The organism is Kitasatospora sp. NPDC101157 (assembly GCF_044768255.1).
Taxonomy (GTDB): domain Bacteria; phylum Actinomycetota; class Actinomycetes; order Streptomycetales; family Streptomycetaceae; genus Kitasatospora.
Window position 1 is genome coordinate 72,817 of the sequence record NZ_JBIWPL010000026.1, and the last position, 47,697, is coordinate 120,513.

Consider the following 47,697-nt stretch of genomic DNA (forward strand, 5'->3'; position numbering starts at 1 on the left):
CTGCGCCCCCGCGGCAGCGCGGCTATCTTGTTCGGGCGCGGCCGCCCAAACCCCTCACCCCCCCTCCCACGCGCGCCGCCCCCCGGCCCCACGGCCGGGGCGCCCGGAAGGGAACCAGCCATGACGCCCGCCCTCCCCACGCTCGCCGCACCCCTCACGCTTCCCGCCCTGGTCGCCCGGCAGGCCGAGCAGCACCCCGCCGCCCTCGCCGTGACCGACGGGGACACCTACCTCACCTACCGCGAACTCGTCGACGCCTCCGGCCGGCTGGCCGCTGTCCTGGCCGCGCGCGGCATCGGCCCCGGCAGCTCCGTCGGCCTGCTCTGCGCCCGCTCGGCCCGGTTCGCCGTCGCCCAACTCGCGGTCTGGCGGGCCGGCGCCCTCGTCGTCCCGATCGACCCGGCCTACCCCCGCCCGCGGATCGCCGAGATGACCGCCGACGCGGACGTCCGGCTCGTCCTCGGCGACAAGGCGCTGCTCGCCGAGGCCGGACTGCCCGCCGAGCACACCCTCGTGCTGACCGAGCGCGGCACCGAGGCCGCCGAGGCCACCGGCGCGCCGGTGCCCGACGCCGCCGAGCCCGACGCGCCAGCCCTGCTGTACTACACCTCCGGCTCCACCGGCCGCCCCAAGGGCGTGCTGGTCCCGCACCGCGCCGTCGCCGACCTGGTCACCGCCCCCGACGCGCTCGCCCTCGGCCCGCGCGACCGGGTCCTGTTCCACTCCACCCCCTCCTTCGACGCCGCCACCTTCGAACTGTGGGCCCCGCTCGCCCACGGCGCCGCCACCGCGATCTCCCCGGCCGACCGGCCCAGCGCCGAGGAACTCGTCCGCGACGTCGAGCGGTTCGGCGTCACCACCGCCTTCATCACCACCGCGCTCTTCCACCACCTGGCGGCCAGGCAGTCCCGGATCTTCGGCGTGCTGCGCACCCTGGCCGTCGGGGGCGAGGCGCTCGCCCCCGACCACGCCGGGGCGGTCGTGAGCGCCTTCCCGTGGCTGGAGCTCTACAACGTCTACGGCCCCACCGAGGCCACCACCTTCACCACCGCGCACCGGATCACCCCGGCCGACTGCGAGAACGGCCCCGTCCCGATCGGACGGGCCTTCGGCGGCTCCTTCACCGCCGTCCTGGACGAGCGGCTCGCACCGGTGGAGGCCGGCACGGTCGGCGAACTCTGGATCGGCGGCGCGCGACTCGCCCACGGCTACCTGGACCGGCCCGAGCTGACCGCCGAGCGCTTCCGCGAGCTCCCGGGCCTCGGCCGCGCCTACCGCAGCGGCGACCTGGTGCGCCAACGGCCCGACGGCGCGCTGGAGTTCCACGGCCGCACCGACGACCAGGTCAAGGTCCGCGGCTTCCGGATCGAGCCCGGCGAGGTCGAGCAGGCGCTGCTGCAGTTCCCCGAGGTCGCCGAGGTGGCCGTGGTGGTCCGCCGGGCCGGGCAGGCCGACGCCGCGCTCACCGCCTGCGTGGTCCCCGCCGAGGGCGCCGGAACGGCCGTCGAGGGCCTGCGCGCCCGGCTCGCCGAGCGGCTGCCCGCCCACCTGGTGCCCACCGCCTGGACCGTCCTCGCCGAACTCCCGCTCAACGGCAGGGGCAAGGTCGACCGGCGGGCGCTCGCCGAGGCCCCCGACCCCTCCGCGGCCGGGCAGGCCGCTGTCGAAACCGGACTCGGCCCGATCCAGCAGGTCGTCGCCGACGCCTGGAGCCGGGCGCTGGAGCGCCCGATCACCGACCCGTCCGCCGACTTCCTCGCCGAGGGCGGCCACTCCCTGCTCGCCATGTGGGTCGTCGACGACCTGCGCGAGGACCTCGGCGTCGAACTCTCCCTCGCCGACTTCCTCGACCACCCCACCGTGGCCGCACAGGCCGAACTGCTGGAGCGCGCCCTGCGGGCCGCCGACGACACCTCCGGAGCAGCACAGCGATGACCAGCGACCAGAACGACCTGCTGCGCCGCGCCCGCAGCCGTCGCACCGCACTGACCCCCGCCCGACCGGCCGCCGCCGAGGACAGCGGCCCGGCCCCGCTCTCGCACGCCCAGCAGCGGATGTGGCTGATGGAGCAGCTCGGCCAGGGCGGTGCCCTCTACAACGTCCCGATCGCCACCCGGCTGCGCGGGCCGCTCGACACCGACGCCCTGGCGACCGCGCTCACCGGCCTGACCGAGCGGCACGCCGCCCTGCGCACCCGCTACCCGCGCCGCGGTGAGCAGCCGTACCAGCACATCGAGCCCGCCGGGCCGGTGCCGCTGCCGGTGGTGGACGCCTCGGGCGCCGAGCAACTCCTCGAAGAGGCAGCCCGACCGTTCGACCTCACGGCCGGCCCGGTGCTGCGCGCCCTGCTGCTGCGGCACGGACCCGAGGACCACACCCTGCTCCTGACGATCCATCACATCGCCGTCGACGGCGGCTCGCTGCCCGCCCTCACCGCCGACCTCGCCGCCCTGTACGCCGCCGCCCGGGACGGCGCCGAGCCCCAGCTCCCGCCGCCGGGAATGCCGTACGCCGAGTACGCCCGCCAGGAGCGCGCCCGCGACGCCGAACTCACCGCCGCGGCAGACGCCCGCGCCGCCCAGCTGGCCGGAGCCCGCCCGCTGCCGCTGCTGCGGCCCGTCCCGCCCGGCGCCCGCGACCGCCGCGCCGCCCTGCACACGGCCCCCCTCGACGCCGCCACCGTCGAAGGCCTGCGGCAGCTCGGCGCACGGCACGGCGCCACCCTGTTCGCCGTCGTCCTCGCCGCCGCCTTCGCCACCCTGCGCACCGCCGCCGGCCAGGACGACCTCACCCTCGGCTGCGCCAGCGGCCAGCGCGCCCGCCCCGAGCTGCGCCGCACGGTGGGCCTGGGCGTCAACACCCTCGCGGTACGGGCCGAGCTCACCGGCGGCGAGTCCTTCGCCGACGCCCTCGCCCTGGTGCGCGGCGCCCTGCTGGAGGCCCAGCAGCACCACCAGGTGCCCTTCGACCTGGTGGTCGAGCGCCTCAGCGCGGCGGCGCGCGGTGCCGACGGCACCCCGCTGCTGTCGGTCAGCTGCGACGTCATCCAGCCCCCGACGCCGCTGACCCTGCCCGGGCTCGACGCCGAGGACGTCGAACTCGACCTCGGGCTGGCCAAGTTCGACCTCACCCTGGTGCTGGAGGAAGGCCCGCGGCCGCGCTGCCTGGTCCAGCACGACCGGGACGCGCTGGACGAGGCCACGGGCGCCCGACTGGTCGAGGCCTTCGCCGCGGTGCTCCGGTCGGTGGTCGAGGACGCGGAGCTCCCGCTCGCCGAACTGCCCGGCGAACTCCTGGTGCCCACCGGCGAACACCCGGTGCTGGAGGCGCTGCTGGCCGAACCCGGGGTGGCCGACGCGGCGGTCGTGGAGGCCGCCGACGGGCCGCCGCTCGCCTACGCGGTGGTGCGGGGGGCGGTGGCGCCCACCGGCACCGAGCTGCGCGCCCGGCTCCGGCGCTCGGTCGCGGTCGGCGAACTTCCGCCGGCCGTCACCCTGTTGGACCGGATCCCGCGCGGCGCGGACGGCGCCGTCGACCGCGGCCGGCTGCCGGGGGCCGAGGCCGCCGGGCCTGCCGCCGGGTCCGTCGGCGCTCCTGTCGCAGCTCCCGCGGCCGCTCCCGTCGTCGAGCGGACCGGCCCGCTCGACCTGGTCCGCACCGCCTTCGGTGAACTGCTCGGCAGTGTCCCGCCCGCCGACGGCGACTTCTTCGCCCTCGGCGGCCACTCGCTGGTCGCCGTCCAGCTCGCCGAACGCCTGCGCACCCGCGTCGGGCTGCCGCTCACCGGCCTCGACATCCTGGAGCACCGCACCCCGCGCGCCCTCGCCGCCCTGCTCGGCGCCCGCGAGGAGGAGCGCCGCGCCGCCATCGCCCGGGCCGGCGACCGCACGACGGCCGAGCCCCGCACCGGCACCGTGCTGCTCACCGGCGCCACGGGTGGGGTCGGCGCCGCGGTGCTGCAGGAACTGATGGCCCAGGGGCGGCCGGTACGCGTCCTGGTCCGCCCGGAGTCCGCGCACCTGCCCGCCCTCCACGGCGCCGAGATCGCCGAGGGCGACCTCGCCGACCTGGACAGCCTCCAGCGCGCCGTCAAGGGGGTGGACGCCGTCATCCATGCCGCCTGCACCTTCACCGAGCACGAGATCGACGTCGCCGCCATGCGGGCCCTGCTGGACGGCTGGACCGGCGGCCCGTTCGTCTTCGTCAGCAGCATCGACGCCTACGGCCGGCCGGCCGGAACCGAGGTCGCCGAGGGCGGGCCCAGCGGCGCGCCGGTCACCGCGTACGGGCAGGCCAAGCTCGACTGCGAGCGGATGCTGTTCGAGACCGCCGGGGCCACCGGACACGGCCCGGTCACCGTGGTGCGCGCCCCGATCGTCTGGGGCCCGCACCAGCGCCTGCGCGACCAGCTCCGCTGGGGCTCCACGGGCGAGCTCTACCAGGCGGCGCTGGCCGGTCGGCCGATCGTCCTGCCGGCCGGGGGAGCCGACCGGGAGGACGAGTGGAGCGGCGCCGCCTGGGTGCACTCCGCCGCCCTGGCCCGCGCCCTCGCCGCCTGCATCCTGCCCGACGGCCCCGCCGCGGGCCGGATCGTCAACGCGATCAACGGACACGTGTCCTGGGCGGAGTTCAGCACAGAGCTGATCCGACTGCTCGGATCGGACAGCACGGTGGAGCTGAGTGCCGACGCCGACCCGGAGCTGTGGCGGCCCTGGCACTACCGGTCGGAGACGCTCGCGGCCGCGCTGCAGCCGGAGCCGGGGGAGGACTGGCGCAGCGTGCTGGCGGCCATGGTCCGCTGAGCCGCGCGTGACCGGGCGGAGGGGTCCTTGGGGCCCCTCCGCCCGGCGAAGTCGTCCGCGGCCGCGGCGCTCGCCAACTCCCGGCGCCAGGCAGGGAACTCCGGCCCTGTCAGGAGCTCCGCGGCGCGCCGGTCCAGGTACTCGCACACCGCACCGCTCGCCATCGCCCGATCGGGATCGGCGAGCACCCGCGCCACCAGCTCGGCCGCGTCCTCCGTTGCCGTCTGCGCGAACTCCCTTCGGTAGTAAGCCAGTCGGGCGTGCTCGTCGGGCTCCGTGTCCTCGGCCCGGTTCGGGTTCACAGGGGCCTTCCTCCCTCGGCCGTGGAGTCGTCGTCGTACCGCTGGCGTGCGTCTGGCGTGCTGCTGGCTTGCGTCTGGCGTGCTTCTGGCGTGCACGGTGGCCGTTCAGCCGATGGTGACCACGCGTGCCCACTCCGGCGGCGCGTCCGGCCGGTACTCGCCGTCGTTCTCGTCGTACCGGCTCGGCCGCCCGAACAGGCCGACCACCGTACGGCACGACGGCACCACCGCCGGCCAGGGCGTCTGCCCGTCGGTCAGTACCACCACGACGTCCGGCCGCGGCCGGGTCCGCAGCGCCGCCGCGAAGCCCGTCCGCAGGTCCGTCCCCCCGCCGCCGACCAGCGGGATGCCCGCCGCCCGGCAGAGCGCGCCGACGGACTGGGCGGCCGCGTCGCAGGACACCACGGTGACCAGGTCGTGGCGGCCGCCGACCGCCTGGCCGATCGCTGCCACCTCCAGCAGCGCGCTGCCCAGCTCCCGGTCGGAGACCGACCCCGAGGTGTCGATCACCACCGCGACCCGGGGCGGCCGCCGTCGCAGGGCCGGCAGCACCACGCGGGGCAGCCCGACCGAGCGCCGGGCCGGGCGGCCGTAGCTGTAGTCGCCGCCCGCGCCCGGCCCGGAGACCGCCGAGCGCATCGCCGCGCCCAGCAGCTGCCGCCACGGCTGCGGCGGATGGAACACCTCCTCGGCCCAGCGCCGCCAGCCCGCAGGGGCGTTCCCGGGGCGGCCCCGGATGGCCTCGGCGACCCGGAAGCGGACGGCGTCCCGCTCCTGGGCGGTCAGCCCGTGGGCGCCCTCCGGGCCGAGCTCCCACCCGCGGTCCATGCCGTCGGCGCCGCTGCCACAGTCCAGCCAGGCCAGGCCCGGCTTGCGCAGGTCGAAGCTGAAACCGCGGAGGTAGTCCTCCATCAGCTCGCCGTCCGGCAGATCGAGGAACCCGGGCGTCAGTGCGCCCGGCGGTGTGACCAGCCCGTCGCCGAACGCGTCGTCGTTGATCTCGCAGTCGGCGGCGATGTTCATCCGCAGCCGGTCCGCCGGGCCCCTCAGCCCGAGCTCGCGCGCCAGGCGGTCGCTGCGTCCATGGTGGTCGCGCAGCAGGTGGGACACCTCGTGCACCCAGATCGAGGCGAGCTCCTCCACCGGGGTGCGATCGACGAAGGCCGGCGAGGCGTAGCAGCGCCAGTACCGGTCCACGGCCATGGTCGGCGTCTGCGGGGACTCCACCAGGTGCAGGGCGAACAGTGCCGTCGCCAGGTAGGGGCGGGCCCGGACGGCCTGCAGCCGGGCGGCGTAGAGCTTGCCGCGGTCCAGCCTGCCCAGGTCGGGACCGGCGTTGGCGGCGGGGTCCGGTCCGGCGGTCCTCGGGCGGCTGCGCCTGCCGACGTCCAGGGGCGTGGGGGCGGCAGGACCGTTCCTTTTTGCCAGGTCCCGCGGGGTGGGGGCGGGTCCGGCCGTGCGGCCGGCCTGCGCCGGGATCGCGCCGCCCGGGCCCGGCGGCAGCGTGTCCGCGCTCATCGGCCGGCCGTCACGCCGGTCCGCGCGGCGACCCGCACGGCGGCGCGGTCGGCCCGCCGTGAGAGGGCCACCGTTGAGGCCAGGTGCTCGATCGCCTCCGGGACCTCCCAGTCCTCCCGGCGCAGCGAGGCCAGCGTGGTGGCCGGTACGACCAGCACGTCCGGCGCGCCGGTCTCCATCGCCCGCACCAGCACCGCCCAGGCGGCGTCCCACCGCGCCCGCTCCGGCCGGCTGCGCACCGCGGCCACCACCCCGTCCAGTACCACCTGGCGAAGGTCCCCGCGCTCGGGCAGCACCGCGCCCGAAGGGTCGGCGAGCAACTGCTCCGGGTCCGGCAGGTCCATCCGGTCCAGGCTCGCCATCAGCTCCAGACCCGGGCCGTCCCCGACCGTGCCCCGGACCAGCAGCGACAGCACCTCGCGCGAGGAGCCGGCCGCGGTGGCGAAGGCGATCAGCCGCAGCGTCATGTCCCAGCTGCGCGGGGACGGCCAGGCTCCGCCGCGCTTGGTCTCGGTGGTGGGCAGCCGGTGCACCAACTCCGGTCGGACGGTGAGGAGTTCGCACACCGCCCGGCGGGCGAAGGCGACCGCCGACGACAGCTCCGCCGGATCGAGCAGCGGAAAGGTGGCGACCGGCCACACCCCGCCGAGGCCGCGCACCACCACCTCGTGGTCGTGCACCCACTGCAGATGGACGAACCGGTTGGCCAGCGGCGGGCTCAGCTCCCACCCGTCGGCCGCCGAGGATCGCGGGTTGGCGGCCGCCACGATCCTTACCCCCGGCGGCAGTTGGAGCGCACCGATGCGCCGCTCCAGGACGAGGCGGAGCAGCGCGGCCTGGACGGCGGGCGGCGCGGTGGACAACTCGTCCAGGAACAGCAGCCCGCGACCGGCCCGGACCAGCCGTACCGCCCAGTCCGGCGGGGCCAGCGGGACGCCCTGCTGCGCCGGATCGTCGCCGACGATGGGCAGGCCGGAGAAGTCCGACGGCTCGTGGACGCTCGCGATGACGGTGGTCAGCGGCAGGTCCAGGGCCTCGGCGAGCTGGTTGAGAGCGGCGGTCTTGCCGATGCCCGGCTCGCCCCAGAGCAGGACGGGCAGGTCGGCGGCCACGGCGAGGGTGAGGGCCTCCAGCTGGTCGTCGGGGCGTGGTTCGGTGCGGGTGTCGCCGAGCAGGTCGAGCAGTTGACGGGCGACGTCGAGCCGGGCGTGGCTGGGCGCGGGCGGGGACATGGGCGTGGATGTGGGCATGGGCATGGATGTGGGCATGGGCATGGGCATTGGTGGTCACCTTGGGAAGTCGGAAGTCAGCGGGGTTCAGCAGGTGGTTCAGTAAGCGCAGCAGGATCAGCCGGCTCAGCGGTTTCAGCGCGTGGCGGTGCGGGGGCGCCGGGGGAAGGGGAAGCGGTCGAGCCCGTGGCGGCCCGAGCCCGGTGTCCGGTAGAGGGCGTAGGAAACCCCGCTCTGTACGGCCTTGACGCGTTGGTCGACGGTCAGACCGGCCCGGTAGAGACCGTAGACGACCCGGCGTTCCGCCGCCGCGGTGAGCTCCTCGCGCAGCGGGCCGTCGCGCAGCGCCGCCCGCGGGCCGAGCAGATCCTCCACCACGGCGAGCGCCCCGGCGGTGTCGCCGTGGTTCAACCGCTCGCGCACACCGGCCAGTTCGACCGGGGCACGGTGTGCCTGGTCGATCGCGCGAAGGCACGGCAGCGGGCTGCCGGACAGCGCGGCCAACAGCTCCTCACGACGCAGCTGGGCCGGGTCGTGGTCGAGCGCGGTCAGTACTCCGTTCACCACCGCGATCCGGTGTTGGGCGCCTCGGCACTCCACCAGCCGTTGCCCTGGGGGTGGTTGGGGGTGTCGGGCAGGCCGGTGCCCGGGCGCCAGTGCGGCCGCCACCAGCGGATGCAGCCGGTCGGGCCCGATCGCCCCGCTGCGCAGCAGGTCGATGTCGGGCAGCACCCAGGTTGCGGCGTCGGGCAGCAGGGGCAGGGCGCGGAGGTCGATCGCGGCCTGCTCGGGCGGTTCGTACGACCGCGTCGGTGCGTTCGGTGTGTTCGGTGCGTTCGGGTCGTTCGGCGCGTTGGGGTCGCTCGGGGCGTTCGGTGCGTTCGGGATGAGGAGCAGCCGCCTGCCGTGCTCCACGCGGACCGTGACCGGACCGGGCGGGAGTCCCTCGGCACGCAGCAGGACCTCGGCCTCGGCGGCCCAGCGGTCGACGGCATGACGCAGCCCGTACCGGCCGGGCCCGTCCTGCGGGCCGCCGGCCGGAGGCCCGTCCATCGGACGCCCGTCGGTCGGACGCCCTTCGGCCGGACGCCCTTCGGCCGGACGCCCGTCGGTCGGCGCGCCGCGACCGGCGCGCAGTGCCAATTCCCCACTGCGACCCGCGTCCCAGAGATGCCGGTGCAGATCGAGCCGGAAGCGGCGGCTGGGCCGTGGGTGCGGATGCGGGGCGCGACCGGTGCGGGACCCGTCCCAGAGCGCCAGGCTGATCCGCTGCCCGTACTCCGCCCAGGCGGGCGGTGTCCGGACCACCAGGTGCACCGGCCGCTCGCCCGGGTAACGGACCAGCGGCACGGTCAGTCCGGCGCGCAGCAGTCCGTCGGGTGCGGTCCTCGGAAGGTGCCAGCGCAGCAAGTCCGGTGCCAGGCAGCGTAGATCGCCCCGCAGCCGGTCGGCGAACTCCCGGCCGTGGACGCGGGCGACGCGTGGCAGCTGGAAGTCGATCTCGACGTTGGCGGCGGCACAGGCGCCTGCCCAGTCGCCGGACAGTCGGCGCACGGTGGCAGCTTCGATCATGGAGGGCGGCACGCCGTACTCGCGTACGCGCTGCCAGAAGGAGAGTCGGGAGTCGTTCCCGTTCGCGGTGGAGGTGAGCATCAGCACTCACCTTGGGCGAACGAGACCTCCGATCCGGAATCGGCGAAAGTGTTCATCGCGGGCAGCATAGCGCCGGCCGTCGCCGCCCCGCCACACCTTTCCACGGCGCGGCCGTGGCGGCCGCCGGCACGCTCACTGTCCGGCCTCCCTCGCCCCGCACTCAGCTGGCCGATTTCAGGCCTTTCGCCCTCCGGCGGCTCGCGGTCCCCTCGGTCATCGGCGCAGACTGGCCGGTGGCACACGGAAGTTCCGACGTCAGGGGGCAGGCATGGCCGTACGACCCGTTGGACGCAGGGGAGTCGGGAGGATCCGGACCGCGATCGGCGCCCTCGCCGTCGCGGCGGTCGCGGGGGCGGTGGTCGCGGTGCCCACCGAGACGGCGGAGGCGGCCGGGTCCACGGGCGGCAAGGTCGTCTACCTCACCTTCGACGACGGCCCCAGCCCCACCTACACCCCGAGGATCCTTTCGATCCTCAACCGTTACGGCGTGCGCGCGACCTTCTTCGAGATCGGGGAGAACGTCGCCGCCCACCCCTCGCTCACCGCGCAGGTCGCCCGCCAGGGGCACAGCGTTCAGAACCACTCCTGGTCGCACCCGGACCTGAGCCGGCTCTCCGCCTCGTCCTTCAACTCCCAGGTGAACAACACCGATCGGGTCATCCGGGCGCAGACCGGCCGCACCCCGAAATGCCTGCGCCCGCCGTACGGCGCGGTGAACGGCACGGTGCGCTCCCGGGCTGCGGCACTCGGCAAGCAGGTCGTGCTCTGGTCCGTGGATCCGGCCGACTGGTCCAGGCCGGGCACGGCGACGATCCAGTCGCGGGTGCTGCGGAACGTCCGCCCGGGCTCGGTCATCCTGCTGCACGACGGCGGCGGTGACCGCAGCCAGACCGCCGCGGCCCTGCCCGCCATCCTGTCCACCCTCAAGGCCCGCGGCTACAGCTTCGAGACCCTCTGCTGACCCGGCCGCCGGGGCCGAACGGCCGGACGGAGTGCCGACACCCGCCGGCCCGGACTATTTCTTCCGGCTCTTCCACGCGGTGCTCAGCTCTGCCCGTTGAGAACCAGGGCCCAGGCCAGGCACCCCAGCGCGGCCGTGCACAGCAGCGCGCGCAGCACGTTGAAGCGCACCCAGCGTGCCTCGAAGCGGCCGCGCAGCGCCACCGGGTCGGCGATCCGCTGGGGCGAACCGGCCTTCTCCAGCTCGTCGTTGAGGGGGATGTTGACCGAGCGGGTGACCCCGATCGCCGCGACGTACAGTGCCAGGGCGGCCAGCGTCGCGGGCAGCGCGTGGTGGCCGTCCGAGGGCAGGTGCAGGGCGACCGCGGCCGCCGTGGTCAGCAGGGCGCCGACGAAGCCGAGCGCGAACCAGCCGTTCAGGATCGCCACGTTGATCCGCTGCATCACCTCGATGAACGTCCGGTCCTCGACCCCGGCGAGCGCGGGCATCACCGAACACGCGTAGGCGTAGAACAGTCCGGCGCTCAGGCCGCAGGTGACAGTGGCCGCCACCAGGACGAGTGTGCGTGCCGTTTCCATCTTCGCAGCCCCTCTGTTCGCTTGCGCCGCGTGGTGCCCGGGTGGCGCTCCGTTCCCCGTGCGCCGATCATCGGGCATCCGGTCCGCTCGGGCCAGCCCGATCGCTCAAGGCCTCTGAACTGACTGGACGTCACATCATCTTCCTTTAACTACCCTGGGTGCCATGGACACTCTGGCGGGACTTCTCGACGGCCCCAAGGCCCGCGGCGCGTTCCTGCTGCGGTCGATCCTCACCCCACCGTGGTCACTGCGGATCGAGGACCGGGCCCCGCTGTCCGTGGTGACGACGGTCCGAGGCGAGGCCTGGATCCAGCCCGAGCACGGCACCCCGCTGCTGCTGCGTCCGGGCGACGTGGCCATCCTGCGCGGGCCGGAGCCGTACACCGTCGCCGACGACCCGAACACACCGGTCGACGTGATCGTCGGCCCAGGCCAGGCGTGCACCCAGGGCGGGGCGGACGTCTCGGGAGCCATGTCGCTGGGCGTGCGCACCTGGGGTCAGGGCCGCGAGGGCGACCAGGCCTGCTCGGTGCTGCTCTCCGGGACGTACCAGGCCGAGCACGAGATCGGCCGACGCCTGCTCGACTGCCTGCCCGCTCTGCTGGTCCGCCCGGCCGGAACGGGCGCCGACGACACCCTGGTCCACCTGCTCGCCGCCGAGACGGGCCGCAACGAGCCAGGCCAGGAGCTCGTCCTGGACCGCATCCTCGACCTCCTGGTGGTCACCGTCCTGCGCGCCTGGCTGGCCGCCCCCGACTCCGCCGCCCCCGCGTGGTACCGCGCCCAGCACGACCCGGTGGTCGGTCCCGTCCTGCGGCTGATGCACGACGACCCGGCGACCCCGTGGACGGTCGCCGACCTCGCCCAGCAGGTCGGTGTCTCCCGGGCCGGTCTCGCCCGCCGGTTCACCGCCATGGTCGGCGAACCCCCGATGGCCTACCTCGCGGGCCGGCGCCTGGCCGTCGCCGCCGACCTGCTGCGCGACACCGAATGCACCGTCGCCTCCGCCGCCCGCCAGGTCGGCTACAGCAACGCCTTCGCCCTGTCCACGGCCTTCAAGCGTGTGCGTGGCATCAGCCCGCAGGAGCACCGCCGCCTGGCCGCGAACGGCGCCCCGGCCGCTCCGGCCGGGCCGGCCGGCTTCTCGGCGCCGGCTCGGACGGTCATTCTGGCCGGCTGAGCGCCCCCAAGCGCTGCGCACCAGCGGCAGGTCGGTCACCCGTGGGTCCGAACGCCTCCGCTTCCGGCGACAGTCCTGACCGGTCATCAGCAGCGGGAATCAGTCGTGCGTCGGGGTATCGGGGTGTCGGGGCATCGGGGAAGGTGTCGTTCCCCTGGAGCCGGTCGGTCAGCCACTCCGCCAAGGCGACGTTCTCCGGGACGAGGAAGTGGCGCTCGCAGAGCCCGTTCGGGTCGATGCCCCCCATGTTGCCCTGCGGTGAGCTGAGGTCGGTGCACCACCGGATGCCGCACCCCGTGGTCACCGATCTCGTCGTCGGTCCAGGCGGTGGGGGTGGTCATGGGGGAGACCCTGGAGGGCGCCGCGACAGCGGCAGTCGCGCCGTTCGAACCCCGGGAGGCCACGGAAGCGGAGGAGTCGGGAGGCTGGCGGTGGTGCTGGGTGGTGTGGTGCGGGCCCGCCGCGCACGGGTGCGGGGCGGGCCCGGGCCGCAATCAGCTGAGGCTGGTGAGAGCGGCCTCGTAGTTGGGCTCGTGGGCGATTTCCGGGACGAGCTCGGTGTGCAGGACGGTGTCGTTCTCGTCGAGGACGATGACGGCGCGGGCGGTCAGGCCGGCGAGCGGGCCGGTGTTGATCGATACGCCGTAGGCGTCGTGGAAGTCGCGGCCGCGCAGGGTGGAGAGGGTCTTGACGTTCTCCAGGCCCTCAGCGCCGCAGAAGCGGGCCTGGGCGAACGGCAGGTCCGCGGAGATGCACAGGACGACGGTGTTCTCCAGGGCGGCGGCCTTGGTGTTGAAGGTGCGCACCGAGGTCGCGCAGGTCGGGGTGTCGATGCTCGGGAAGATGTTCAGGACCTTGCGCTGTCCGGCGAAGTCCTTGAGGGAGGTGTCCGCGAGGCCCTCGCCGACCAGCGTGAACGCCGGGGCCTGGGTGCCCGCGGCGGGCAGCGTGCCGCCGACCTCGACGGGGTTCCCCTTCAGGGTGACCTGAGCCATGAAAAGCCTCCTACCAGCGGTGTACGGGTGACAACGCGCCCGATCCTACTGCCCGCCCACCGGCACCCACTCGGGTGACCGAGGAGCGGACACCGCGCCTGCCTTCGGCGCCTGCCTTCGACGCCCGGTGCCTGCCTTCGACGCCCGGTGCTCGGTGCCCGGCGCCGGCGCTCCCGGGAGTGGGACGTCGTCAGTTCGCCTCGGGCCCGAACCGGCGCCTGTACGCCGACGGAGTGATGCCCGTCTCCCGTCGCATCAGAGCGCGCAGGTTGGTCGCGGTGCCCAGCCCGCTCAGCCGTGCGACCACCTCGAAGCGTGACTCGCCTCGCTCGATCAGCCGGCAGGCCAGGCCGAGCCGTTCCCCGGTGAGCCACATCAGCGGAGTCGTTCCCAGCTGCGCCCGGAAGCGGCGGTGCAGTGTCGCCGGGCTGACCGCGGCATGTGCCGCGAGGTCCGCGATCGCCAGGGGCGAGTCGAGCCGTTCCTGCGCCCAGGCCAGGAGCGGTGCCAGGGACTCGCCGGGGAGGTCGGGCATGGGGCGTTCGACGAACTGGCGCTGCCCGCCGTCGCGGTGTGCCGCGAAGACCAGTCTGCGGCTGACGGAGTTGGCGACCTCGGCGCCGTGGTCGCGGCGGACCACGTGCAGTCCGAGGTCGAGGGCGGCGGCGCTTCCCGCGGCGGTGAGGATGTCGCCGTCGTCCACGAAGAGCACGTCCGGTTCGAGGTGGACGGCGGGGAAGCGGGCGCGGAAGGAATCCGCCCACTGCCAGTGGGCCGTGGCCCGGCGGCCGTCGAGGACGCCGGCTTCGGCGAGGGTGAACGCGCCGCTGCAGAAGCCGATCAGGCGGGCGCCGCGCGTGTGGGCCCGTCGGATGGTGTCCAGCACCGCGGGCCGACGGGGAACGTCGACGTCGGGGCGGTTGGGGACGATCAAGGTGTCTGCCGTGTCGGCCGCTTCCAGGCCGACGACCCCGGTGAGGGTGAAGAAGCCGTCCCGCATCACGGTGGAGGGCTCGGGGGAGCAGAGCCGGAAGTCGTAGAGCTCGCGGCCGATCTCAGGCCTGCGCAGGCCGAAGACCTCGGTCGCGCAGCCGAGCTCGAACGGGTTCGAGTTCTCGTCCACGATCACGACCACCCGGTGTGCGCCCGTCGCCCGGGCTCGCTGCGAGGATCCTTTCGCCATGTGCAATTCCTAGCACTCGCGCCGTCCGTGCGAGGCGGCCGAGGATGGGCCCATGAGCAACCAGCCGATCTTCCTTCCCCGTGCCCTGGCCTCCTTCGACGCACTGTGGAGTCCACGCATCGTCTCGCGCGTCAACGACTACGACGTCCGGATCGCGAAGGTCGAGGGCGAACACATCTGGCACGCCCACGACGACACGGACGAGTTCTTCCTGGTGCTCGACGGGGAACTGCACATCTCCTTGCGGGAGCCCGGGGGTGAGCGCACGGTCCTGCTGCCGCAGGGGGCGGTCTTCACCGTTCCCGCAGGTACGGAGCACAAGCCGTCCGCGCCGTCCGGAGCCGCGATCCTCATGTTCGAGCCGACCGGGACACCGAGCGTGGGCGACCGCCACGACGAGGTCCCCGCCCACGTGGACGCGACGACCGGACACACCCTCGACGCCTGAGCAACCGGGCGACGCCGGAACCGCGGGCGGGTGGTCGTAGCCGGCCGAGGCGTGAAGGCCGGGAGGCCCTGGTGCCGCGGTCCCCGGTTCTCGTGCGGCCACGGGCGCGCGGGCGAGAAGGTGCCCGGACGTGGGCGTCGCATGGTGGTGGACTGCGTGGGCCTGGTCCTGGGGGTCGTGGTGGCCACCGCCCGCCACCGCGAGTGGCGGTCGTGGTGACCACGCGAGCGTCCACGACAGCAGCGCCGCCGGGGACCCGCTGGAACAGCCGCGGGCCCGCCTCAGGAGGATCACCCCTCGGCGAGGGGTCCGGTTGTCCCGGGGCGGGCCGGGTGCCGGAGCCGTGAGCTCGGCGAGGGCGGCCCCGCCCTGGCGGCCGGGTCGGCCGTGTGGCCGGATGCGGGTGCGGGCATGGGCGTCTGGCGCCTGTGTCCGCCGGGTGGGAGATGATGGGGGGATGTCCGCCGGCTCGCGTGCGCGTTCGTTCGATGTGGCGGCTGCCCGGTACGAGGCGGCTCGTCCGTCGTATCCGCCCGCCCTGTTCGACGCGATCGAGCAGTTGATGGGCCGACCGTTGGCGGGGGTGCGGGTCGCGGACGTGGGGGCGGGCACCGGGATCGCGACCAGGCTTCTGCGCGAGCGGGGCGCGGAGGTGATCGCGGTCGAGCCCGGTGGTGCGATGGCGGCCGAATTGCGTCGGGTGCTTCCCGATGTGCCGCTGGTGCGGGGCGACGGCAACGCCCTGCCGCTGGCTGATTCCTCGTGCGAACTCCTCACCTACGCCCAGTCGTGGCAGTGGACCGATACCGGCCGTTCGGTGCCTGAGGCACTGCGTGTCCTTCGCCCGGGCGGGCTGCTGGCGATCTGGTGGAACACCACGGCTTTCGACGTCCCGTGGATCCGCGCGCAGCACGAGCGCATCGCGTACCACTGTGGGATCCCCGCGCGTTCGCCGGTGCGTCCCGACGACCATGAGGCCGTGCGGCTCGCGGGACTGGACGGGCTGGAGGTCACGCGCCGGCGGATCCGCTGGCGGCGCAGGGTGACGCTCGACACGCACCTGGCCAACATCGGAAGCCGCTCGGCGTTGCTGGTCCTCGGCGAGGATTCCAGCCGTGCCTTCCTCGCCGAGGAGCGCAGGATTCTCGCGCAGGCCTTCCCGGCCGAGGTGGTGGAGGAGGTCTACGTCGTCGACCTGCTGGTGGCCGCCCGCCCGTGACCTCCGGTTCGGCATCATCGTCGGTCTGTTGGGCGGTCACCTGGCGCATCGGAAGTCGTCGACAGGTCGCGGCAGGACGAGTTCGCGCATGCGCCGGTCCCAGGTCGGTCCGCGTGGCCGACCGACCTTGATGTGGATGTCCGGCCCGGAAACGCCTTCGAAACGGTCGCCGAGCCGCCCGGTGAGATGATGATCGCTCCCCGGAATTCTTGACGGTGCCGAGGCCCGAGGACACCGTGAGACACATGAGCAACCAGACCTTTGAAGCCGAGGGCTACCGTCCGGGCGACGTGTTGAGAATCGAATGCCCGTTCACCGAGGTCACGGTCACTGGGGTCTTCCGGTCCCACGTCGCGGTGCGCTGGCCGTGGTGGGAGATCGACAGCGAGGCGAACGGGATCGAGTGGAACGGCGACGTCGCTCTTCCGACACCGGCGGACTACGACTGGAAGAGCGAGTACTTCCGGACGATTCCGGCGGAGGACACGCTGAAGGCCGGCGACAGGTGCTCGGTGGGGATCCCCGCGACCGTGGTGCACGTCCTGGCGGTGCACCACTTCGATCCACCCCTGGAGACGGGCTGGCTGCCACGGCCTGCGACCTACCTCGACGTCCTGCGGCAGGGCGAGTCCTACGACGCCAGGCTCGAAGAGCAGGGCTATCGGATCGACCCGGTCGGCGGCGTGCCGTTCCGGATCGAACTGCTCTTCCGTCCTTTCGCGTTCCTGGAAACCGGCGACGAGGTCGTCGACCGCGACGGGCGCGCGTGGAAGTTCGACGCTCCCTGGCGCTGGACCCCGTTCGATGGCGGCCGGCCGAGCACCCCGTCCTGGCCGCTGGCCCTGCTCTTCCGCAATGGTGAGCCGACACTCGAAGCCGTCGCGGCTGTCGCGGAGGCAACAGCCTCGGGCAGCCATGCCGACGAGGTGAACCGGTGGGTGGAACTCACCCGAGCGGTGCCCGTACCCGCGTGACCTGCCCCGGCTGTCGGCACCGCATGTGCCTGGTGTCGGTCACCGCCCGCAAGGGGACTCGTGACCACGAGGGTGGTGATCCACGCGGCTCTGACGGGAGTTCCGTGAAGCCACTTCGGCGAGTTGTCGCCATCGGGGTAGCGTGGCTGGGTGACAGAGCTCGCCTTCATCGAACGAAGCTTCGTGAACTTTCGGGACCACTCCTTCCCCGATGGCAGTGGTCACGGCTTCCGCTGGGTTGACCTGAAGTCCTTCCGGTTCCCGCGAGACTGCCGGGACCCGGAATTGCTCACCGCTGTTGTCACGCATGAGGAATTCCGTGACGACTACGCCGGAGGTGGCGTCGGCCCTGATGGTCTCCGCCACGGTCCCTACTGGCTCGGTGCGGTCAGCCTCGATGGGTACCAGCCGGTCAGCCGCGACAAGGCCGCGCTGGTGTTGAAGGAGTGGGCGAACCAGTACGGCAGCCTTCCGGGCTCGCTGGAGGACGCACTCGATGCAACGCTCCGAATGACTGTGAGCTCGGCCAGCCGTCTCTACTGTCTCCGAGACCTGGGCAGTGGTGCCTTCCACGACTGGGGCGGCGTGCACGGCGATTTCCACGAGTTCGTTGCCATCGACGACAATCGGCAGGTTCTGACGCTCCTCGTTGCAGCTGATGACTGATCGCGCGATGTTCACGGTCGGGCGAGGGATCCGGCTGCGGAGGAGCCGGAAGGATGCCCGGCCGCACCGCCAACCTTCCTCCCGCAAGCGGCCGTTCGGCCGGCGATCGCCAGTAGGAGGAGTGCCTCCGCCTCGGCCTCCGGTTGAGGCTCAGCCGCCGTTCCCCGCTCTGTTCCCCGCTCCGCTCCCCGGCCTGCCCGGTTCGTCGGCGGTGGGTGGCCAGGTGATCTCGTAGTAGGCCAGGTGCGTGTCGCGTCCGGCGGGGCGCATGCCGGCGGCGGTCATGACGCGTTGGGAGGCGGTGTTGTCCAGGTCGGTGTCGCCGACCACGCGTGCCGCCCCGTGCACGCGGGCCAGTTCGAGCAGGGCGCGCAGGGCTTCTGTGGCGTAGCCGTGGCCCCGGGCGCCGGGTATCAGCCCGTAGCCGACGGTGGCGGTGCCGTCGGGGCCGGGGGCGGCGTGGAAGCCGGCACCGCCGATGGCCCGGCCGTCCGCGCGTAGGCGGATCTCATAGGCGCCGAAGGGCTGCGGATCGCCGTGGTGCGCGCACACCTGTAGGTAGCGGCGGGCCCCGGCGAGGTCCCCGTCGGCGGGGTAGCCCGGCGCCCACTGCCCTTCGGGGCCGGGCGGGCCGGCGAGGATGCGCCGGGCCTGGCGCGGGGTCAGGGGACGGAGGATGAGGCGTTCGGTGACCAAGTCGTCCATGCCCGGCTTGATATCACCCGCCGCCCGCGCCGCGCACCCGCTTTTCCCGCCGCTCCGCCCACCGGATCTGGCGTGTGGCGAGGCGGTGCGCCTGGCGTCGTTGCTGTGGAGGATCTGCCGTCGGGGGTGGCGGTGAGTGGGAAGTCGGCGGGTCCGACTTCCTGTGCAACGGGGCAGGCCTACGGTCCAGCCAGCAGGCCCCTTGAGCCCCGACGCCCTGTCCCGGAAGTCGAACCAACCCCCTGACGACGCTGCCCCACCGGACACACCATGCAGATACGGGGCGCCGCTGCGCCGGTTCGGTGTGTGCCTGGCCGTGGGGTGGGGGAGCAGGGAGCCGGCCGGGGCGACTTCCTGTGCGGGGAGCCCGATGTTCCGATGCCAGGGTGGGCGCGCGTGTCAGGAGCTCTGGGATTGAGCCGGGTTCGGGATCGGGGAGGGGGTCACGCGGAAGCGCTGGGCGACGACGAGGGTGTCGCTGTTGATGGCCGGGGTGTGGCCGAGGAAGGCGCTGATCCCCTGGCCGCGGAAGAACTCTTCGTGGGCGGTGCGCCATTGTGCGGCGTCGGCGTAACCGCGTCCCTCGGCGCGCGCGAAGTCGTCGTCGATGTCCTTCATGGGGACGACGCGCACCTGGAGGAGTTCGATCGTGACGGCTGTGTTGCCGGCGGAGTCGAGTACGGCGAACACCTGGCCGGCCCTCGGTAGCGCCTCGCCGGCGTGCTCGTAGATCTCCAGCAGGCCGGTGAGCGCGGTCTTGTCGCCGCTCAGGATCGCCGCCACGCCCCGGTCGCGTTCCGGTCCGGGAAAGGCGAGTTCGAGTGTCGGAAGGTCGTCGTGCCCCATCCCGCGAGGGTAAGGAGTCCGGCCCGCGCCGATCAACTCCCGCCACCTGTCCCGCACGAGAAAGGGGGGTGTGCTCCCGGGGTGCTGCTACGGCTCAGGGACCCGCGTGTCGAGCTGAACGGGGCGTGGGTTGTCGGGGGAGGGGTGTTTGGTACCTGGGACCGCGGCGGAGACGGTGACGGCGCTGGGCGCGCTTGGATGCGCGAGCACCTGGCCGGGCACCGCTACGGCGGCCCTGGGCTGCGCCGCCTCAGTGGGTGTGGCGTCCGTGATGTGGCCGTCCGTCGTCGCGGGTGAAGAACGGGTGCCGATCGCTGCGGGCGGCAGTCGGATTTCGAGGGTCGGAACCGTGGACAGTGCTTTCGCCGTCTCGGAGCCTGCGGCGACGAGAGCGGGGGATTGATGTCTTCGGACCATGCCGGTGAGGCGAAGACCGGGCTGGTGAAGGGCATCGGGCTCGGTTGCCTGCCCGTCGTCGTGGGGCTGGCCGCCGGACTGGCCGCCCTGTACACGGTCCACATCCAGATCCCGGACACCCTGTGCCCCCCGCCCGGACCCGGAGAGTACGATCCCGGACCCGATCCGGACTTCATCACCCCGCTGTTCACCGGCATCTTCTACCTGGTGGCCTACAGCGGCGTGTTCGTGGGCGGCTTCTGGCTGCCGCGGTTCTTCATCCGGCAGCGCTGCTGGGCCCCGATCGTTGCCGGAATCCTGCTCGCCTCGGTCCTCCTCCTGGGAGTCTCCACCGCAGACCTGCTGTTCAGTGTCGCCCCAGCGCACGGGCTGCGGTTCCACGTCGCGCTGACGGACGGCATCCGGTTCTCGGGGCCTTGCCCGCCCAGCCCTCACTGGTAGGGCTCGGCTCACCTTCAGTTGAGGCGAGCCCCTGACCGCCCCTTTGGCTGACGGACCAGTTGAGCACATCCAGGTGTTCGCGGCTGAGCACTTTCATCGGTCCGCCGACCGGGGGCGGCGAGTTGGGGGCGGTGAGTGGGGAGCGCTGCTGGTGCTTGGTTCGGGCTGGGGGAGCGGCGTTTGCCGCGGCGTGGTGGGGCGTGTTCGGGGCCCGGGAGTCGGGTGGTCCCATGTCGCCGGCCGGCGGACCGCCTTGCCCGGGTCGGCTGCCGTAGCCGTAGCGCCCACACCCGGCGGGCAGGTCCGGGAGCCCGTACCCCGGGGCCTCTGGGCCCGGCTCCCGGCTCCCAGCTCGCGGCTCCCGGCTCCTGGGTCTTGGGTCTTGGGCTTTGGGTCCTGGGTCTTGGGGCCTGGGGCGGAGGCCGGGGCGGGTCCTGGGCCCGATGCCCGGGTGATCGACTCGGCCGTACGTTGATGCGTATGGAGATACCCGAGCGCTACAAGTACGCGGTCATTCCGCATGTGATGGTGGACGGTGCGGCCGAGGCGATCGCCTTCTACGTGGCCGCGTTCGGAGCCCAAGAGCTCATGCGGCTGGATGGAGAGGACGGGCGGATCGTGCACGCCGAGATCAGTGTCCACGGCTCCACCCTCATGCTCGGTGACGCCGGCGCGCCGTTCGCTGCGCCGGGTGCCGGCGGCCCCTGTGTCGCCCTGCACGTCTACGTCCCGGACGTGGACGCCCTGACCGGGCGGGCCGTGACCGCCGGCGCCGAACTCCTCGCACCGCCGGCCGACATGTTCTACGGCGCCCGGCAGTCGACGCTGCGCGATCCCTTCGGCCACGTCTGGATCCTGCTGACGCCCCTCACCTGAACCCGCGCCGAGTCCGGGCGTGGACCGGGGCCAGGCCGATGCCGGTTCACGCGGGCGGATGCCGGTTCAGGCGGGCGGTGGCCAGGGCCAGGGCCAGGGCCAGGACCAGGACCAGGACCAGGCCAGGGCCAGGACACGGGCAGCGTGTAGTGCCGGCCCGGGCGCCACGGCGGAGGTCGGCGCAGCAGGTCTTCCAGGCGGGCGCCGGTGAGCAGGCAGTCCAGGGCCCAGCGGTTGGCGCAGTGGGCGATCAGCAGGACGCGTCGGCCGTCGAAGTCGGTGGCGAGGTCGGCCAGGAACGCGCCGGTGGCATCGAGGACCTGGCGGTGGCTCTGGCCGCCGGGGTAGAGCCGGTCGGCGCAGTGCGGGCGCCAGGCGGCGACGACGTGGGCGGGGGCACCGTTGAGGGTGCCGTAGCCGCACTCGCTCGCGCAGCTGTGCGTCCTGGTGCAGGGGCACATGCCCGGCGGGCAAGGCGATGCGGGCGGTGGTCACCGCGCGGTGCAGGTCGGAGATGAACACCGCCGCCAGCGCCTCGCCGCGGCGGCGCGCGCCCAGCTCGGCGGCCTGGCGCCGGCCCAGCGGGCCGAGCGCCCGGGCAGGTGGCCGGTGGCGATGCCCGCCTCGTTGTCGGTGGTCGTGGCGTGTGTCTCGTAGACGATCTCCACCGCCGTCCGCGCACCCCCAGGGGACGTGACGGGCCGTACGAAGCGGACCAGGGGATGCTGACCCGCCGCGGCGCCGGCTACGCGTAGCGCTCGAACAGCGCCTGCAGGTAGTCCTCCAGACGCCCGGCCAGCACCGGCGTGCTCAGGTCGGTGCGACCCAGCTCGCGCCAGGGCACGGCGACCTTTTCGGCGTCGGGAGCGAACGCCAGGGCGTCCAGCAGCCGCCAGTAGAGGTGGTCCTCGCCGGTGGCCAGGACACCTCCGGCCTGTTCGTAGGCTTGCGCGAAGGCCATGCCCGCGGGCACGCCGTGCAGCAGGGCGAGCGCCGTCGAGCAGTGGGCGACGTCCAGGTCGGCCGGGCCCCAGGAGGTCTCCACCCAGTCGACGACGCCGCTGACCGCCAACTGCCCGCCGTCGCCGGTGAACAGCACATTGCCCGGGTGGAAGTCGCGGTGCAGGAAGCAGGGCCGGTGCGCGGGCGCCTGACGGCCGATCACCTGAACCGCCCGTTCCCACAGCAGCGGACGCGCGGTGGCGGCGGGCACCTGCACGTGCTCGGGCGAGGTCCACGCCTGCCAGGCACGCGGACGCTCGTGCTCCGGCACCGTTACTGCGTGTACGGCCGCCAGCTGCCGGGCCAGCAGCACGGTGCGGCGAGCCACTTCGCCGTCCTCGCGCACTCGCACGCTGCCGGGCAGGTGGGTCATCACCAGCGACGGGTCCTCGCAGTGCTCGCCCGCGGCGTCCACCGCCCGCAGCCGGGGCGCCGGGATGCTCCCGGCCTCCAGCAGGCGCAGCACACCGGCCTCCCGGGCCAGCATGCCCGGGGCGTGGCGGCGGTAGAACGGCTTGACGAACGAACGCAGCACCAGCGCGTAGCCGGCGCCGCCGTCACTGTTGCCGTTGTTGCCGTCGTCGCCGCGGTCGTGGTCTTCGGGGGCGATGTCCAGGCGGCGCATCCGCGAGGTCCACCCGCCCTTGAGCTCGTGCACCCCCACGATCCGCTCACCGGGCGCGAGTGCGCCCTGGACCCACCGGCGCGTACCGGCCCACCCCCGGCCGTTGTCATCGATCACGGACAACCACCCTACGCCCCACCCCCGGCCCTGTCTCCGCCCTACCCCGCCGTCCCTGCGAGGAGCAGTGACAGAGCCTCAACCTCCGTCCGGCACAAGCCGGGAGCTCGTTATTCGACATCCATAGAAATTTGACAGCGGGCCCCGCCCCGGGCTTGGGTGGAACAGCCGGGCCGCACACCGGTCCACCGCCGACGAAGGGGAGAGTCCGCCATGCCCAGGAAAGTCGTCTTCACCGCCACCGGCGCGCCCGAGGTCCTCACCGTCCGCGAGGCCTCGCTGCCCCAGCCCGGTCCGGGCGAACTGCGCATCAGGGTCCAGGCGCTCGGTCTCAACCGCGCCGAGGCCCTCTTCCGCGCCGGTACCTACCTGGAACAGCCGCGCCTGCCCGCCACCCCCGGCTTCGAGGCCGCGGGCACCGTCGACGCCGTCGGCGAGGGCGTCACCGGCTTCCGCATCGGCGATGCCGTCGACTCCGTCCCCGCCTTCGACCAGAACGACTACGGCGTTTACGCCACCCACGCCGTCGTGCCCGCCCGCGCCGCCGTCCACCGCCCCGCCCACCTCAGCGCCGTCCAGGGCGCCGCCACCTGGATGCCCTATCTGACCGCCTACGGCGCCCTCGCCGAGGACGGCCACCTGCGCCCCGGCGACCACGTGCTGCTCACCGCCGCCGCCTCCAGCGTGGGCCTGGCCGCGATCCGCACCGCCCGGCGCATCGGCGCCGTGCCCATCGCCACCACCCGCACCCGCGCCAAGGCGGCCCGGCTCCTGGACGCCGGCGCCGCCCATGTGATCGTCACCGGGGAGGAGGACCTGCCCGCCCGCGTCCAGGAGATCACCGGCGGCGAAGGCGTGCGCACCGTATTCGACGCCGTCGCCGGCCCCGGCGTCGACACGCTCGCCCGTACCCTCGCCCCCGGCGGGCACCTGATCGTCTACGGACGCCTGGACATGCGCGACACCCCCATGCCGGGCCAGGACACCTTCGCCCCCGTCAGCAGCCGCTTCTACACCGTCCACGAGGTCAGCCGCGACGCCCAACGACTGCGCCGCGCCCACGCGTTCATCACCGCGGGGCTGGCCGACGGCACGTTCGACCCCGCCGTCGACCGCGTCTTCGAGGGGCTGGACAGCATCGTCGAGGCCCACCGTTACCTGGAGGCCGGTGCGCAGGTCGGCAAGATCGTCGTGACCGTCACCGACTGACCGGCTCGCCGACCGACCCTCGGTCGCCTGGCCCCGGCCGCTCGGCCCTCGGCCGCCTGGCCCCGGCCGACCGGTTGGTCATCGGCCGCCTGGCCCCGGCCGACCGGTTGGTCATCGGCTGCCGGGTACGGTCAGGGGGCGTCCCGGGCCTCGGCGTCGGCGGCGGCCACCACCGCCGTCAGCAGGCCCGGGAAACGCCGTTCCAGCTCCTCGGCGCGCAGCGTGTTCATCTTCGTGGTGCCCACGTAGTACTGGCGCAGCACGCCGGCCGCGCGCAGCACCGAGAAGTGGTGACTGGAGGTGGAGCGCCCGACCGGCAGGTCGAAGGAGCCGCAGCTCAGGTCGGCGCCCGCGTGCGCCAGGGTGCGCACCACCGAGCGCCTCGCCGGATCGGCCAAGGCCTCCAGCACCTGCTGGACGTTCACGTCCTCCACACCAGGGTGCACGATCACCCGCGCCGTCACGCGTGCCCGTCCCACACCCACCACCCCTTTCCCGAGCCCGGCCCCCGTCCCGCAGCAATCCTTGTCAACGGCCGCGCACCCCGCGCGACTTCACGCCCGACGCTACTACGGGAAGCCCCCCGGCCACGCGCGCCGCAACACCTCCGCAACGCGAATTACGCGCCACCCGTCCACCCCCACGCCCGTACCCGGGTGCCGCCGCCTTCACGATGCCCGTGCTCAGCCGCCTGTCGGTCGCCGGTGCTGTCGCTGCCGCTACAACCGTTACCGCGCCGTTCGCCGTCGGTGTCGGCGGCCGCAGCGAGGCCAGCGGTGCCAGGTACGGCTTTCACCTCTTGCCGGCTGGGCCGATTCCCGTCTCCCAGGGGCTGGGGCGCGTCGGCGGTAGTGGGTGCTCTTCGGGGACGGTGGCCGGCGTACCGCCGCGGCCGTCCGGCACACCGTGCGGCGTTCCTCGCCGAGCGGCGGGGCCGCCGGGCTCGCCGTCTCCGGCGCGCGGTGCGCGGTTCCTCCGGGTGTTTGCGCGCACCCTGCGCCCGTTCGCCGGCCCGGTCGGGCGAGGACGAGCCGTTCAGGGTCGGCGGCGCCGGCATCTGCGGCCTGGGCCAGCCGGCACGATGCTCGGCAGGTGCTTCGGCGGAGGCCAACTCATCCTCCTCAGCCTCTACTCGCCCGGCACCTGTCACGTCTCCCGCTCCTCGCTCACCCTCGTCCCTGTCGTTGATCCCGCGAACTGGCGGCCTGGTTCACCAGTTACGCCACCCGGACCGCCGACGGCCCGCTCCCGTGCGCCTGAGCCTCCCCGGCCACGAGGCCCGGGCGCGTACGGCCGCCGCTCACCGTGCCGCTCTCACCGCCGCCTTCCCCCGGGGGCCTGGCCCACCCGGTCACCGCCCACCGTGCCGGCCACAGGCGGCCAGCGAAGGCGTACTCCCGTGTGACTTCGTGATCTATCCGGTCGAGAGGTTAAGGAGGGTCGCCGGCGGTGGCTGCGGTGAGTCTCGAATTTCGATGGCGCTGCGGTGTTGGTGCTGCCAGGGTGTCCTCCGTGCTGAAGAAGTTACTCTTTATGACCCTAGCTGGGCATGGGCACATCAACCCGATGTTGCCCCTGGTCGAGGAACTCGTACGGCGCGGGCACCAGGTGGACTACGCCACCGGCGCAGGCCACGCCGCCGCGGTCACCGGTGCCGGCGCACGCTGGGTGGAACTACCGCCGCTGGAGCCGTTCACACCACCGTCGAAGATCGGCCCGGAGGCCGTGGCCGGCTGGTTGCGCCATTACTTCGCGGCAATGAGTGCGACCTACCCGGTGTTGCAGAAGTACTGTGCCGCGGAGCCGGTAGACGCAATCTGTTACGACACGACGAACTGGCCGGCCCGGATCATCGCCAGGAGGCTGGGCATCCCCGCCGTCCAGTGCTTCCCCCACCTCGCCTCGAACGAGGCGTACTCGCTGGACCGGCAGTTGACCGCAGGGCTCGGCGCCGACGATCCGGCGATGGCCTTGCTCGCCGCCGACTGTGCGGCCTTCTCCGCCGAGTACGGCGTTTCGCTCGGTGTCCCCGACACCATGACGACGGCGGACGGGCTCAACCTCGTGTTCGTCCCGCGAGAGTTCCAGCCGGCTGCTGACAGTTTCGACGAACGTTTTCACTTCATCGGCCCCTCGATGGGCAGACGCGAGCAGGCCGAGCAGTGGTCACCGCCCGACCCCGACGCACCACTGCTGTATGTCTCACTGGGCACCGTCTTCAACGGTCACCCGGAGTTCTACCGCGCCTGCGTAGCCGCCGTCGCAGACGGACCGTGGCAGTTGGCGATGACCGTAGGCGACACGGACGCCGCCGCACTGGGCGCCCTCCCCAGCCGGGTGGACGTCCGGCCGCGGTTCCCGCAACTGGCGGTACTCCGCCATGCCACCGCCTTCGTGTCGCATGCCGGAATGAACTCCGTTATGGAGGCGCTGCATTACGGGGTTGGCCTCGTCGCCGTTCCGCAGACACCCGAGCAGGCTGCCAACGCCGGGCGCCTGGCGGAGCTCGGTCTCGGCGAACGCCTGGACGCCGACACGGTGAGCGCCGAAGCACTGCGGGCGGCGATCAGCAGGGTCGCCTCAGACCCGGCAGTACGCGTCAACCTCGCGGGAATGCGCCGAGCCATCCTGCGAAGTGGTGGAGTCACACGCGGCGCCGACGTGATCGAGCAGTACCTCCGTCAGCCAGTGTGACTCTGCTCCCTCGCGTCGCCGTGACTGAGAGTGGGAGCGGCCACCGCGTGATCATCAAGGGTTTTGCGGACTCCTGAAGATCATGCGGTGGCCGCAGGTCACAGCGTAGATGCCGCCGCCGGGGAGCGATGTTCGACCAGGTCATGGCCAAGATCGCGGGCCGGTTCAAGCGGGTGGAGCCGCGTGCCACGGCCCATGCCTTCGTGCTCGGGCCGCCGCCCGGCGTCGAGCGGAAGAACTGCTGGCGGCTTGCCGGGCAAGCCGGTCACGCCCGTTCCGGGCCGATGCAACGCCTTCTGCGAAGCGCCCGCTGGGACGCGGACGTGTTCCGCGACGACATCCGCGCCAACGTCTTCGAGCACCTTGGCACCGTCGATGGCGTCCTGACCGTCGACGAGGCGGGCTTCCTGAAGAAGGGCGCCGCCTCGGCGGGCGTGCAGCAGCAGTACACCGGCACCGCCGCCCGGATCGAGAACAGCCAGGTCGGTGTGTTCCTCGCCTACACCTTTCACAGGGGAAGGGCACTGATCGACCATCGGTTCCACGTGCCCGAGCACTCCTGGTTCCACGACGTCGAACGCCGCGCCCGGGCCGGGGCCCTGACCGGGTGGAGTTCGCGACGAAGCCCGCCCTCCCGGGCAGATGACCACTCAGGCTCTGGACGCCGGGATCGGTGCCTGCTGGGTGGCCGGGGACGAGGCCTACGGCCAGGACACGGGTCTTCGCGCTCTGCTGGAGTCCCGGCGGATCGGTTACGTCCTGGCCGTCGCCTGCAGCACCCGGGTGGGGATCAACAACGGGCGAACCGCCGTCCGCGCGGATGCCGTGGTCAACCGCCTGCCGCCCTCGGCCTGGCACCAGCAGAGTGCCGGAGCAGGGGCGAAGGGCCCCCGCTACTACGACTGGGCCTGGATCGCGATCGGTGTCGACGGGCGTCGGCACCTGCTGGTCCGCCGCGTCCGAGCAGCGGGGAACTCGCCTTCTACCTGTGCTGGTCGCCACAGCGAGTGCCGTGGTCCGAGCTGGTGCGGGTGGCCGGGACCAGGTGGTGCGTCGAGGAGTGCTTCCAGGCGGCGAAGGGCCGGGTCGGGCTGGACCAGTACCAGGTCCGCCACTGGATCGCCTGGCACCGGCACATCACCCTGGCCATGTTCGCGCTGGCCTTTCTGGCCGCTCTGGCCGCCGACGCCGTACCGACGAGACCCGCCCAGCCGAATCGCCCAGCCCGCAGCACCGATCCGACCGACCTGACCGTTCCGGAGATCCGCCACCTACTCGGGGCCCTGCTGGCCCCGCCGAACTCATCCCCGAGCAGGCCGCTGCACTGGTCAGATTGGCGCAGACGTCACCAGGCCATCGCCCGCCGCTGCCACTAACGGCGACGGCTCCTCACACACTCCTCGGCATAGACCACGAAGTCGCACCGGAGTACTGGACGAGTAGTTCCGAAGTCAACTGGCTTTGCCGGTCCTGGACATGCAGGAAGGGTGTCCGGCATTCGGGTTGTGACGACCGAGGAGCCGGACACCCTCCTGGCCGCACTCCACGGGCAGATCGATGATCACCTGCCCGAACACGATGGTTGAGCCGCCCACCCCGGCTGACGGACTCCGAGCTGATCTGCCTGGCCGTGGCCAGGTCCTGCTGGGCTTCCACTCCGAGGCCCGCTGGATCCGCTTCGCTCGCGCCCACCCGCGCGGCATGTCTAAGGCGCCGGCCCGGTTCCACGAGGGCCGGTGCGCTGGGTGGCCCGGTCAGGTGCCCGGGTGGGAGGCCGTCCAGCCGTGTTCGAGGAGGGCGAAGGCCTCGTCGGCGGCGCGGGCCGGGTCGGGGTGACGCTGGATGAGGCTGCGGGCCTCCAGGGCGAAGCGGGCCAGGGCGGCGCAGCGGACGTCGTCACGGGATGCGCCGACGTCCTCGGCGATGGCGCCGGCCAGGGCCGCTTCGTGGCGGGTCCACATGCGGTGGGCGTAGTCGCGCAGGGCGGGAGTGTCCTGCACCATGCGCAGGAAGGCGGGGAAGCGGGGGTCCGCGGCATGGACGGCGAAGCGGGTCTGCCCGAGCAGGAGGTGTTCGCGCAGGGCTTGGGGGATGGAGCGGCCTGCGGGGCGTTCGCGCACGGCGGCGACCAGGGCCGCCTCCAGGTCGTCGTCCTGGTCGAAGACCAGGGCCTCCTTGCTGGGGAAGTGCTTGAACAGGGTGGTGACCGAGACGTCGGCGGCATCGGCGACGTCCTTGACGCCGACCTGGTCGTAGCCGCGTTCGAGGAAGAGTTCGAGTGCTGCGTCGGCCAGGGCCTGGCGGGTCTGGGCCTTCTTGCGCTCGCGGCGCCCGGTCGTTTCGGTCACCCGCCCACTCTATCGCGCGGTGAACTCGCTGCGAAAGTGTAGTCATTGCACTTATTGAGCGACTGTGCTTTCTTGGTGACGGGGCCGGACCTCCCGGTGGCCCGCACCCAACTCCCGAGGGGAACTCCCACCTGCCATGACCCCTGCCCGCGACCCCCGCATCGCCATCGTCGGCGCCGGCCTCGGCGGCCTCACCTGCGCCCGGATCCTGCAGAGGCACGGCCGCCGCACCACCGTCCTGGAACGCGAGGCGGGCGCCGACTCCCGCCCCCAGGGCGGCAGCCTGGACCTGCACGCCGACACCGGCCAGGCCGCCCTGCGCGCGGCGGGACTCCTGGAGCGCTTCCACGCCCTCGCCCGCCCCGAAGGCGATGAGTGGCGCGTGCTCGACCCTGCCAGCGCCTGCCCCCTGGCCCAGCCGGGACCACCGGCCGGTTCCGGTGCCGCCGCCGATCCCGGTGTCGACGCCCGTCCCGCCGTCGGGCCCGGGGCCGGTTCCGGTGCCGCCGCCCGGCCGGAGATCGACCGCGGTCAGCTGCGCGGCCTGCTCCTGGACTCGCTCACCGCCGGCACCGTGCGCTGGGACCGCGCCGTCAGCGCCGCCACCCCACTGCCGGACGGCACCTGCCGGCTGCACTTCGCGGACGGCACCACCGAGGACTTCGACCTGGTCATCGGCGCCGACGGCGCCTGGTCACGCGTACGCCCGGCCCTGTCCACGGCCGTACCCGCCTACACCGGCGTCACCTTCCTCGAAACCGGCTTCGATCGCTGCGACACCCGCCACCCCGGCCTCGCCCGCCTCGTAGGCCACGGCTCGATGCTCGCCAAGGGCACCGGCCGCACCCTGGTCGCCCAGCGCAACAGCGGCAACCACATCCGCGCCTACATCGCGCTGCGAGTCCCCCAGAACTGGCACGCGGCCGCCGGCATCGACCCCGGCGACCAACTGGCCCTGCGCGCGCACCTGCTGGAGCTGTTCGACGGGTGGGACGAGCGCCTGCGCTACCTCCTGCGCGGCGGTGACCACGACTTCACCAGCCGGCCCCTGTTCGTCCTGCCCGCCGCGCACACCTGGCGACACGTCCCCGGCCTGACCCTGCTCGGCGACGCCGCCCACCTGATGCCCCCGGTCGGGCTAGGCGCCAACCTCGCCATGCTCGCCGCCGCCGACCTCGCCCACGCCCTGGTCACCGAGCCCGACCTCGACACCGCCGTCCGCGCCTACGAACACCTCATGCTCCCGCGCTCCATCCGCGCCGCAACGCACAGTGCCCATGCCCTCGACCACCTCGTCCCCGCCGCGGCCCCCTGAGCCCCGCCCCTGGGCCGAACCCGGTGTCGACCGGAACCTGTCAAAGCGATCAAGGCAGGTGGTCGCGTCTGGCAGCCCTCGACTTTGCCAGCAGCCGCGGGCCCGACTTCCTGTGCGTGGGTCGGGAGCCGGGCGGGCGGCCAAGGGGCTGGGTCCTGGGACCGACGGGGCCACGAGCAGCAGGGACGGGCGCACGGGCCGCCGTTGCGGCGAAGGTCCGGACAAGGGGCGGGGTGTCGCGCCGACTCCGGTGGACGGGGCCGGCCCGTCGGTGAGGCCACGGCCCGCTGGCCGCACGAACGAGGCGGCGCGGCGGACCGGGAAGCCCGCGCCGGCCGCCCCGCCCGAGCCCCGCCCGAGCCGCGCCGGTGGGGCCCGGGCGCAGTCCCGACCGGCCGCCCCCTCGACAGATATCTCTCACTGAGAGCTAAAATCGGGGTATGACGACACGGGCCCCCAAAAAGCCCGACGCCGCGGTCGCGGACGAGTTCACCGCGCTGCTCGTCGGCATCCAGCGGATGCTGCGCCGCCGCCTGCGCCGCCGCTCCGGACAGCCCAGACTGCGTGGTGCGCAGGTGGAACTGCTGCGCCTGGTGACGGACAGCCCCGGCCTGAGGGTCTCCGAGGCGGCCGAGGAGCTGTGTCTGGCCGGGAACTCGGTGTCCACGCTGGTCAACCAGCTCGCCGCGCAGGACCTGCTGCGCCGTGAGGTGGACCCCGGCGACCGGCGGGCGGCGCTGCTCTACGCGACACCGGCGGCCGAGGAGCGGATCGAGGCGTGGCGCCGGCGCCGCCGGGCGCTGATGGCGGATCTGGTCGCGGACCTGCCCGCATCCGAGCGGGACGCCCTGGCTGCCGCCCTGCCCGCGCTGCACCGTCTCGCCGAGGGCCTGCGCAGTCTGCCGGACGAGGAGGAGTGATGGGCCAGGAGGAAGCGGTGGTGTGCCGGGGCCTGGAGTACGCCTTCGCCCACGGCCGCGGCAAGGTGACCAGGGCTGTGGACGGCATCGACCTGACCGTGCGCACCGGAGAGGTGTTCGGCCTGCTGGGTCCCAACGGCGCGGGCAAGACCACCACCATCCGCGCCATCACGACCCTGCTGCCGGTCGGCGCCGGCATGGTGCGCGTCTTCGGCCACGACGCCACCCGCCGCCCCATGGAGGTCCGGCGCCTGCTGGGCTACGTCCCCCAGCAGCTGTCCGCCGAGGCCGGACTCACCGGGCGAGAGAACGTCGCCCTGTTCGCCCGGGTCTTCGACGTCCCGCGCGCCGAACGTGCCCGGCGCGTCGCCCAGGCCCTGGCCGCCGTCGACCTCACGGACGCCGCCGACCGGATGGCCGCCACCTACTCCGGCGGCATGGTGCGTCGCCTCGAACTGGCCCAGGCCCTGGTCAGTGCCCCGCGCCTGCTGGTCCTGGACGAACCCACCATCGGCCTGGACCCCATCGCCCGCACCGGCGTGTGGGAGCGCGTGGACGCCGTGCGCAGGGCCACCGGCATGACCGTCCTGGTCACCACCCACTACATGGACGAGGCCGACCGCCACTGCGACCGCATCGCCCTGATGGACCGCGGCCGCATCCGCGCCCTGGGAACCCCCGCCGAACTCAAGGAGCAGGTCCGTCGGACCTACCGGGCCCACTCCCAGGACCAGGCAGGCCAGGAGGACCAGGCCGCCCAGGAACGCCAGGAAGGCCAGGAAGGGCAGAACGGCCAGGACGGACGGCCCGGTGGGGGCGGCCCCACCCTGGACGACGTGTTCCGCCACTTCGCCGGCCGCGACCTGGCCGACGCCACGGAAGGAGACTTCGGCGATGTCCGCCGCACCCGCCGCACGGCCAACCGCGTCGGCTGAACCCCCCGGCCACGGCCCCGAGCTGGACCTGCTGCTGGTGCCCCCGCGGGCCCGCACCGGCTGGCGTCTGGTACCCGCGCGCATCGCCGCGATGTGCGCGGTGGAACTGCAGAAACTGCGCCACGACCGCACCGAGCTCTACACCCGGGCCGTCCAGCCCGCCCTGTGGCTGCTGATCTTCGGCGAGACCTTCACCCGGCTCAAGGCCATCCCCACCGACGGCATCCCCTACCTCGACTACCTCGCGCCGGGCATCATCGCCCAGTCCGCGATGTTCATCGCGATCTTCTACGGCATCATGATCATCTGGGAGCGGGACTCCGGGGTCCTCACCAAACTGCTGGTCACCCCCACCCCCCGCGCCGCCCTGGTCACCGGCAAGGCCTTCGCCGCCGGCGTCAAGGCCGTCCTGCAGGCGGTCGTCGTGGTCCTGATCGCCGCCGTCCTCGGCGTCGCGATGACCTGGAACCCGCTGCGTCTGTTGGGGGTGGTGGCGGTGGTGCTGCTCGGCTCGGCGTTCTTCTCCTGCCTGTCGATGGCCATCGCCGGGATCGTGCTGACCCGCGACCGCCTGATGGGCATCGGCCAGGCGATCACCATGCCGCTGTTCTTCGGCTCCAACGCCCTCTACCCCCTGGACCTGATGCCGGGCTGGCTGCAGGCGGTCAGCAGGGTCAACCCGCTCAGTTACCAGGTCGACGCGCTGCGCGGTCTGTTGATCGGCACGCCCTCCCACCTGCCGCTGGACTTCGGCGTCCTGGCGGCCGCCACCCTGGCCGGAATCGCCGCCGCCTCCGCCCTGCTGGGCCGCCTGGCCCGCTGAGACACCCCGGTACACCGGAAACACGACAGGAGATGTCGGGTTGGGGGCGGACAGTGGGGTCACCGGCCGGCGCCGCCACGGTGTCGGCCGGGACGACCGACAAGGCAAGGACCCGAGCCCCCATGCGCGAGACACCCGACGAGCTCCACCGCCTCCAGGACCTCCTGGACGCCTCGCTCTCCCGTTCCACCGCCCACCTGCGCTCCATCATCACCAGCGAACGCACCCTCACCGCCGAGCAGCTCACCCGCGCGCTCACCGGCATGTGCACCCTCGCCCTCTCCACCGTCACCGCCAAGGGCGAGCCGCGCGTCAGCGGCGTGGACGGCCACTTCCTGCACGGCAAGTGGCACTTCGGCACCGCCCGTTCCTGTGCCAAGGCCCGCCACCTCGCCGCCCGGCCCGCCGTCAGCGCCGCCCACCTGCGCGGGGAGGACCTGGGCGTGTTCACCCACGGCACGGTGGAGACCCTCAACCCCCACGGCGGCCCGGCGGCCGCCGACTGGCCCGAACTCCTCGCCCACTTCCGCGACTTCTACGGCCACGACGCCTTCGACTGGGACAACGACGTCGTCTACTACCGGCTCCATCCGCACTGGATGGCCGCCTTCGCTTCCGACCCCGCTCACCTCGGGACAACGGCGGACCCGGCGTGACGGACGCCGTCCCCGGTGGCCGGACCTGACGGATTCGGCCGGCGCGCTGCCGAACCGGGACCGTCTCCCGGCGCCGCCCGGCACCAGCAGCGCGCCGCCCCCGGCGGTCCACGGGGCACCGACGCGCGGCGCGGCCGCGGCAGCGGCGACAATGGCGTGAGGGCCGTGGCGGACAGCGAGCGAGGAGGGGCGGGGTGCGGGCGAGCCGGACCATCGCGTTGCTGCTGATCCTGCAGGCCCGGCACACCATGACCGCCGCGCAGCTCGCGGCCGAACTGGAGGTCTCCGAGCGCACCGTGCAGCGCGACATCGCCGCGCTGCTCGAAGCCGGAGTGCCGGTGTACGCCGAACGCGGGCGCGGCGGCGGCTACCGGCTCGTCGACGGCTACCGCACCCGCCTGACCGGCCTCGAACGCGCCGAAGCCGAAGTCCTGCACCTGGCCGCGCTCCCCGGCCCGCTGCGCGACATGGGTCTGGCCGCACACGCCCTCGCCGCCCGGCTGAAGGTCGCCGCCGCCCTCGGCGACGCCCCCGCGAGCGCCGCCCGGCGCTTCCACCTCGACGCACCGGCCTGGTTCCACGACCCCGAGACGCCGCCGCTGCTCGCCGAGGTCTCCCGCGCCGTGTGGCAGGACCGCGTCCTCCACGCCCGCTACCCGACCCGCGGCGCCGCCCGCCTGCGCCGCCTGGAACCGTACGGCCTGGTCCTGAAGGCCGGCCGGTGGTACGTCGCGGCCCGCGGCCCCTCGGGGCGCATCGCCTCCTACCGCGTCGACCGCTTCGAGAGCGCCGAGGCCGGTGACGAACGCTTCGACCGCGACCCCGACTTCGACCTCGCCGACTACTGGACCACCGCTGCCCGGGAGTTCACCCGCGCCATGCTGCGCGAACGCGCCCTCGTACGCCTGAGCCCGCTGGCCGTGCGCGACCTGCCCGTCCTGCTGGAGCCGGTCGCCGCCACCGACGCCCTCGCCACCGCAGGCCCCGCGGACACCGACGGCTGGGTCACCGTGACCCTGCCACTCGAAACCTGGGACATCGGCTACGTCGAACTCCTGCGCCTCGGCCCGGAAGCCGAAGTCCTCCACCCACCCGAACTCCGTGCCCGCCTCGCCGAAGCGGCCCGCCGCACCGCCGCGCTCTACAGCTGACGGGCCGGTGCCGCGCCGGGCAGTGGCCCCGCGGGCCGTCGTCCACCCCCGCCGCGGCCGCCACCGCTGCCCCCGCCGCTGCCGCTGCCGCCAACCGGGTCCGCCCCCGTACCGGGGCGGACCCGGTACGGGGTGTGCGGGTCAGGCGCCGTGGATGCCCTGGCCGGGGGTGAGGATGCCTGCCGGGTCGAAGCGCCGCTTGGCGTCCCGCACCCGCTGCCACAGCTCCCCGTAGTGGCGCTGCCAGTCCGCGGCGGTCATTCCCGGTACCGCCCCGATCAGGTACCGCTTGCCGCCCAGTTCCACCGCCCGCTCGTACAGGCGACGGTTGCGTTCCAGCATCGCGGCGATGTCCGCGCCCGGCGCGGGGAAGGCCAGCAGGTCGAAGTGCCAGCCCACCCGTTCCCGGGGCAGCACCGCCAGCGGGGTGCGCACCCGCTCGCGCGCGTACGGGTAGAAGAGCAGCAGCCCCGCACCCAGGTCGGCGGCCGTCAGGGACGCGGCGGCCTCCCGCATGAACAGCCCCGCCGTGGAGGCCGGCAGGAACAGGCTCAGCCAGGGCTTGGGCAGCCCCCAGAACCCCGCCGCCCGCAGGTAGCCCGCGAACGCGTCCACCCGGAACGCGTACTCGCGCCAGCCCTGCTCCACCACCGACGTGCCCTCCGCCACCGGGTTCAGCCCGGCCAGCAGCGCCTGGCGGTCCACCGGGCGCCCGGTGTCCCCGTAGGCCACCAGCTCCGCCGTGTACCGCCACCGCTGCCCGTCCGCGCTGCGCACCACGTTGCCGACCTGCAGGTCGAAGCGGCCGTCGGCCAGCACCTTCCGCTGGTCGGCGAGGTAGGCGTCCAGGTCGTCGTAGGCCAGGGTGAACACCGTGGAGCGCTCGCGCGCCGGCACCAGCGCCAGCGTCGCCCGTACGATGATCCCCACCTGCCCGCCGCCGGCCAGCACCGCCTCGAACAGTTCCCGGTTGCGCTCGCGCGAGGCCGTCACCAGCTCGCCGGTTCCGGTCACCACCTCCAGCTCGCGCACCGTGTCCGTCTGCAGGCCGTGGTGCTGCACCGCCCCGCCGATCCCGCCCACGCTCAGCGTCCCGCCCACCGACAGGTGCAGGTAGTCCGTCAGCACCGGCGGCATCCAGCCCTGAGTCAGTGCGGCGTCGGTCAGCTGCGCCCAGGTCGCGCCGGCCTCCACCACGGCCTCGCCGGGGCGCACCGACACCACCCGGGACAGGCCGCGGGCGTCGACGGCGATGCCGCCACGCGCGTTGGCCTGGCCGTAGCTGGAGTGCGACTCCAGCCCCGCCTGCCCGATCACGGCCGCGTCCCCGCTCTGCCCGTTGACGGCCACCGGGATGCGGTGGCGCCGGGCGAAGTCGACGACCCGCTGCACGTCGCGTACCGAGGCGGGCCGCAGCACCGCCCGCGGTGCCGCGCTGACCAGGTGGCCGAAGTCGGTGGAGAACCGCTCCAGGCCCTCGCCGCGCAGCGTCACCGTCCCGTCCAGCGCGGGCAGTTGGGCGACGTCGGCCTGCGGAGCGGTGGCCCAGGCGCGGGTGGCGGTGTTCCAGCCGACCACGGCGGCGCCGGCACCGGCGATCAGGGCGCGGCGGGATGGTCCTGACCTGCTCATATCAGCTTTTCTCCGATCAGTCGTCAAATAGGGATTGTTGTACCGCAACCATCCCGCCACCGCCTACCGCCTACCGCCTACCGCCTACTGGCTGCCGCCTGCGGCCCACCGGCTGCCGGACCGCGCCCGTCGCGCCGACCGCCCGTCCCCGCTGCTGCGCTCGCGTGCGGAGACGCGTTACTGGACTGCCTGTCCGAGTCGGCGTTCGATCTCGCGCAGTTGCGCGATCGAGTGGTCCCACATCCGGCGCTGGTAGGCGGGGGCGTCGGCGGGGATGCGGGCGCTGACGGTCCGCGCCTCCTCCAGCAGCGCCTGCCGTGCCTTGGGCAGACGGGCCACCCGGGGGCTGGTCTCGCTCAGTTCCCGCAGGACGTAGGCCAGTTTGTAGGCGTGGGTGTGGGGTCTGGCGGCGAACAGGGTCCGGTAGACCCACAGCCCCTCCTCGCCGGTCAGGATCCGCTCGTTGTGGCTCATCAGCCGTACCTGTGCCTTCAGCACCAGGTCGGTGTGCACGTTCATCTGCTGCTTCCCCCTTGGTCGTTGCTCCTGTGCGCCCACCCCCCCCGGGTCGCCGCGCCGGGGCGCGGCGCAGCGCACGCCGGGCGCCCGGGATGCGGGCGGCGGCGCGTGGGCCGTGGGAAGGGGAGTGGGGTGTTGCACGAGTGTGCGGCGCGGGCACGCGGCGCGGCAAGGTTGAAGAAGGGTGGGCTGCGTCCTACCGGAACCGTTGCCTGGCCTGGCAGGATTGGGGTCGGCACCCTCCCGGCGGCCGGCAGTCGGCAGTCGGCAGTCGGCAGTCGGCAGTCGGCAACCGGGCGCCCGCAACGCGCGCCACGCCCCCGCTGCGCGGCGGCCCCCTCCCCTTGCTGCGTGGAGCCGCGGCTTCCTGGGCGGTGTCGTACGGTGTCGCGGTCCGGAAGTGGCCCAGTGGGGCCGTAGGGAATTGGCCCCTTCGTTCGGTCAATTCCGCACTACGGTGGGCACCATGACAACGGGATCCACCGCAACCGACCGCCCAGCCCCCACCACCGCCGCAGCGGCCCCCACGGACCCCACGGCCCGGACCCCCGCCGCCACTGCTCCTGCTCCTGTTCCCTCGGCGGGTGCCCTGGCTGAGGCGCCGATGCGTCAGGCCCGGAACTCCGCCGCGTTCTGGAGCGCGGTCGGCCGAAGCCGCGGGCACCGGGTGATCCGGCGCCGAGGCTTCGTCGCCGTCGACGGCGACGAGCGCGCCGGCCTGCGGGTCCTGATCCAGGAGCCCGACCTGAATCCGGACGACCTCGCCGAGGTGGGCGACCTGGTGCGCCGGGCCGCGGGCCCCGTCAACGCCGAGGACCCGTACAGCACCACCGACCTGAGCCACCTGGGCATGCGCGACTGGCAGATGCCCGTGATGCTGCGCCCGCCCGCGCCCGTCGGCGAACCTGCGCTGGAGGCGGTGCGGGTGCGGCGGCCCGAGGATCTCTGGGAGGCCGAGCGGATCGTCATCGCGGGCTTCGAGCTGGACGCCTTCGAGCCCCACCGCCCCGGCGAGCTGTTCCCCGCGGCACTGATCGAGCAGCCCGGCGTGGACGTGTTCCTCGCCCGGCACGACGGTGTGGCCGCGGGAGCCTGCGTCAGGCTCGTGCAGGACGGCTTCGCCAGCCACTACTGGGTCGGCACCTGCCCGCTGCTGCGCTCACGCGGCGCCGGCCGGGCCGTCATGCTCGGCTCCCTCGCCGGTCTGGCCGGCCTGCCCGCCACCCTCACCGCCTCCAAGCTGGGCCGGCCGCTGTACGAGTCGCTGGGTTACACCGTCGCGGCACCGGCGACCTGGTGGGCCTCGCCCCGTCCCGTGCCGGGGAACTAGCCTGACGCCATGTTCATTCTGGAGCTGACCTACACCGCCCCGCTGGAGCGGATCGACGAAGCGCTGCCGCAGCACGTGCAGTGGCTCAACGGCCACTACGAGGCGGGCACGTTCCTGGCCTCGGGGCGCAAGGTGCCGCGCGACGGCGGCGTGATCCTGGCCGTGGGGCAGGACCGGGCCCACATCGAGGAGCTGGTGGCCACCGACCCGTTCGTGCGGCTGGGGTTGACCGAGTACCGGGTGACGGAGTTCCTGGCCACCGTCACCGCCCCGGCGCTGGAGGCCCACCGCCAGCAGCTGCCCGCCTGAGCCGAACGGCAGCCGTCCGCCGGTCCGTCCGCCCGTCCGCCCGTCCGGCCGTCCGCCTGAGCCGGACGGCCGTCGCCCGTCCGGGCGGGAGGGGCGTCGTCGGCCCGTGCGGGGTGCGCCCCGTGTGCCCCGAACCGCTGGTGCGGTTCGGGGCACGGTCGTGTTCTGGCTACGATCGGTGAGCGCGCGGCGAGGACGTGACGCGTGTTTCGGGATTTCGGGATTTCGGCGGGAGTGGACGGATGGCACACGCACGGGCCGGGCAGCCGGCGCAGCCCGGGGATCTGGTGGACGTGGCACGGCTGGTGACGGCGTACTACGCGCTGCGCCCCGATCCGCAGGAGGTGGCGCAGCGGGTGGCGTTCGGGACCTCGGGGCACCGGGGTTCCTCGCTGGACGCGGCGTTCAACGAGGACCACATCGCGGCGACCACGCAGGCGATCTGCGAGTACCGGGCCGGGCAGGGGGTGGCGGGCCCGCTGTTCCTGGGCGCGGACACCCACGCCCTGTCCGAGCCGGCGAAGGCGACCGCGCTGGAGGTGCTGGCCGCCAACGGCGTGGAGGTGCTGATCGACGCCGCCGACGGCTACACGCCCACGCCGGCGGTATCCCACGCGATCCTGTCCCACAACCGGCGCAGCCCGCGGGCGCTGGCCGACGGCATCGTGGTGACGCCCTCGCACAACCCGCCGCGTGACGGCGGCTTCAAGTACAACCCGCCCAGCGGCGGCCCGGCCGGTTCCGAGGCCACCGGCTGGATCCAGGACCGCGCCAACGAGCTGATCCGCGAGGGCCTGCGCGGGGTCAGGAAGGTCCCGTACGCGCGGGCGCTGGCCGCGGCCACCACCGGGCGCCACGACTTCCTGGGCGCCTACGTGGAGGACCTGCCCTCGGTGGTGGACCTGGACGCGGTCCGGGCGGCGGGGCTGCGCATCGGCGCGGACCCGCTCGGCGGGGCGTCGGTGGCCTACTGGGGGCGCATCGCCGAGACCCACCGCCTGGACCTGACGGTCGTCAACCCGGTCACCGACCCGACCTGGCGGTTCATGACGCTGGACTGGGACGGCAAGATCCGCATGGACTGCTCCTCCCCGGCCGCGATGGCCTCCCTCATCGGCCGCAAGGACGAGTACGCCATCGCCACCGGCAACGACGCGGACGCCGACCGGCACGGCATCGTCACCCCCGACGGCGGCCTGATGAACCCCAACCACTACCTGGCGGTGGCCGTCGACTACCTCTACCGCCACCGCGCCGAGTGGCCCGGCGACGCGGCGGTGGGCAAGACCCTGGTCTCCTCCTCGATGCTGGACCGCGTCGCCGCCGACCTGCGCCGCACCCTGGTGGAGGTCCCGGTGGGCTTCAAGTGGTTCGTCGAGGGCCTGCTGGAGGGCTCGATCGCCTTCGGCGGGGAGGAGAGCGCCGGCGCCTCCTTCCTGCGCCGTGACGGCGGGGTGTGGAGCACCGACAAGGACGGCATCCTGCTGGCCCTGCTCGCCTCGGAGATCACCGCCGTCACCGGTACCACGCCCAGCGCCTACTACCGGGAGCTGACCGAACGTCACGGTGCCCCCGCCTACGCCCGGGTGGACGCCCCCGCCGACCGCGAGCAGAAGGCCCGCCTGGCCCGGCTGTCGCCCGAGCAGGTCACGGCCGGGGAGCTGGCGGGGGAGAAGATCACCGCGGTGCTCTCCCACGCGCCCGGCAACGGGGCGGCCATCGGCGGCCTGAAGGTGTGCACCGACAACGCCTGGTTCGCCGCCCGGCCCTCGGGCACCGAGGACGTGTACAAGATCTACGCCGAATCGTTCCTGGGCGACGACCACCTGGCGCGGGTGCAGCAGGAGGCCCGCGCCCTGGTCGGCGAGGTCCTCACGGCCTGACACCCATCCGCCCGGTGCCCCGCCCACCTGTCGGAACGGGCGGGCGGGGCACCAGGCGTCGGCCGTCGGCCGTCGGCCGTACGGGCCCCGGGCCCGTACACCCGGACGGCGCTCCGGCCCGCTGCGCGTGCGGGCCCCCAAGGAGGGCGGCGACAGGGGGCACTCAGCTGCGCGCCGGGCCGCTGTCGACCGGCAGGTGCCCGGCGCGGCGCTCGGCGTCGGGGGTGCCGGCTCCGGCCGTCCTGCGGTGCCTCAGCCCTGGACGGTTTCGCGGCCGTGCGCCACCGCCGCTGCGCCTGCCGCCACCGTTCCGCCTGCCGGAGCCGGGGTGTGGGCGCGCCGGTCGCGGGTGGTGGCTGCGGCGATCGCGCACGCCGCCAGTGCCAGCCCCGCCGCCAACAGCGGGAACCACCGCTCTCCGAGCACCGCGATCGCCGCCGAACCCGCCACGCCGCCCGCCGCCGTCCCCAGGTACAGGGCGCTGCTGTTCAGCGAGATCAGCAGCGGCGCGTTGGCCGGGTCGATCGAGGCCAGCCGGTGCGGCAGCGCCACCGACACCGCCCACCCGGCCAGCGGCACCACCACCGAGTACGCCAGCGCCCCGGGCATGCTGCGCCCCAGCCACGGCAGCGCGGCGAAGGCGCACGCGGCGACGGCGGAGCCGGTCAGCAGGACACTGCGCACCCCGGCGCGGTCGACCAGGCGTCCGCCCAGCCAGCTGCCGACCACCGACATCACGCCGGCGGTGAGCAGGATCAGGCTCAGCCGGTCGGCGTCGCCGCCGGTGGCGCCGTGAACGGCGGTGGCCAGGTAGATGTAGACGCTCTGGAAGGCGAGGAAGAAGGCGAGGGTGGTGGCACCCGCGCCGAGTACCCGGCGCTGGGCGAGCGGGGCGAGGCGGGCGCCGAGGGCGGGGGCGGCGGCGGGGGCGGGCAGGCCGCGCAGCAGGGCGGCGAGTCCGGCGAACGCGGCCAGGCCCAGCGCGGTGACCAGCCACATCGTCAGCCGCCAGTCGGCGCGTCCGACCCAGGTTCCCAGCGGTACGCCCAGCGCGGTGGCGACCGTCATGCCGCCGAGTACGGTGGCGATCGCCCGGCCGCGTCGCTCGGGGGCGACCAGGGTGGTGGCGACCGCGTTGGCGGTGGGGGTGTAGAGGGCGGCACCGGCGGCGGCCAGCACCCGGGTGGCCAGCAGCAGTCCGTAGTCGGGCGCGAGGGCGCTGAGGGCGTTGGCGGCGCTGAAGACGGCGAGCGCGGTCAGCAGCAGGCGCCGGCGCGGCCAGCGGGCGGTGGCGGCGGCCAGCGGCGGGGCCAGCAGCGCGTAGCCGAGCGCGAAGACGGTGACCAGCTGGCCGGCGGCGCCCACCGACACGTCCAGGTCGGCGGAGATCGGGCCGAGGATGCCGGCCACCACCATCGAGTCGGTGCCCATGGCGAAGGTGCCGAGGGCGAGCAGGAGCAGGCGTACGGGCACGGGAAAGCCCCCCGAGGCTATTGTTGGACGACCATGCAACGGTTTGATGCTCGCCAAACAATCGGGGATTGGTGGATGATTGTCAAACCATCCCCACTGCCGCCGCACCTGCCCGAGGACCGGAGCCGCCATGACCCCCGCGCCCATGACCCCTGCGCCCGTGACCCCTGCGCCCGTGACCCCTGCGCCCGTGACCGCCGCGCCGACGGCCGGGGAGGAGCGGCTGCCCCAGCCCGCCACCGCCGACATCGACCTCGTCACCGTCCTGCACGCCCTCGGCGATCCCGTGCGCATGCGCCTGCTGCTCAGCTACGCCGACGGCGCCGAGCACTCCTGCGCCCCCCGCGACCTGGGCCTGGAACACCTGCACAAGTCGACCGTCTCCCACCACATGCGGGTCCTGCGCGAGGCCGGCGTCACCACCACCCGCGTCGCGGGCCGCAACCGCTTCGTCAGCCTGCGCCGCGCCGACCTGGACGCCCGCTTCCCCGGCCTGCTGGACGCCCTCCTCGCGTCGGCGCCCGCGACCGCCTGAGGCTCTGGGGCCCGGGCCCGGGCCCGGGCCCGGACGCGGGGCGCGCGCGAGTGCCGCGGCGGTGTCAGCGCGCCAGCCGCGCCGCCGCCTCCGGGGTGACGGGTGCGAAGAAGTTGACGAGGTTGCCGTCCGGGTCGCGGACCAGCAGCGAGCGGTTGCCCCAGGGCATCGTGGTGGGCCCGGCGACGACATCGACCGCACCAACACCGGCACCAACACCGGCACCAACACCAGCGCTGACCCCGGCACCGGCATCTGCGCCGGCACCTACACCTGCGCCTGCGTCGGTCAGGTCCGCGTGCACCCGGTCCACGTCGTCGACCAGGAACTCGGTGATCACACTGCGGTTGTCGGCCGCCGTGGCGCTGCCCGGGGCGAACAGCGCCACCGTGCGGGTGGAGGCGATCGCCAGCGTCGCCCCGGCGGTCCTGAGCTCCGCGAAGTCCTCGGTGGCCCACACCGCCCGCGCCCCCGTCGCCCGTTCGTAGAACCCGACGAGGCGGGCCACGTCGCCGGTGATGATGCGGATCGAGACGAAGTCCATGGAATCTCCCTGGCCGTGCGTGCTGAAACCTTGCGCTCCGCAGGCTAGGGCCGATACCGGACAGAACCGGTCCGCTATCCGCGGTAGGTTCTTCCGGTGCCCCGACCCACCGCCCGCGTGCTGACCCTCCTGGAACTGCTGCAGTCCGGCGGCACCCGCACCGTCGCCGAACTCGCCGAGCGCCTCGGCGTCGAGGGACGCACCGTGCGCCGCTACGTGGATCACCTGATCGAGCTGGACGTGCCCGTGGAGTCGGTGCGCGGCCGCTACGGCGGCTACCGCCTGGCCCCCGGCTACCGCCTCCCCCCGCTCATGCTCGGCGACGACGAGGCGCTGGCCGTGCTGCTCGGTCTGCTCGCCGCCCGCCGCACCGACCTGACCGCCGCCCAGCGGACCGCCAACGAGACGGCCGCCGCCAAGATCCGTCGGGTCCTGCCCCGCCACACCGCCCGCCGCCTCGACGCCCTGCAGGACACCCTCGCCCACACCGACCCGCCCGCGCCCACCGGTGCGGGCACCACCGCCACCCCCGACGCCGACGTGCTGCTCACCGTCGCCGATGCGGTGCGCCACCGCCGCCCCCTCGCCATCCGCTACACCGACCGCGACAACCGACCCAGCGAGCGCACCCTGCACCCCCACGGGATCGTCAATCACGCGGACCGCTGGTACCTCACCGGCACGGACACCCGCCTCGACGAGGAACGCACCTTCCGGCTCGACCGCGTCACCGACGCCCGGACCCTGCCCGGCACCTTCCAGGAACCTGCCCGCCCGGACGGCCCGGACGGCCCCGATCCCGCACAGCGCCTGATCACCGGTTTCGCCACCGCCGACTACCGCCACCGCGTGACCCTGCGCATCCACGCCACCCCCGAACACATCCGCGCCCACCTGCCCGTCACCGTCGCCGAGTTGACGGAGACCGAGCCCGGCCCGGTCCGGGCGGACGGGGCGCCCGGGCGGCAGCGCTGGCTGCGCGTCGAACTGCGCGCCCAGCGCCTCACCTGGCTCCCCCCGGTGCTCGCCGCACTCGACCGGCCCTTCGCCATCGAGCGCCCCCAGGAACTGCGCGACCTCGTCACCGCCCTCGCCGACCGCCTCGCCCGCGGCGCCCGCGACGGCGACACGTAAGGTCCCAACCACGGCGCGGCCAACTACGGCGGCCAACCACGGCGGCCATTCGCGGCGCAACCGGAACGGAAAGGACGGGTCCATGCCGATCAGGGGCGTTCTCTTCGACGTCGACGACACCTTGTTCGACTACACGCACTCGGAGCAGACGGGCATCCTCGCCCACCTCCGGGACATCGGCCTGCTGGAGCGTCTCCCTCGCCCGCAGGCCGCCCTCACCCTGTGGCGTGACGTCATGGAGGACCAGTACGCCCGCTACCTCGCCGGGCAACTCACCTTCCGCGGCCAGCAGTACGAACGCACCCGCCAGTTCCTCGCCCGCCTCGGCCAGGACGGCGCCGAGCACCTCAGCGACGACCAGGCCGCAGCCTGGTTCGCCGGCTACGCCGCCCACCGCGACGCCGCCTGGGCCGCCTTCCCCGACGCCGGACCCGCCCTGCGCCGGCTCGCCCCCCACTACCGGCTCGGCATCGTCTCCAACTCCGACACCGACCACCAGCGCCGCAAACTGCGCGCCATCGGCCTGCTCGACCACTTCGGCGACGCCCTCGTCTGCTCCGACCAGCACGGCGAAGCCAAACCCGCCCCCGGCATCTTCCACGCCGGCTGCGCCGCCCTGGGCCTGCCCCCGCACGAGGTCGCCTACGTCGGCGACAAGTACACCCTCGATGCCGAAGGCGCCCGGGACGCAGGCCTCCACGCCTTCTGGCTCGACCGCGCCGTCAGCAACACCCCCGTCGCCGACGGCATCCACGTCCTCCACTCCCTCACCACCCTCGCCCACGCGCTCACCCGCGCCCTCACCCCCTGACCGGCGCTCACCCACCCGGCAAGCCCGCCGCCCCGCCGCCGCCCCGCCGCCGCACCGGCCGGGAAGTCCACCGGGCCAGCCGGCGGCTCATGAGCATCGTCGTCGACCACAGCACCATCTGCTCATGTACGGCGGGGCAGCGAATCGTCTCGTCCTCACGTGATCGCCAACGAAAGAGCAACCGATGCAACCGATTGTCCTGTTCGACCTGGACGGCCTCTTGATCGACTCCGAGCCGATCTGGGACGCGGCAAAGCGTGAAGTGTTCGGTCCGCTTGGCCTGCACCTCACAACGGAGATGCAGGCGGCGACGCGCGGGCTGCGGCAAAGGGACATGGTGGCCCATTGGTTCGATCGGGCCACCATTCAAGCCGACCCCCACGAGGTCGAGCAGCGGATCGTGACCGCCGTGTGCCGGAGGTTGGAGGCAGTGTCGCTGAAACCCGGTGCCGAACACGCCGTCGCGGCGTGCGCGCGTGCATCGAGGGCGATGGCTGTCGTGTCATCCTCGCCGGAGTCGGTGATTCGGGCTGCGCTCGCGAGCACCGGTCTTGACCGATCCTTCGATGCCGTGTTTTCGGCCGAAGACGACGAACACGGCAAGCCCCACCCGGGCGCCTATCTCCGCGCAGCCGCCGCCCTCGGCGCGTCACCCGGCGAATGCATTGTGATCGAGGACTCGTTCAACGGCGTCCTCGCTGGGGTGTCAGCCCAGATGACGGTCGTCGCCGTTCCCGAGGCCGCTGATCGCTGCGATCCTCGCCTTGCGATTGCCACTCTGGTACTGGAGTCCCTCAAGGATCTCGATCCCTCGGTATTCGGCGCGTATGCGTCCAGGGGGAGCCGGGACGCGACATGGGCATCGCGTGCTGCGGGTCCTCAGCCGTTCCGCGAACCGGATCGTGCTGTGTGACGTCCTCGATCGTGGGTTCGGGCCTTCAGGGGTTGAAGGCCCGAACCCACCCCGGGACGCTTCACGCTCGCCGCCGGACGAGCCGGCGGCTCATGAGCGTCGTCATCGACCACAGCACCATCTGCTCGTGCACGGCGGACAGCGTCTCGTCGCGCACCAGGCGCCGCGAGCGCATCAGCCGGCTCAGCGTGCGTTCCACCACCCAGCGTCTCCTATTGGGGCGGGGTGGTGGTGGCGCCGAAGAGGGTGCGGCAGGTGGGGGTGAGGCCGGTGACGGTGACCGGGACGGGCGGGCCCTGCCAGTGGTCGCGGGACAGGCGCAGGCGCTGGGTCTCCACCACCCGTCCGTCCAGGACGTCGCGGCTGATGCCGTCCGGGCGGTAGCCGAGTTTGCGGGAGACGGCGAGGGAGGAGTGGTTGTCGGTGAAGGACAGCGACGTCGCCGACACCGCGTCCAGTTCCGCGAAGGCGAGGTGGAGCATCGCGGCGCGCATCTCGGTACCCAGTCCCCGGCCCTGGTGTTCCAGGCCGATCCAGGAACCGGAGGTGATCTCGCGCCGCACCGCGAACTCCTCGGCCCGCATGTCCTGCACGCCCACCGGCTGCCCCTGGTGGAAGGCCACCAGGTCCAGCGCCCAGCGCTGCGCCGTCCAGCGCCCCATCCGGCGCCAGTGCATCTGCAGGACGTGCCGGGCGCGTTCGGCGGGCGGCAGTTCTCCCCACGGGGTGAGGAAGGGGCGTTCGGCCGGCAGGTGGACGCCGCGCGCCGCGAGGTCCGCGACCTCGCCGAGCTCGTCCTGGGTGGGCACGCGCAGTTCCAGGCGGGGCGTGGTGACGCGCAGGCCCGCCAGCGGCCAGTAGTCGGTGATCATCCCGCACAGTGTGCCCAAGCCGCCGCGGCCGCACCACGGCTTTTCCCGGCCGTCCAACGCCGGGAACGCGCCCGCGTCCGCAGCGGGAAGAGGCTCCGCTCGGGCGGCAGACCCGCACTGGCCGCGTGATCAGGCGACCGAGCGCGGAGCGTCACACATTCGTGCCCCGGGCGATCCGATACAGCACATTCCGGCGCAGTGGCCCCTCGGGCGCGGCGGGGTCGTCGAAGTCGTCAGCGGGATCCCGGGTCATGCCGATCCGGCGCATGACCGCCTGGGAGCGGAGGTTGGTGGCTGTCGTCACCGCCAGGATTTCGGGGAGTCCAAGGCCCCCAAGGCCGAAGGCCAGGGCCGCCACGGCGGCCTCGGTAGCGTAGCCCTGGCCCCAGGCCGGACGAGCGAGCCTCCAACCGATCTCCACCCCCGTGAACGGCATGCCGTCATCGACCTGGTCCAGGCCCGCGAAGCCGATGAACTCGCCCGTCGCCAGTACTTCGATCGCCCACCACCCGTAGCCCCGCTCGTCGAACTCGGCCCGGAACCGTGCCACGGAGGCATCGCTCTGTTCCCGGGTCAGCAGGTCACCCAAGTGCTCGCGGACCTCGGGATCGGCATTCATCGCCGCCCACGGTTCGAGGTCGGAGTCCTGCCATCGACGGAGGACGAGGCGATCGGTACGCAGTTCAGTCATGTTGCCCAGCCAACGTGGGCCGCGGTCCCGAGGCAATCCGTTTTTCTCGGGGCTGTTACCGCCCAGCAGATGGGACCCAACACGCCCCCCGGGCAGCGAGGCGGCCGCCGAACCGGTGAACCTTCGCGGTCACAGCATTAGGGTGGGTGCATGGTTGCCCCCTCCGTAGAAGAAGTGGCCATGACCGACCAGGAGTTCGTCAGCGCACCCGCCTTGATCCTCCGGTCCCTGGTCTCCGACCCGCACCGGCGAGCCATCACCAC

The 47,697-nt window shown here is 73.5% G+C and carries 46 protein-coding genes and 1 pseudogene; 27 read left to right on the forward strand and 20 right to left on the reverse strand.

Annotated features, from left to right (window positions below):
* Positions 1 to 120: 120 nt before the first annotated feature.
* On the forward strand, positions 121 to 1,935 hold the full coding sequence (locus ACIRVF_RS34925) for a non-ribosomal peptide synthetase (protein WP_402827175.1): 1,815 nt from the start codon (positions 121 to 123) through the stop codon (positions 1,933 to 1,935).
* Entirely contained in the window at positions 1,932 to 4,802 is a 2,871-nt protein-coding gene (locus ACIRVF_RS34930) for a condensation domain-containing protein (RefSeq protein WP_402827178.1), read from the forward strand. The genes ACIRVF_RS34925 and ACIRVF_RS34930 overlap by 4 nt, the downstream gene beginning before the upstream one ends.
* Here the strand turns inward: ACIRVF_RS34930 and ACIRVF_RS34935 are convergent.
* The 4 genes from ACIRVF_RS34935 to ACIRVF_RS34950 all read right to left on the reverse strand — a co-directional run bounded on the left by ACIRVF_RS34935 (position 4,718) and on the right by ACIRVF_RS34950 (position 9,504).
* Positions 4,718 to 5,104 carry a hypothetical protein gene (locus ACIRVF_RS34935; protein ID WP_402827181.1) on the reverse strand — a complete coding sequence of 129 codons (387 nt, stop codon included), beginning with the start codon at positions 5,102 to 5,104 and terminating at the stop codon, positions 4,718 to 4,720. The two genes, ACIRVF_RS34930 and ACIRVF_RS34935, sit on opposite strands and share 85 nt — an antisense overlap.
* 105 nt (positions 5,105 to 5,209) lie before the next feature.
* Complete coding sequence (locus tag ACIRVF_RS34940; RefSeq protein WP_402827184.1) at positions 5,210 to 6,622, reverse strand: VWA-like domain-containing protein; 1,413 nt, start codon at positions 6,620 to 6,622, stop codon at positions 5,210 to 5,212.
* Positions 6,619 to 7,872 carry an AAA family ATPase gene (locus ACIRVF_RS34945; protein ID WP_402827314.1) on the reverse strand — a complete coding sequence of 418 codons (1,254 nt, stop codon included), beginning with the start codon at positions 7,870 to 7,872 and terminating at the stop codon, positions 6,619 to 6,621. Before ACIRVF_RS34945 ends, ACIRVF_RS34940 begins: the two co-directional genes overlap by 4 nt.
* A gap of 114 nt (positions 7,873 to 7,986) precedes the next feature.
* Positions 7,987 to 9,504 carry a hypothetical protein gene (locus tag ACIRVF_RS34950; protein ID WP_402827187.1) on the reverse strand — a complete coding sequence of 506 codons (1,518 nt, stop codon included), beginning with the start codon at positions 9,502 to 9,504 and terminating at the stop codon, positions 7,987 to 7,989.
* A gap of 268 nt (positions 9,505 to 9,772) precedes the next feature.
* Between ACIRVF_RS34950 and ACIRVF_RS34955 the strand changes: the two genes are divergently transcribed.
* Positions 9,773 to 10,465: a polysaccharide deacetylase family protein gene (locus tag ACIRVF_RS34955; protein ID WP_402827190.1), complete on the forward strand. Its 693-nt coding sequence runs from the start codon at positions 9,773 to 9,775 to the stop codon at positions 10,463 to 10,465.
* An 83-nt stretch (positions 10,466 to 10,548) separates the two neighbouring features.
* Here ACIRVF_RS34955 and ACIRVF_RS34960 read toward each other — a convergent pair whose 3' ends face one another.
* Positions 10,549 to 11,043 (reverse strand): DUF1772 domain-containing protein, encoded by a 495-nt coding sequence (locus ACIRVF_RS34960; RefSeq protein ID WP_402827193.1) that lies wholly within the window; start codon positions 11,041 to 11,043, stop codon positions 10,549 to 10,551.
* A gap of 163 nt (positions 11,044 to 11,206) precedes the next feature.
* On the opposite strand from ACIRVF_RS34960, the gene ACIRVF_RS34965 reads away from it, so the two are divergent.
* Complete coding sequence (locus tag ACIRVF_RS34965; RefSeq protein ID WP_402827196.1) at positions 11,207 to 12,223, forward strand: AraC family transcriptional regulator; 1,017 nt, start codon at positions 11,207 to 11,209, stop codon at positions 12,221 to 12,223.
* A gap of 494 nt (positions 12,224 to 12,717) precedes the next feature.
* Here ACIRVF_RS34965 and tpx read toward each other — a convergent pair whose 3' ends face one another.
* Positions 12,718 to 13,218 (reverse strand): thiol peroxidase, encoded by a 501-nt coding sequence (gene tpx / locus ACIRVF_RS34970; protein ID WP_402827199.1) that lies wholly within the window; start codon positions 13,216 to 13,218, stop codon positions 12,718 to 12,720.
* 190 nt (positions 13,219 to 13,408) lie between these two features.
* Positions 13,409 to 14,401, reverse strand: coding sequence for a GlxA family transcriptional regulator (locus ACIRVF_RS34975; RefSeq protein WP_402827202.1), 993 nt, complete (start codon positions 14,399 to 14,401; stop codon positions 13,409 to 13,411).
* A 52-nt stretch (positions 14,402 to 14,453) separates the two neighbouring features.
* Between ACIRVF_RS34975 and ACIRVF_RS34980 the strand changes: the two genes are divergently transcribed.
* The 4 genes from ACIRVF_RS34980 to ACIRVF_RS34995 all read left to right on the forward strand — a co-directional run bounded on the left by ACIRVF_RS34980 (position 14,454) and on the right by ACIRVF_RS34995 (position 17,708).
* On the forward strand, positions 14,454 to 14,849 hold the full coding sequence (locus ACIRVF_RS34980) for a cupin domain-containing protein (RefSeq protein WP_402827205.1): 396 nt from the start codon (positions 14,454 to 14,456) through the stop codon (positions 14,847 to 14,849).
* A 457-nt stretch (positions 14,850 to 15,306) separates the two neighbouring features.
* A complete protein-coding gene (locus ACIRVF_RS34985; RefSeq protein WP_402827208.1) occupies positions 15,307 to 16,068 on the forward strand; it encodes a class I SAM-dependent methyltransferase in 762 nt (253 codons plus the stop codon).
* Between the two features lie 245 nt (positions 16,069 to 16,313).
* Positions 16,314 to 17,042: a hypothetical protein gene (locus tag ACIRVF_RS34990; RefSeq protein ID WP_402827211.1), complete on the forward strand. Its 729-nt coding sequence runs from the start codon at positions 16,314 to 16,316 to the stop codon at positions 17,040 to 17,042.
* Positions 17,043 to 17,192: 150 nt separating this feature from the next.
* Positions 17,193 to 17,708, forward strand: a complete 516-nt coding sequence (locus tag ACIRVF_RS34995) for a hypothetical protein (protein WP_402827214.1) — start codon at positions 17,193 to 17,195, stop codon at positions 17,706 to 17,708.
* Between the two features lie 150 nt (positions 17,709 to 17,858).
* Here ACIRVF_RS34995 and ACIRVF_RS35000 read toward each other — a convergent pair whose 3' ends face one another.
* Together ACIRVF_RS35000 and ACIRVF_RS35005 are read right to left on the reverse strand one after the other, a co-directional pair.
* Positions 17,859 to 18,413 (reverse strand): GNAT family N-acetyltransferase, encoded by a 555-nt coding sequence (locus tag ACIRVF_RS35000; protein WP_402827216.1) that lies wholly within the window; start codon positions 18,411 to 18,413, stop codon positions 17,859 to 17,861.
* A 399-nt stretch (positions 18,414 to 18,812) separates the two neighbouring features.
* On the reverse strand, positions 18,813 to 19,259 hold the full coding sequence (locus ACIRVF_RS35005) for an ASCH domain-containing protein (RefSeq protein ID WP_402827219.1): 447 nt from the start codon (positions 19,257 to 19,259) through the stop codon (positions 18,813 to 18,815).
* Between the two features lie 402 nt (positions 19,260 to 19,661).
* Here ACIRVF_RS35005 and ACIRVF_RS35010 point away from each other — a divergent pair, with 402 nt between their 5' ends.
* Together ACIRVF_RS35010 and ACIRVF_RS35015 are read left to right on the forward strand one after the other, a co-directional pair.
* Positions 19,662 to 20,117, forward strand: coding sequence for a hypothetical protein (locus ACIRVF_RS35010; protein ID WP_402827221.1), 456 nt, complete (start codon positions 19,662 to 19,664; stop codon positions 20,115 to 20,117).
* A gap of 480 nt (positions 20,118 to 20,597) precedes the next feature.
* Positions 20,598 to 20,993 carry a VOC family protein gene (locus ACIRVF_RS35015; protein ID WP_402827224.1) on the forward strand — a complete coding sequence of 132 codons (396 nt, stop codon included), beginning with the start codon at positions 20,598 to 20,600 and terminating at the stop codon, positions 20,991 to 20,993.
* A gap of 66 nt (positions 20,994 to 21,059) precedes the next feature.
* Here the strand turns inward: ACIRVF_RS35015 and ACIRVF_RS35020 are convergent, their stop codons facing one another.
* A complete protein-coding gene (locus tag ACIRVF_RS35020) occupies positions 21,060 to 21,551 on the reverse strand; it encodes a histidine phosphatase family protein (RefSeq protein WP_402827317.1) in 492 nt (163 codons plus the stop codon).
* Here ACIRVF_RS35020 and ACIRVF_RS35025 point away from each other — a divergent pair.
* Positions 21,495 to 21,650 (forward strand): hypothetical protein, encoded by a 156-nt coding sequence (locus tag ACIRVF_RS35025; RefSeq protein WP_402827227.1) that lies wholly within the window; start codon positions 21,495 to 21,497, stop codon positions 21,648 to 21,650. The genes ACIRVF_RS35020 and ACIRVF_RS35025 overlap by 57 nt on opposite strands.
* A gap of 88 nt (positions 21,651 to 21,738) precedes the next feature.
* Here the strand turns inward: ACIRVF_RS35025 and ACIRVF_RS35030 are convergent, their stop codons facing one another.
* Positions 21,739 to 22,737 carry a phosphotransferase family protein gene (locus ACIRVF_RS35030; RefSeq protein WP_402827230.1) on the reverse strand — a complete coding sequence of 333 codons (999 nt, stop codon included), beginning with the start codon at positions 22,735 to 22,737 and terminating at the stop codon, positions 21,739 to 21,741.
* 213 nt (positions 22,738 to 22,950) lie between these two features.
* On the opposite strand from ACIRVF_RS35030, the gene ACIRVF_RS35035 reads away from it, so the two are divergent.
* Complete coding sequence (locus tag ACIRVF_RS35035; RefSeq protein ID WP_402827233.1) at positions 22,951 to 23,946, forward strand: zinc-dependent alcohol dehydrogenase family protein; 996 nt, start codon at positions 22,951 to 22,953, stop codon at positions 23,944 to 23,946.
* Between the two features lie 131 nt (positions 23,947 to 24,077).
* Here the strand turns inward: ACIRVF_RS35035 and ACIRVF_RS35040 are convergent, their stop codons facing one another.
* Positions 24,078 to 24,425 (reverse strand): ArsR/SmtB family transcription factor, encoded by a 348-nt coding sequence (locus ACIRVF_RS35040; RefSeq protein WP_402827236.1) that lies wholly within the window; start codon positions 24,423 to 24,425, stop codon positions 24,078 to 24,080.
* 1,033 nt (positions 24,426 to 25,458) lie between these two features.
* On the opposite strand from ACIRVF_RS35040, the gene ACIRVF_RS35045 reads away from it, so the two are divergent.
* Together ACIRVF_RS35045 and ACIRVF_RS35050 are read left to right on the forward strand one after the other, a co-directional pair.
* Positions 25,459 to 26,640: a macrolide family glycosyltransferase gene (locus ACIRVF_RS35045; protein WP_402827239.1), complete on the forward strand. Its 1,182-nt coding sequence runs from the start codon at positions 25,459 to 25,461 to the stop codon at positions 26,638 to 26,640.
* 143 nt (positions 26,641 to 26,783) lie between these two features.
* Positions 26,784 to 28,016, forward strand: a pseudogene (locus ACIRVF_RS35050) (IS701 family transposase).
* Positions 28,017 to 28,394: 378 nt separating this feature from the next.
* On the opposite strand, the gene ACIRVF_RS35055 reads toward ACIRVF_RS35050, so the two are convergent.
* Complete coding sequence (locus ACIRVF_RS35055) at positions 28,395 to 28,988, reverse strand: TetR/AcrR family transcriptional regulator (RefSeq protein ID WP_402827242.1); 594 nt, start codon at positions 28,986 to 28,988, stop codon at positions 28,395 to 28,397.
* Positions 28,989 to 29,124: 136 nt separating this feature from the next.
* On the opposite strand from ACIRVF_RS35055, the gene ACIRVF_RS35060 reads away from it, so the two are divergent.
* The 6 genes from ACIRVF_RS35060 (at position 29,125) to ACIRVF_RS35085 (ending at position 34,788) form a co-directional block, all read left to right on the forward strand.
* Complete coding sequence (locus ACIRVF_RS35060; protein ID WP_402827245.1) at positions 29,125 to 30,303, forward strand: FAD-dependent oxidoreductase; 1,179 nt, start codon at positions 29,125 to 29,127, stop codon at positions 30,301 to 30,303.
* A 440-nt stretch (positions 30,304 to 30,743) separates the two neighbouring features.
* A complete protein-coding gene (locus ACIRVF_RS35065; protein ID WP_402827248.1) occupies positions 30,744 to 31,223 on the forward strand; it encodes a MarR family winged helix-turn-helix transcriptional regulator in 480 nt (159 codons plus the stop codon).
* Positions 31,223 to 32,158, forward strand: coding sequence for an ATP-binding cassette domain-containing protein (locus tag ACIRVF_RS35070; protein ID WP_402827251.1), 936 nt, complete (start codon positions 31,223 to 31,225; stop codon positions 32,156 to 32,158). Before ACIRVF_RS35065 ends, ACIRVF_RS35070 begins: the two co-directional genes overlap by 1 nt.
* On the forward strand, positions 32,118 to 32,981 hold the full coding sequence (locus tag ACIRVF_RS35075) for an ABC transporter permease (RefSeq protein WP_402827254.1): 864 nt from the start codon (positions 32,118 to 32,120) through the stop codon (positions 32,979 to 32,981). Before ACIRVF_RS35070 ends, ACIRVF_RS35075 begins: the two co-directional genes overlap by 41 nt.
* A 122-nt stretch (positions 32,982 to 33,103) precedes the next feature.
* The gene (locus ACIRVF_RS35080; RefSeq protein ID WP_402827257.1) at positions 33,104 to 33,637 is read left to right on the forward strand and encodes a pyridoxamine 5'-phosphate oxidase family protein; all 534 of its coding nucleotides are present in this window, start codon (positions 33,104 to 33,106) and stop codon (positions 33,635 to 33,637) included.
* 194 nt (positions 33,638 to 33,831) lie between these two features.
* Positions 33,832 to 34,788: a helix-turn-helix transcriptional regulator gene (locus tag ACIRVF_RS35085; protein WP_402827260.1), complete on the forward strand. Its 957-nt coding sequence runs from the start codon at positions 33,832 to 33,834 to the stop codon at positions 34,786 to 34,788.
* Between the two features lie 141 nt (positions 34,789 to 34,929).
* On the opposite strand, the gene ACIRVF_RS35090 is transcribed toward ACIRVF_RS35085, so the two are convergent.
* Positions 34,930 to 36,420, reverse strand: coding sequence for an FAD-binding protein (locus ACIRVF_RS35090; protein ID WP_402827263.1), 1,491 nt, complete (start codon positions 36,418 to 36,420; stop codon positions 34,930 to 34,932).
* 177 nt (positions 36,421 to 36,597) lie between these two features.
* Positions 36,598 to 36,939, reverse strand: a complete 342-nt coding sequence (locus ACIRVF_RS35095; protein WP_402827266.1) for a hypothetical protein — start codon at positions 36,937 to 36,939, stop codon at positions 36,598 to 36,600.
* Between the two features lie 604 nt (positions 36,940 to 37,543).
* Between ACIRVF_RS35095 and ACIRVF_RS35100 the strand changes: the two genes are divergently transcribed.
* The 3 genes from ACIRVF_RS35100 to pgm all read left to right on the forward strand — a co-directional run bounded on the left by ACIRVF_RS35100 (position 37,544) and on the right by pgm (position 40,461).
* The gene (locus ACIRVF_RS35100; protein WP_402827269.1) at positions 37,544 to 38,269 is read left to right on the forward strand and encodes a GNAT family N-acetyltransferase; all 726 of its coding nucleotides are present in this window, start codon (positions 37,544 to 37,546) and stop codon (positions 38,267 to 38,269) included.
* 9 nt (positions 38,270 to 38,278) lie between these two features.
* Positions 38,279 to 38,578 carry a YciI family protein gene (locus ACIRVF_RS35105; protein ID WP_402827272.1) on the forward strand — a complete coding sequence of 100 codons (300 nt, stop codon included), beginning with the start codon at positions 38,279 to 38,281 and terminating at the stop codon, positions 38,576 to 38,578.
* A gap of 242 nt (positions 38,579 to 38,820) precedes the next feature.
* Positions 38,821 to 40,461 (forward strand): phosphoglucomutase (alpha-D-glucose-1,6-bisphosphate-dependent), encoded by a 1,641-nt coding sequence (gene pgm, locus ACIRVF_RS35110; protein ID WP_402827275.1) that lies wholly within the window; start codon positions 38,821 to 38,823, stop codon positions 40,459 to 40,461.
* Positions 40,462 to 40,713: 252 nt separating this feature from the next.
* Here the strand turns inward: pgm and ACIRVF_RS35115 are convergent, their stop codons facing one another.
* Complete coding sequence (locus tag ACIRVF_RS35115) at positions 40,714 to 41,934, reverse strand: MFS transporter (RefSeq protein ID WP_402827278.1); 1,221 nt, start codon at positions 41,932 to 41,934, stop codon at positions 40,714 to 40,716.
* 175 nt (positions 41,935 to 42,109) lie between these two features.
* Here ACIRVF_RS35115 and ACIRVF_RS35120 point away from each other — a divergent pair, with 175 nt between their 5' ends.
* Positions 42,110 to 42,469 (forward strand): ArsR/SmtB family transcription factor, encoded by a 360-nt coding sequence (locus ACIRVF_RS35120; RefSeq protein ID WP_402827281.1) that lies wholly within the window; start codon positions 42,110 to 42,112, stop codon positions 42,467 to 42,469.
* A 64-nt stretch (positions 42,470 to 42,533) separates the two neighbouring features.
* Here the strand turns inward: ACIRVF_RS35120 and ACIRVF_RS35125 are convergent, their stop codons facing one another.
* Complete coding sequence (locus ACIRVF_RS35125) at positions 42,534 to 43,013, reverse strand: VOC family protein (RefSeq protein ID WP_402827284.1); 480 nt, start codon at positions 43,011 to 43,013, stop codon at positions 42,534 to 42,536.
* Between the two features lie 96 nt (positions 43,014 to 43,109).
* Here ACIRVF_RS35125 and ACIRVF_RS35130 point away from each other — a divergent pair, with 96 nt between their 5' ends.
* The 3 genes from ACIRVF_RS35130 (at position 43,110) to ACIRVF_RS35140 (ending at position 45,871) form a co-directional block, all read left to right on the forward strand.
* A complete protein-coding gene (locus ACIRVF_RS35130) occupies positions 43,110 to 44,147 on the forward strand; it encodes a helix-turn-helix transcriptional regulator (RefSeq protein ID WP_402827287.1) in 1,038 nt (345 codons plus the stop codon).
* Positions 44,148 to 44,229: 82 nt separating this feature from the next.
* Positions 44,230 to 44,958 carry an HAD family hydrolase gene (locus ACIRVF_RS35135; protein ID WP_402827290.1) on the forward strand — a complete coding sequence of 243 codons (729 nt, stop codon included), beginning with the start codon at positions 44,230 to 44,232 and terminating at the stop codon, positions 44,956 to 44,958.
* Positions 44,959 to 45,142: 184 nt separating this feature from the next.
* Entirely contained in the window at positions 45,143 to 45,871 is a 729-nt protein-coding gene (locus tag ACIRVF_RS35140; protein WP_402827293.1) for an HAD family hydrolase, read from the forward strand.
* A 61-nt stretch (positions 45,872 to 45,932) separates the two neighbouring features.
* On the opposite strand, the gene ACIRVF_RS35145 is transcribed toward ACIRVF_RS35140, so the two are convergent.
* The 3 genes from ACIRVF_RS35145 to ACIRVF_RS35155 form a co-directional block, all read right to left on the reverse strand.
* Positions 45,933 to 46,073: a hypothetical protein gene (locus ACIRVF_RS35145; RefSeq protein ID WP_402827296.1), complete on the reverse strand. Its 141-nt coding sequence runs from the start codon at positions 46,071 to 46,073 to the stop codon at positions 45,933 to 45,935.
* Between the two features lie 10 nt (positions 46,074 to 46,083).
* Positions 46,084 to 46,743 (reverse strand): GNAT family N-acetyltransferase, encoded by a 660-nt coding sequence (locus ACIRVF_RS35150; RefSeq protein ID WP_402827299.1) that lies wholly within the window; start codon positions 46,741 to 46,743, stop codon positions 46,084 to 46,086.
* Between the two features lie 151 nt (positions 46,744 to 46,894).
* Entirely contained in the window at positions 46,895 to 47,434 is a 540-nt protein-coding gene (locus tag ACIRVF_RS35155; protein WP_402827302.1) for a GNAT family N-acetyltransferase, read from the reverse strand.
* Positions 47,435 to 47,697 lie beyond the last annotated feature (263 nt).

What these genes read in the sequence shown, in the direction of transcription:
- pgm (WP_402827275.1), top strand. Translation starts at nt 38,821, where the DNA reads ATGGCACACGCACGGGCCGGGCAGCCGGCGCAGCCCGGGGATCTGGTG.
- ACIRVF_RS35010 (WP_402827221.1), top strand. Translation starts at nt 19,662, where the DNA reads ATGTCTTCGGACCATGCCGGTGAGGCGAAGACCGGGCTGGTGAAGGGC.
- ACIRVF_RS34930 (WP_402827178.1), top strand. Translation starts at nt 1,932, where the DNA reads ATGACCAGCGACCAGAACGACCTGCTGCGCCGCGCCCGCAGCCGTCGC.
- ACIRVF_RS35060 (WP_402827245.1), top strand. Translation starts at nt 29,125, where the DNA reads ATGACCCCTGCCCGCGACCCCCGCATCGCCATCGTCGGCGCCGGCCTC.
- ACIRVF_RS34945 (WP_402827314.1), bottom strand. Translation starts at nt 7,872, where the DNA reads ATGCCCACATCCACGCCCATGTCCCCGCCCGCGCCCAGCCACGCCCGG.
- ACIRVF_RS35155 (WP_402827302.1), bottom strand. Translation starts at nt 47,434, where the DNA reads ATGACTGAACTGCGTACCGATCGCCTCGTCCTCCGTCGATGGCAGGAC.
- ACIRVF_RS35095 (WP_402827266.1), bottom strand. Translation starts at nt 36,939, where the DNA reads ATGAACGTGCACACCGACCTGGTGCTGAAGGCACAGGTACGGCTGATG.
- ACIRVF_RS34925 (WP_402827175.1), top strand. Translation starts at nt 121, where the DNA reads ATGACGCCCGCCCTCCCCACGCTCGCCGCACCCCTCACGCTTCCCGCC.
- ACIRVF_RS34980 (WP_402827205.1), top strand. Translation starts at nt 14,454, where the DNA reads ATGAGCAACCAGCCGATCTTCCTTCCCCGTGCCCTGGCCTCCTTCGAC.
- ACIRVF_RS35000 (WP_402827216.1), bottom strand. Translation starts at nt 18,413, where the DNA reads ATGGACGACTTGGTCACCGAACGCCTCATCCTCCGTCCCCTGACCCCG.
- ACIRVF_RS35135 (WP_402827290.1), top strand. Translation starts at nt 44,230, where the DNA reads ATGCCGATCAGGGGCGTTCTCTTCGACGTCGACGACACCTTGTTCGAC.
- ACIRVF_RS34950 (WP_402827187.1), bottom strand. Translation starts at nt 9,504, where the DNA reads ATGCTCACCTCCACCGCGAACGGGAACGACTCCCGACTCTCCTTCTGG.
- ACIRVF_RS34975 (WP_402827202.1), bottom strand. Translation starts at nt 14,401, where the DNA reads ATGGCGAAAGGATCCTCGCAGCGAGCCCGGGCGACGGGCGCACACCGG.
- ACIRVF_RS34985 (WP_402827208.1), top strand. Translation starts at nt 15,307, where the DNA reads ATGTCCGCCGGCTCGCGTGCGCGTTCGTTCGATGTGGCGGCTGCCCGG.
- tpx (WP_402827199.1), bottom strand. Translation starts at nt 13,218, where the DNA reads ATGGCTCAGGTCACCCTGAAGGGGAACCCCGTCGAGGTCGGCGGCACG.
- ACIRVF_RS35065 (WP_402827248.1), top strand. Translation starts at nt 30,744, where the DNA reads ATGACGACACGGGCCCCCAAAAAGCCCGACGCCGCGGTCGCGGACGAG.
- ACIRVF_RS35150 (WP_402827299.1), bottom strand. Translation starts at nt 46,743, where the DNA reads ATGATCACCGACTACTGGCCGCTGGCGGGCCTGCGCGTCACCACGCCC.
- ACIRVF_RS35105 (WP_402827272.1), top strand. Translation starts at nt 38,279, where the DNA reads ATGTTCATTCTGGAGCTGACCTACACCGCCCCGCTGGAGCGGATCGAC.
- ACIRVF_RS35090 (WP_402827263.1), bottom strand. Translation starts at nt 36,420, where the DNA reads ATGAGCAGGTCAGGACCATCCCGCCGCGCCCTGATCGCCGGTGCCGGC.
- ACIRVF_RS35080 (WP_402827257.1), top strand. Translation starts at nt 33,104, where the DNA reads ATGCGCGAGACACCCGACGAGCTCCACCGCCTCCAGGACCTCCTGGAC.
- ACIRVF_RS34965 (WP_402827196.1), top strand. Translation starts at nt 11,207, where the DNA reads ATGGACACTCTGGCGGGACTTCTCGACGGCCCCAAGGCCCGCGGCGCG.
- ACIRVF_RS34955 (WP_402827190.1), top strand. Translation starts at nt 9,773, where the DNA reads ATGGCCGTACGACCCGTTGGACGCAGGGGAGTCGGGAGGATCCGGACC.
- ACIRVF_RS34960 (WP_402827193.1), bottom strand. Translation starts at nt 11,043, where the DNA reads ATGGAAACGGCACGCACACTCGTCCTGGTGGCGGCCACTGTCACCTGC.
- ACIRVF_RS34940 (WP_402827184.1), bottom strand. Translation starts at nt 6,622, where the DNA reads ATGAGCGCGGACACGCTGCCGCCGGGCCCGGGCGGCGCGATCCCGGCG.
- ACIRVF_RS35125 (WP_402827284.1), bottom strand. Translation starts at nt 43,013, where the DNA reads ATGGACTTCGTCTCGATCCGCATCATCACCGGCGACGTGGCCCGCCTC.
- ACIRVF_RS35140 (WP_402827293.1), top strand. Translation starts at nt 45,143, where the DNA reads ATGCAACCGATTGTCCTGTTCGACCTGGACGGCCTCTTGATCGACTCC.
- ACIRVF_RS34990 (WP_402827211.1), top strand. Translation starts at nt 16,314, where the DNA reads ATGAGCAACCAGACCTTTGAAGCCGAGGGCTACCGTCCGGGCGACGTG.
- ACIRVF_RS35070 (WP_402827251.1), top strand. Translation starts at nt 31,223, where the DNA reads ATGGGCCAGGAGGAAGCGGTGGTGTGCCGGGGCCTGGAGTACGCCTTC.
- ACIRVF_RS35005 (WP_402827219.1), bottom strand. Translation starts at nt 19,259, where the DNA reads ATGGGGCACGACGACCTTCCGACACTCGAACTCGCCTTTCCCGGACCG.
- ACIRVF_RS35075 (WP_402827254.1), top strand. Translation starts at nt 32,118, where the DNA reads ATGTCCGCCGCACCCGCCGCACGGCCAACCGCGTCGGCTGAACCCCCC.
- ACIRVF_RS35100 (WP_402827269.1), top strand. Translation starts at nt 37,544, where the DNA reads ATGCGTCAGGCCCGGAACTCCGCCGCGTTCTGGAGCGCGGTCGGCCGA.
- ACIRVF_RS35035 (WP_402827233.1), top strand. Translation starts at nt 22,951, where the DNA reads ATGCCCAGGAAAGTCGTCTTCACCGCCACCGGCGCGCCCGAGGTCCTC.
- ACIRVF_RS35015 (WP_402827224.1), top strand. Translation starts at nt 20,598, where the DNA reads ATGGAGATACCCGAGCGCTACAAGTACGCGGTCATTCCGCATGTGATG.